Annotated in this window: 54 protein-coding genes (2 of these 54 running past the window's edge); 27 read left to right on the forward strand and 27 right to left on the reverse strand. The window is 71.3% G+C overall.

The window, feature by feature from the left end; genetic code table 11:
- From J2W21_RS09715 to J2W21_RS09725, 3 genes are all read right to left on the reverse strand, one after another.
- Positions 1-313 carry the 5' portion of a DUF4230 domain-containing protein gene (locus tag J2W21_RS09715; RefSeq protein ID WP_307114310.1) on the reverse strand. 302 nt of this gene lie to the left of the window's left edge, so only the first 313 of its 615 coding nucleotides appear in the window; it begins with the start codon at positions 311-313; its stop codon lies off the left edge, out of view.
- A gap of 131 nt (positions 314-444) precedes the next feature.
- On the reverse strand, positions 445-1,512 hold the full coding sequence (locus tag J2W21_RS09720; RefSeq protein ID WP_307114311.1) for a DUF2510 domain-containing protein: 1,068 nt from the start codon (positions 1,510-1,512) through the stop codon (positions 445-447).
- Between the two features lie 228 nt (positions 1,513-1,740).
- Positions 1,741-3,459, reverse strand: a complete 1,719-nt coding sequence (locus J2W21_RS09725) for a DUF4041 domain-containing protein (protein ID WP_307114312.1) — start codon at positions 3,457-3,459, stop codon at positions 1,741-1,743.
- Positions 3,460-3,683: 224 nt separating this feature from the next.
- On the opposite strand from J2W21_RS09725, the gene J2W21_RS09730 reads away from it, so the two are divergent.
- On the forward strand, positions 3,684-4,235 hold the full coding sequence (locus tag J2W21_RS09730; RefSeq protein WP_307114313.1) for a helix-turn-helix transcriptional regulator: 552 nt from the start codon (positions 3,684-3,686) through the stop codon (positions 4,233-4,235).
- A 176-nt stretch (positions 4,236-4,411) separates the two neighbouring features.
- On the opposite strand, the gene J2W21_RS09735 is transcribed toward J2W21_RS09730, so the two are convergent.
- Positions 4,412-5,512, reverse strand: a complete 1,101-nt coding sequence (locus J2W21_RS09735) for a hypothetical protein (protein ID WP_307114314.1) — start codon at positions 5,510-5,512, stop codon at positions 4,412-4,414.
- Positions 5,513-6,559: 1,047 nt separating this feature from the next.
- Between J2W21_RS09735 and J2W21_RS09740 the strand changes: the two genes are divergently transcribed.
- From J2W21_RS09740 to J2W21_RS09780, 9 genes are all read left to right on the forward strand, one after another.
- Complete coding sequence (locus J2W21_RS09740) at positions 6,560-7,903, forward strand: cytochrome P450 (protein ID WP_307114315.1); 1,344 nt, start codon at positions 6,560-6,562, stop codon at positions 7,901-7,903.
- A 5-nt stretch (positions 7,904-7,908) separates the two neighbouring features.
- Positions 7,909-9,012, forward strand: coding sequence for a PEP/pyruvate-binding domain-containing protein (locus J2W21_RS09745; RefSeq protein WP_307114316.1), 1,104 nt, complete (start codon positions 7,909-7,911; stop codon positions 9,010-9,012).
- A gap of 44 nt (positions 9,013-9,056) precedes the next feature.
- The gene (locus J2W21_RS09750) at positions 9,057-10,946 is read left to right on the forward strand and encodes a PEP-utilizing enzyme (protein ID WP_307114317.1); all 1,890 of its coding nucleotides are present in this window, start codon (positions 9,057-9,059) and stop codon (positions 10,944-10,946) included.
- The gene (locus tag J2W21_RS09755) at positions 10,939-11,700 is read left to right on the forward strand and encodes an SDR family NAD(P)-dependent oxidoreductase (RefSeq protein ID WP_307114318.1); all 762 of its coding nucleotides are present in this window, start codon (positions 10,939-10,941) and stop codon (positions 11,698-11,700) included. The genes J2W21_RS09750 and J2W21_RS09755 overlap by 8 nt, the downstream gene beginning before the upstream one ends.
- A gap of 57 nt (positions 11,701-11,757) precedes the next feature.
- Positions 11,758-12,081, forward strand: a complete 324-nt coding sequence (locus tag J2W21_RS09760; protein ID WP_307114319.1) for a 2Fe-2S iron-sulfur cluster-binding protein — start codon at positions 11,758-11,760, stop codon at positions 12,079-12,081.
- 1 nt (position 12,082) lies between these two features.
- Complete coding sequence (locus tag J2W21_RS09765; protein ID WP_307114320.1) at positions 12,083-13,390, forward strand: NAD(P)/FAD-dependent oxidoreductase; 1,308 nt, start codon at positions 12,083-12,085, stop codon at positions 13,388-13,390.
- Between the two features lie 87 nt (positions 13,391-13,477).
- On the forward strand, positions 13,478-14,260 hold the full coding sequence (locus J2W21_RS09770; RefSeq protein ID WP_307114321.1) for an HD domain-containing protein: 783 nt from the start codon (positions 13,478-13,480) through the stop codon (positions 14,258-14,260).
- Complete coding sequence (locus tag J2W21_RS09775; RefSeq protein ID WP_307114322.1) at positions 14,257-15,825, forward strand: aldehyde dehydrogenase family protein; 1,569 nt, start codon at positions 14,257-14,259, stop codon at positions 15,823-15,825. Before J2W21_RS09770 ends, J2W21_RS09775 begins: the two co-directional genes overlap by 4 nt.
- 137 nt (positions 15,826-15,962) lie before the next feature.
- A complete protein-coding gene (locus J2W21_RS09780) occupies positions 15,963-16,754 on the forward strand; it encodes a GAF and ANTAR domain-containing protein (RefSeq protein ID WP_307114323.1) in 792 nt (263 codons plus the stop codon).
- A gap of 18 nt (positions 16,755-16,772) precedes the next feature.
- On the opposite strand, the gene J2W21_RS09785 is transcribed toward J2W21_RS09780, so the two are convergent.
- Positions 16,773-17,633: a helix-turn-helix transcriptional regulator gene (locus J2W21_RS09785; protein ID WP_307114324.1), complete on the reverse strand. Its 861-nt coding sequence runs from the start codon at positions 17,631-17,633 to the stop codon at positions 16,773-16,775.
- Between the two features lie 86 nt (positions 17,634-17,719).
- On the opposite strand from J2W21_RS09785, the gene ilvD reads away from it, so the two are divergent.
- Positions 17,720-19,609, forward strand: coding sequence for a dihydroxy-acid dehydratase (gene ilvD, locus J2W21_RS09790; protein WP_307114325.1), 1,890 nt, complete (start codon positions 17,720-17,722; stop codon positions 19,607-19,609).
- Between the two features lie 114 nt (positions 19,610-19,723).
- On the opposite strand, the gene J2W21_RS09795 is transcribed toward ilvD, so the two are convergent.
- The 10 genes from J2W21_RS09795 to pcaH all read right to left on the reverse strand — a co-directional run bounded on the left by J2W21_RS09795 (position 19,724) and on the right by pcaH (position 29,041).
- On the reverse strand, positions 19,724-21,184 hold the full coding sequence (locus tag J2W21_RS09795; protein WP_307114326.1) for a benzaldehyde dehydrogenase: 1,461 nt from the start codon (positions 21,182-21,184) through the stop codon (positions 19,724-19,726).
- Between the two features lie 82 nt (positions 21,185-21,266).
- Positions 21,267-22,082: an IclR family transcriptional regulator domain-containing protein gene (locus J2W21_RS09800; RefSeq protein ID WP_307114327.1), complete on the reverse strand. Its 816-nt coding sequence runs from the start codon at positions 22,080-22,082 to the stop codon at positions 21,267-21,269.
- A gap of 32 nt (positions 22,083-22,114) precedes the next feature.
- The gene (locus J2W21_RS09805; protein ID WP_307114328.1) at positions 22,115-22,810 is read right to left on the reverse strand and encodes a 3-oxoacid CoA-transferase subunit B; all 696 of its coding nucleotides are present in this window, start codon (positions 22,808-22,810) and stop codon (positions 22,115-22,117) included.
- Positions 22,811-22,814: 4 nt separating this feature from the next.
- Complete coding sequence (locus tag J2W21_RS09810) at positions 22,815-23,483, reverse strand: 3-oxoacid CoA-transferase subunit A (protein ID WP_066501337.1); 669 nt, start codon at positions 23,481-23,483, stop codon at positions 22,815-22,817.
- A 10-nt stretch (positions 23,484-23,493) separates the two neighbouring features.
- Entirely contained in the window at positions 23,494-24,738 is a 1,245-nt protein-coding gene (locus J2W21_RS09815) for a thiolase family protein (protein ID WP_307114329.1), read from the reverse strand.
- Complete coding sequence (gene pcaC / locus J2W21_RS09820) at positions 24,735-25,226, reverse strand: 4-carboxymuconolactone decarboxylase (RefSeq protein ID WP_307114330.1); 492 nt, start codon at positions 25,224-25,226, stop codon at positions 24,735-24,737. The genes J2W21_RS09815 and pcaC overlap by 4 nt, the downstream gene beginning before the upstream one ends.
- Entirely contained in the window at positions 25,223-26,071 is an 849-nt protein-coding gene (locus tag J2W21_RS09825; RefSeq protein ID WP_307114331.1) for an alpha/beta fold hydrolase, read from the reverse strand. Before J2W21_RS09825 ends, pcaC begins: the two co-directional genes overlap by 4 nt.
- Positions 26,072-26,134: 63 nt before the next feature.
- Positions 26,135-27,628, reverse strand: a complete 1,494-nt coding sequence (locus tag J2W21_RS09830; protein ID WP_307114332.1) for a lyase family protein — start codon at positions 27,626-27,628, stop codon at positions 26,135-26,137.
- 20 nt (positions 27,629-27,648) lie between these two features.
- Positions 27,649-28,233, reverse strand: coding sequence for a protocatechuate 3,4-dioxygenase subunit alpha (gene pcaG / locus J2W21_RS09835; RefSeq protein WP_307114333.1), 585 nt, complete (start codon positions 28,231-28,233; stop codon positions 27,649-27,651).
- Positions 28,223-29,041 carry a protocatechuate 3,4-dioxygenase subunit beta gene (gene pcaH, locus J2W21_RS09840; protein WP_307114334.1) on the reverse strand — a complete coding sequence of 273 codons (819 nt, stop codon included), beginning with the start codon at positions 29,039-29,041 and terminating at the stop codon, positions 28,223-28,225. Before pcaH ends, pcaG begins: the two co-directional genes overlap by 11 nt.
- 275 nt (positions 29,042-29,316) lie before the next feature.
- On the opposite strand from pcaH, the gene J2W21_RS09845 reads away from it, so the two are divergent.
- Positions 29,317-30,237, forward strand: a complete 921-nt coding sequence (locus tag J2W21_RS09845) for a DMT family transporter (RefSeq protein WP_307114335.1) — start codon at positions 29,317-29,319, stop codon at positions 30,235-30,237.
- A 169-nt stretch (positions 30,238-30,406) separates the two neighbouring features.
- On the opposite strand, the gene J2W21_RS09850 is transcribed toward J2W21_RS09845, so the two are convergent.
- Together J2W21_RS09850 and J2W21_RS09855 are read right to left on the reverse strand one after the other, a co-directional pair.
- Entirely contained in the window at positions 30,407-30,967 is a 561-nt protein-coding gene (locus tag J2W21_RS09850) for a hypothetical protein (RefSeq protein WP_307114336.1), read from the reverse strand.
- Positions 30,968-31,045: 78 nt separating this feature from the next.
- Positions 31,046-32,860 (reverse strand): DUF4012 domain-containing protein, encoded by a 1,815-nt coding sequence (locus J2W21_RS09855; RefSeq protein ID WP_307114337.1) that lies wholly within the window; start codon positions 32,858-32,860, stop codon positions 31,046-31,048.
- Positions 32,861-33,119: 259 nt separating this feature from the next.
- Here J2W21_RS09855 and J2W21_RS09860 point away from each other — a divergent pair, with 259 nt between their 5' ends.
- Positions 33,120-33,836, forward strand: coding sequence for a CPBP family glutamic-type intramembrane protease (locus tag J2W21_RS09860; protein WP_307114338.1), 717 nt, complete (start codon positions 33,120-33,122; stop codon positions 33,834-33,836).
- A gap of 32 nt (positions 33,837-33,868) precedes the next feature.
- Here the strand turns inward: J2W21_RS09860 and J2W21_RS09865 are convergent, their stop codons facing one another.
- Genes J2W21_RS09865 through J2W21_RS09875 form a run of 3 tightly spaced genes read right to left on the reverse strand, consistent with a single transcriptional unit; the run spans position 33,869 to position 35,503 of the window.
- Positions 33,869-34,426 (reverse strand): DUF6993 domain-containing protein, encoded by a 558-nt coding sequence (locus J2W21_RS09865; RefSeq protein WP_307114339.1) that lies wholly within the window; start codon positions 34,424-34,426, stop codon positions 33,869-33,871.
- Between the two features lie 8 nt (positions 34,427-34,434).
- Positions 34,435-34,599: a hypothetical protein gene (locus J2W21_RS09870; protein WP_307114340.1), complete on the reverse strand. Its 165-nt coding sequence runs from the start codon at positions 34,597-34,599 to the stop codon at positions 34,435-34,437.
- Between the two features lies 1 nt (position 34,600).
- Positions 34,601-35,503: a class E sortase gene (locus J2W21_RS09875; protein WP_307114341.1), complete on the reverse strand. Its 903-nt coding sequence runs from the start codon at positions 35,501-35,503 to the stop codon at positions 34,601-34,603.
- Here J2W21_RS09875 and J2W21_RS09880 point away from each other — a divergent pair.
- Positions 35,502-36,398 carry an alpha/beta hydrolase gene (locus J2W21_RS09880; RefSeq protein ID WP_307114342.1) on the forward strand — a complete coding sequence of 299 codons (897 nt, stop codon included), beginning with the start codon at positions 35,502-35,504 and terminating at the stop codon, positions 36,396-36,398. The genes J2W21_RS09875 and J2W21_RS09880 overlap by 2 nt on opposite strands.
- Positions 36,399-36,429: 31 nt before the next feature.
- Positions 36,430-36,768: a YnfA family protein gene (locus J2W21_RS09885; RefSeq protein ID WP_307114343.1), complete on the forward strand. Its 339-nt coding sequence runs from the start codon at positions 36,430-36,432 to the stop codon at positions 36,766-36,768.
- 182 nt (positions 36,769-36,950) lie between these two features.
- Here the strand turns inward: J2W21_RS09885 and kynU are convergent, their stop codons facing one another.
- Both kynU and kynA read right to left on the reverse strand, forming a co-directional pair.
- Positions 36,951-38,231: a kynureninase gene (gene kynU / locus J2W21_RS09890; RefSeq protein ID WP_307114512.1), complete on the reverse strand. Its 1,281-nt coding sequence runs from the start codon at positions 38,229-38,231 to the stop codon at positions 36,951-36,953.
- A gap of 9 nt (positions 38,232-38,240) precedes the next feature.
- Positions 38,241-39,134: a tryptophan 2,3-dioxygenase gene (kynA, locus tag J2W21_RS09895; RefSeq protein WP_307114344.1), complete on the reverse strand. Its 894-nt coding sequence runs from the start codon at positions 39,132-39,134 to the stop codon at positions 38,241-38,243.
- Between the two features lie 85 nt (positions 39,135-39,219).
- Between kynA and J2W21_RS09900 the strand changes: the two genes are divergently transcribed.
- Positions 39,220-40,215: an aldo/keto reductase gene (locus tag J2W21_RS09900; RefSeq protein ID WP_307114345.1), complete on the forward strand. Its 996-nt coding sequence runs from the start codon at positions 39,220-39,222 to the stop codon at positions 40,213-40,215.
- Positions 40,216-40,303: 88 nt separating this feature from the next.
- On the opposite strand, the gene J2W21_RS09905 is transcribed toward J2W21_RS09900, so the two are convergent.
- Complete coding sequence (locus tag J2W21_RS09905) at positions 40,304-41,140, reverse strand: SDR family NAD(P)-dependent oxidoreductase (RefSeq protein WP_307114346.1); 837 nt, start codon at positions 41,138-41,140, stop codon at positions 40,304-40,306.
- 141 nt (positions 41,141-41,281) lie between these two features.
- Here J2W21_RS09905 and J2W21_RS09910 point away from each other — a divergent pair, with 141 nt between their 5' ends.
- The 4 genes from J2W21_RS09910 to J2W21_RS09925 all read left to right on the forward strand — a co-directional run bounded on the left by J2W21_RS09910 (position 41,282) and on the right by J2W21_RS09925 (position 43,946).
- Positions 41,282-41,503 (forward strand): hypothetical protein, encoded by a 222-nt coding sequence (locus J2W21_RS09910; protein ID WP_307114347.1) that lies wholly within the window; start codon positions 41,282-41,284, stop codon positions 41,501-41,503.
- 6 nt (positions 41,504-41,509) lie between these two features.
- Positions 41,510-42,328 carry a hypothetical protein gene (locus J2W21_RS09915; RefSeq protein ID WP_307114348.1) on the forward strand — a complete coding sequence of 273 codons (819 nt, stop codon included), beginning with the start codon at positions 41,510-41,512 and terminating at the stop codon, positions 42,326-42,328.
- Positions 42,325-42,630, forward strand: coding sequence for a hypothetical protein (locus J2W21_RS09920; RefSeq protein ID WP_307114349.1), 306 nt, complete (start codon positions 42,325-42,327; stop codon positions 42,628-42,630). Before J2W21_RS09915 ends, J2W21_RS09920 begins: the two co-directional genes overlap by 4 nt.
- A 119-nt stretch (positions 42,631-42,749) precedes the next feature.
- Positions 42,750-43,946, forward strand: a complete 1,197-nt coding sequence (locus J2W21_RS09925) for a Fic family protein (RefSeq protein WP_307114350.1) — start codon at positions 42,750-42,752, stop codon at positions 43,944-43,946.
- A 12-nt stretch (positions 43,947-43,958) separates the two neighbouring features.
- Here the strand turns inward: J2W21_RS09925 and J2W21_RS09930 are convergent, their stop codons facing one another.
- On the reverse strand, positions 43,959-44,453 hold the full coding sequence (locus J2W21_RS09930) for a universal stress protein (RefSeq protein WP_307114351.1): 495 nt from the start codon (positions 44,451-44,453) through the stop codon (positions 43,959-43,961).
- A 111-nt stretch (positions 44,454-44,564) separates the two neighbouring features.
- Here J2W21_RS09930 and J2W21_RS09935 point away from each other — a divergent pair, with 111 nt between their 5' ends.
- From J2W21_RS09935 to J2W21_RS09960, 6 genes are all read left to right on the forward strand, one after another.
- Complete coding sequence (locus J2W21_RS09935) at positions 44,565-46,244, forward strand: NADH-ubiquinone oxidoreductase-F iron-sulfur binding region domain-containing protein (RefSeq protein ID WP_307114352.1); 1,680 nt, start codon at positions 44,565-44,567, stop codon at positions 46,242-46,244.
- Positions 46,241-48,922: a formate dehydrogenase subunit alpha gene (fdhF, locus tag J2W21_RS09940; protein WP_307114353.1), complete on the forward strand. Its 2,682-nt coding sequence runs from the start codon at positions 46,241-46,243 to the stop codon at positions 48,920-48,922. Before J2W21_RS09935 ends, fdhF begins: the two co-directional genes overlap by 4 nt.
- A 265-nt stretch (positions 48,923-49,187) precedes the next feature.
- Positions 49,188-51,089: an FAD-binding monooxygenase gene (locus J2W21_RS09945; RefSeq protein ID WP_307114354.1), complete on the forward strand. Its 1,902-nt coding sequence runs from the start codon at positions 49,188-49,190 to the stop codon at positions 51,087-51,089.
- A 168-nt stretch (positions 51,090-51,257) separates the two neighbouring features.
- Entirely contained in the window at positions 51,258-52,013 is a 756-nt protein-coding gene (locus tag J2W21_RS09950) for a mechanosensitive ion channel family protein (protein ID WP_307114355.1), read from the forward strand.
- Between the two features lie 69 nt (positions 52,014-52,082).
- Positions 52,083-52,601: a PRC-barrel domain-containing protein gene (locus J2W21_RS09955; protein WP_307114356.1), complete on the forward strand. Its 519-nt coding sequence runs from the start codon at positions 52,083-52,085 to the stop codon at positions 52,599-52,601.
- Positions 52,598-53,053: a LapA family protein gene (locus tag J2W21_RS09960; RefSeq protein ID WP_307114357.1), complete on the forward strand. Its 456-nt coding sequence runs from the start codon at positions 52,598-52,600 to the stop codon at positions 53,051-53,053. Before J2W21_RS09955 ends, J2W21_RS09960 begins: the two co-directional genes overlap by 4 nt.
- A gap of 76 nt (positions 53,054-53,129) precedes the next feature.
- On the opposite strand, the gene J2W21_RS09965 is transcribed toward J2W21_RS09960, so the two are convergent.
- Positions 53,130-53,879: a VOC family protein gene (locus J2W21_RS09965; protein ID WP_307114358.1), complete on the reverse strand. Its 750-nt coding sequence runs from the start codon at positions 53,877-53,879 to the stop codon at positions 53,130-53,132.
- A gap of 40 nt (positions 53,880-53,919) precedes the next feature.
- Positions 53,920-54,891, reverse strand: coding sequence for an aldo/keto reductase (locus J2W21_RS09970; protein WP_307114359.1), 972 nt, complete (start codon positions 54,889-54,891; stop codon positions 53,920-53,922).
- Positions 54,892-55,021: 130 nt separating this feature from the next.
- On the opposite strand from J2W21_RS09970, the gene J2W21_RS09975 reads away from it, so the two are divergent.
- Positions 55,022-55,441, forward strand: a complete 420-nt coding sequence (locus J2W21_RS09975) for an SRPBCC domain-containing protein (RefSeq protein WP_307114360.1) — start codon at positions 55,022-55,024, stop codon at positions 55,439-55,441.
- Positions 55,442-55,492: 51 nt separating this feature from the next.
- Here J2W21_RS09975 and J2W21_RS09980 read toward each other — a convergent pair whose 3' ends face one another.
- On the reverse strand, positions 55,493-56,080 hold the 3' portion of the coding sequence (locus tag J2W21_RS09980; RefSeq protein ID WP_307114361.1) for a Na+/H+ antiporter. The gene runs 999 nt beyond the window's last position; only the last 588 of its 1,587 coding nucleotides appear in the window; its start codon lies beyond the right edge, outside the window — the gene reads right to left on this strand; the stop codon is at positions 55,493-55,495.

Below are 56,080 nucleotides of genomic sequence, written 5' to 3' on the forward strand. Positions count from 1 at the left end.
TCACATCCTGATCCACGAGACCAGCGAGGTCGACATAAGCGTCGACGGTGCCCGCCGCGACAAACAGCGTTCGCCGACCCGCAATGACTGAGGGGACCCAAGTCACGTTGTCTTCGACGTCGACCACTACCTGCAGGTTACCGACAGCAGCGTGGTACTGGCTGATGTCATTGATCGACTTCAGAAGTGCCGGCTGGCTGCGGTCGACCCGTTGCGGCTGGAACGGATTCAATCCAGACGCATTTGCCACGAGAAGCCCGGCAAGTGCCACGCCGATCACGACCGTTGCAGCGCGCCAGAGAAACGAAATCATTGAAGCCCCCTCAGCCCCCTGAAAAGCCCGGGATCCTCCCCGTTCTTCTTTGGAGGGCGCTCACAAGCTGATTCGGCCCAACTGTAGCGCAGGCCCGGCGCACCGCCCTGCACGCGAGAGCGTCAGACCATTCATCGGGTCATTCGCACCCGCGAGGTCCAGGCACTGCCATCCCAGTAGCGGAAAGGCGCCACCCCTTCAGGGTCTGGGTAGAAGCCGGGGTCTCTTGGCGTGTCATTGGTCTCCGCGCTGAGAGCTGCTGCTGATACCGCAGGAGAGTCCACTTCAGCCGTGAGGTCGATGAAGCCCGCGTGGGCGACTGCGGGCGCCGGTCGCGTCTGGCGTGCTTTGGTCCGCTCGGCGCGGAGTCTTTCTGCCTCGGCTTTCTTCTCTTCGCGGGCCCGCGCCTGCTCCTCCCGTTTGGCGGCAGCGGCCCGGTCCTTCTCGGCAGCCGCACGCTGCTTCTCCTGTTCCTTTGCAATGGTCACGGCGCCCTCGCGGCGCTGGAGGTCCGTCAGGGCCTCCCTTAGGCCCGGGTAGCGGGAGTTCTCGGCAAGGATCTTCTCCAGGTCCATGCGAGCCCGCCCGAAGGTGCCCTCCTCTGCTTGGATCTCGGCCCGTAGGGCCAACGCCGCGTGACGGATGTCGGCGCCGAACTTCTTGGAGGTGGTCAGCGGCTTAAGGCACTCCTTGGCTGCGGTGTAGTTCGTCAGGTTCATCTGCGCTTCGGCCCGAAGGAGCGCCAGGCCTGCCGTGAGCTCATTCTGGATGGCTAGGCCATCGGTCAGTTCAACAACCTCTTCCCAGCGTCGATTCTCACCGTAGAGCTCCGCCAGGCTGAGGGCCGCCGGGACGCTCGGCACGGCGTCCTCGACGAGTTGCGCTGCTTCCTGAAGCCGCCCAAGTGCCTGCAAAGCCTCGGCCCCGGCCAACCGCAGAAGCGTCTCCCCCAGCGGCAGAGAGGCCGAGATCCCGTCGTAGATCGCCAGCTCGTAGTCGAAATCGGGGAGGTACTTCTGGACGAACGGGTGGTGGACAATGTCGCCGGGGGTCGAGACGGCGTGCTGGAGATAATCGGCGGCTCGCTCGAGCTGTTGGACCTCGAGCATCCTGAGTCCGAGAAGGGCGTGGGCGACCTTCTCGAACTTCGGGTGGAAGCGGACGGCGTCGTCGACGTCCAGCGCCTTGCGCTCGACCACTGCGGCGAACAGGGTCTTCTCCTCGCGTGAGGACAGCAGTCCAGGCTTCGGTGCCGATGGCGGGGGTGGTGTGTACCTGGGCCGTGGGGCGCTTCGAGCCCGGCTGCCAGACCGTCCTGATCCGGAAGAGCTTGAGATTCTGCGTCCGTTGATCGAGACGCCCGAGGCGGAAACCCTGACCCTCATGCCTGGAACCATCTGGAAACTGGTGCTGCGTTTGAACCCCATCTACTCCCCCTTGGCTATCGCCAGGCTACGGCGGAATTCTTCCGCCTCGGCCTCCTCGTTGAACTCCAACACTGTCTCCCCCGCCAGTTGGCGGACGGCTTCGAGGACCTCATGCGGGGTCGCATAGAAGAACTCCCTGCGCTGGTTAATCCTGTTCACCCGCCTGTGCTCGAACTCCCGATGTAGCCGGCTCTCCAGCCCGAGAGCGTCCTGGCTGAAGAACAAGGCATGGACGTCGTACAGGAACGGGACTCCGGCGCCGCTGAGTTCACGAATGCGTTCCGTCGGCTCCATGCGGCGGGTCATGCCGATCTTGACGATTCGATCGCCGAAGGCACCCAGATTGGAGATGACGTACACGTACCCGGCCCGAAAGTTCGCCTGCCGGTTCTCGATGTCCTTAAGCTGGTGCTCGGCCTCCTCAAGCTTCCCCTGCATTTCAGCGATGGCAGCCTCGTCACCCTGGCGCTGCGCGATCTCAAGGGCAGCCTGAAGCTTGTCGCGCTCCCTCTCGAACGCCGCCCGGGCTTCGGCCAGCTCCTTTTCGGCGCGTTCCTGCTCGCGCCGCTCTTCTCGCTCTGCGCGCAGTCGCTCCTTCTCCTCGGCGACCTTGACCTGATAGTCCGCGGCCAGACGCAGCTCCTCCAGCCGGAGGGCGTGGTACTCCGGGGTGATGCTGATGGCCATCGACTTCCCAAGCCGCTCGATCGCGCCCTTGGCCTTCTCCAACCGCTCGGACACCGGCTCCAGATTGAAGGCGCGGACGGTGCGGACGCAGTTGTCTGCCTCGGCGTTGTAAGCCCGGAGCATCAGTTTGCACTGCTCGCGGACCATGCGCGCGCCTTCCGTCAGACTGCCGTTGACAGCCCAGTTGGTGGCACCGGTGACGGCCCTGCCCTTGGCCAATTCTTTGTACTGGGCCTTCAGCGCGTCCAGTCGCTCCTTGTACTGCACAGCGCTGTCGAGAGGGTGGGCGAACTCGTAGATCCCGACGTCTTGGAGGAACACCGTCTCACGCGTCTCGACGATCTGCCGTTCGAGGGCGGCCAGCTGCTGGCGACGCTCTTCGATGGCGTGCTCAAGCCGGTCCAGCTCGAGGCGATGCGACGACGGATGGGCGGCGTCCGGGACGGGCGTCCCCGTGGACTCGAGCGCCACGGCCTGTCCGCTCTCCCCCTCGTCGGCCAGGTCCACCCCGAAGTGCTCGAGCAGGGCAGGGAGGCCATCGTTCCAGCCCTGCCACACCGACCGGACCTTCCACTCCCCATTGCGCCGGTAGATCTCAGCAGCGAGAGCGGATGTCTCCGAACCCTCCACTTCCAACGGCATCTCAAACCTCTGGCCGGCGGGAGTCGAAACGGCCAATGCGAGGTCGGGCGTCTGCCGGAGAGGTGCTCCGTTCTCTGTGGCCACCGCAATCAGGACCGATTGCCCTGGCGCGGCCAGTCGACTCAAGTCAAGGTTGGCCCTCTGGGTCGTCCGGTCCCCGGCAGAGGTTGTCCCCTCGTAGCTCGCTGACCCAGAGAGTATAGACGGCTGGTTGTAGTAGAGGAGGTGGTCGTTAGAGGCGACCTTCTGGCTCTCATCCACGACGGCGACGAAGAGGTCGACCTCGTGCGAAGCGCTCCTCAACGAGCGTGCCGCTTCGATGACAATGCGCTCCCCTTGGGGGTAGACGAGCAGTGAGTTGGCCCCCCGCGCCAACAGAGTCCTCGGCATACCTCCGACCGTACCTGAAGCCACTCAACAGGTCAGCGATCGTCGACCGAGTCTCCCTCCGGCGACGCTGTCATCGTGACCTCCCTTGGTCTTTGTCCCTTTCGGGCCTGGGCCGCGCGCCGGGACTTCTCAGTGCCGCTCCCGACCAGGTTCTTCGGAGCGGTCGGGAAGGCCTCTGCAGCAAGGCGCTGGATCGCTTCCCACTCGTCCTCGAAGCGAGGACGGTGTCCGACCGAGTGGTGCTGCACGACCTCTCGGCGCCCGATGTGGACCTCGGCCACACGATCGCCGCGATCGAGAACGGGCACGTGACCGGGCGCGAGGTGGGGGGCCCGTCGTCGAGCCTCGGCGCCGGCGTGCTCCACAACCAGGGCCCGGACCACAACGCGTTCGGCTACTTCCGCAACTCGGCCGGGCGCATCATCGCCGCCCTCTGCATCAACTTCGACGTCAGCACGATCCAGCGCCTGCAGTCCCTCCTCCAAGGGCTGCTGCCGGCGGCCGCGTCGGACTCCCCCGAGCAGCCGGACGAATTCTTCGGCCGGGACCTCGTGGCGGTGATGGATGCGATGGTCACCGAGGCCATCCGCGAGGTCGGCAAGCCCGTGGACCAGATGAGCCGCGACGACCGCATCGCCATCCTGACCAAACTCGACCAGCAGGGCGTGCCGCAGATGCGCAAGGGCATCGACCGCGTCGCGGCGCGGCTGAGGATTTCGCGGGTGACGGCGTATTCGTACCTTGATGAGGCGCGAAATCAGGCCGCACGCGAGTGATGGTTGCTCGGCTCCCGATCGGCGACCGAATGGAAAGCTTTCATGGGTCGAGGACGCGACGAGAATTGACTTATGTCAAGTTGCTTTCCTGCCAGACCTCAACGGCCGCCTACTGCTTGAGTAGTGAATGAGCATCGTGTATCGGTTCGCCTCTCATATGTGGCGGTAACTTAGCACTACCTGAGGCTCGACGCCGAAGTTTCCACAGGAACGCCCGCGTACTCCGACACTCGCAATAAAAGGGGAATCGAAGCGGCTGATGAATGACGCGTATCGAATGGACCGACAACCACTTTGCGGATCGGCAATTTCGCGAAGGCTGTGGTCGAGAATCCTGCGCCGCCACCCATTCCCGTGAGCCGCAGGTAGGGAGTAATCCCAAACCTGCTTGAACGAAATTGGATTGCGCCGTCATCCGGCGATTGGATCACGAGCCGCACTTCGCGCTCTTCGACGAAGCTTGGCTCCTTACAGTAAGCAAGACTCTCCGCAAGAACCACTGCATTAGCTCTGCACGCCTCACATCCACTTGAGGCTAGGTGGGCACACTTGAAAATAGTTGCTATGTACCCCAGGCATTCCGCCAAGAAATTGCGTTGGGCGTGTTGATCATATAGAACCTTCGCCCATTTTGGACTCATGTCATCCGGCCGATTCAAAGTCTCGACGCTCGTGAGAACAGCCAACTGGGCCGAGCTGTCAAGCACGACGGCATGCCCCTGCCCTCCCCCGTACGCACGCCATTGAGCGAGCGAATTCTCAGCGAGAGAAGCTGACGCTACGAACAACCCGCGCTGGCCTGCAGTCGCCTCCGCCAGCTTGCGGAGACTCACGAAATAGAGCTTCAGGCGTGGGTCAATGTTTTTTGAGTCCTCGACCTCCTCTAAGAGTTGATCAAGGACATTCAGGCCGTAGGATAGTTCAATTGAATCATTGAGCGAGCTCATCGAAGTCGCCCAAAGGCAGTTTCTGCCCACAATTCCTATTAGCCCGGCCGAGTCGGTATAGTGCCATATCTCGCCGGCGCCTTCATGCATGGCCAACCCGGTTGACGGCTGAATCACCACCTGGAGATTCTTCTCATCATCGGCCGAGGTTTCCGTGGGTTTCGAGCCCAAGGAGACACTCGCCCTAGAAATCAATTCAAAATGGTTTGGGTCAACGATGGGCAGGGCAATCGGCCCAGGTAGACTCAATTCACCGTCACATGAAGGGTCAGTCCCGCAGTTGAGCCTGAGGCGCCTCGGGGCACCTTCGGAGTGTTCTTCATCATCCATCACGCCCCCATTACCTTCACCCGCTTGAGAGGGGAGCCAGAGTGGCGGCCTCCCGCGCCCCTAACCAATATGGACGACGCTTCCAAAATTGTACAAGAAGAGCGCCCCAACGCGCACACTCTACAACACCGCTAAGTCATGGCTCGATTCAACGGGCTGCCCGCGCATCCGTTCATGATCTGGTGGGCGGCTCTCTTCGTCCCGGCCTCGCAAGGTGCCAACCAAACGAATGGGCCTGTTTAAGCTGCATTTCGCAGTCCTCTCACGCGGTTGCGATTAAACACGTCTTGAACGAAGCACAGCAGGCAGTGCCAGCACCGCCCTGATGGTCATCATCCGCTGCGCACCATCCGATGCCCCGATCGAGCTGGGCCTTTCATCGGCGCATGGCCTTCTGCAGCACCCTCGCCTGCCCCATTGAAGTCGAGCGTCGCCGGCCTTCGGGCTGCGCCCCGGTGCCTTGGCGACGGCTGCAGGGGGCGGGCGTCCAGATCTTGGTCGGGACTGAGTCGTGCCTGGACGGCCTCACGGTCGGAGACGCCTTCGAGGCTCGCCGCGCGCTCTTGACGGCGCTCGGCCGAGTCGTGCCGGTGGGGACTTCGTTGGCCAGCGCGTCCGCGGCGCCTACCCTCCGCCTCTGCGTCCTACTGGCTGCCGGGCGCAGTGGTGGCGAGTCTGGGCCAGACCGGGCGCCGGACCCGCCGGGCGCAAAGCAACGTGCGGTGCGCGCCGACGGCCAGCGGCCATCGAACCGATCGCGCGCCGTCCGCCGGCCGGAACTCTGTGGAGGCCGACCGTGCCACCCTCGAAAGGCCAGGGCGGCGCGGTCGCTGTCTCTTATCGCTATCTCTATTCACCAGGGCAAGCACTGGACCGGAACATGATGCTTAGGGCGCCGAGCCGGTCCAGGGCCGCCAGCCTTGCCAAGCTACTTCCACTCAGTGGAAGGTGACCCAGCACACTTGTCGGTGATCAGGACCACACTGGATCTAGACGCACAAGCCCGGCCCCGAGCCGCGCCGAAGGCCACCAGATCAAGGAGTGCTGATGTCACTGGAGACTCAGGGAACCGGCTGCCCGTTCGGGTTCGGCGCCCAGGCGGGCACCGACACCGGTGCGGCGCCCGCGAGCGCCGGCCGGACGCCGTCGGCCGTCCACAACGCCAGCCACCACGGCTACGAGCCGTTCCAGATGAAGAACCCGTTCCCGGCGTACGCGGCCCTCCGCGCCGAGGAGCCGGTGATGTACGACGAGCGGATCGACCTCTTCGTGGTCACCCGCTACGACGACATCAAGGCCGTCTTCGATGACTGGGAGACCTTCTCCTCCGAGAACGCCCAGGCCCCGGTCCGCAAGCGCGGCCTGCAGGCCACCCAGATCATGAACGAGGGCGGCTTCACCGCCTACTCGGGCCTCTCCGCCCGCATCCCCCCGGAGCACACCCGCATCCGCGGCATCGTGCAGAAGGCCTTCACGCCGCGCCGGTTCAAGGTCCTCGAGCCGTTCATCCGCCAGAACGTCGCCGACCGCCTGGACGCGATGATCGCGCGCGGCCAGGACGCCGCCACCCACCACGGTGAAATCGTCAAGGACCTCGCCTACGAGGTCCCCACCATCACCATCCTCACGCTCATCGGCGAGGACCTCGCCAAGCTGGACGACTACAAGCGCTGGTCCGACTCGCGCGCCGCGATGACCTGGGGCGACCTCACCGACGAGGAGCAGATCCCCCACGCGCACAACCTCGTCGAGTACTGGCAGGCCTGCCTCGCCCTCGTCGCCAAGGCCCACGCCGAGGGCGGCGACAACCTCATCGCGGACCTCGTCACCGCCCAGAAGGACGGTGCCGAGATCTCCGACCACGAGATCGCCTCCGTGGCCTACAGCCTCCTCTTCGCCGGCCACGAGACCACCACCACGCTCATCTCCAACGCCCTCCGCCTCCTCGCAGCAGACGAGAAGACCTGGCAGAAGCTCGTCGAGGACCCCAAGAAGATCCCGGGCGCCATCGACGAGGTGCTCCGCTACTCGGGCTCGATCGTCGCCTGGCGCCGCAAGGCCACGAAGGACGCCGAGATCGGCGGGGTGAAGATCCCGAAGGACTCCGGCATCCTGCTCGTCATGGGCTCGGCCAACCGCGACGAGTCCAAGTTCGAGGACCCCGAGACCTTCGACATCGCCCGCCCCAACGCCCGCGAGCACCTCTCCTTCGGCTTCGGCATCCACTACTGCCTCGGCAACATGCTCGCCAAGCTCCAGGCCAAGATCGCCCTCGAGGAGGCCACGGCCAAGCTCCCCCACCTCACCGTGGACGACCCGGAGAGCATCGAGTTCCGCGAGAACCTCTCCTTCCGCGTCCCCGTCTCCGTCCCCGTCTCGTGGAAGGCCTGACCGCAATGCAGGACACCCAGTACATCCAGTTCTTCGACGGCGGCACCGAGCCGACGCTGGCGAACCTCGGGGGCAAGGGCGCCTCGCTCGTCACCATGACCTCCGCCGGTATGCCGGTCCCGCCCGGGTTCGTGGTCACCACGGCCCAGTTCGACGCCTTCATGGCGGAGAACCAGATCACCGAGAGGATCCACGCGCTCCTGGCCGGCCTCAATCCCGAGGACGTCGCCGAGGTCGACGCCGTCTCCGCCACCATCCGCGACTCCATCGAGGAGTGCCCGATCCCGGCCGAGGCCCGCGCCCAGACGGTCGCCGCTTACGAGGCCCTCCAGTCCCGCTTCGACTCCCCCGTCCCCGTCGCGGTCCGCTCGAGCGCGACGGCCGAGGACCTCCCGGACGCGAGCTTCGCCGGCCAGCAGGACACCTACCTCTGGCTCGAGGGCTTCGACGCGGTGGGCGAGCACATCCGCAAGTGCTGGGCCTCGCTCTACACCTCCCGCGCCATCATCTACCGCCTCAAGAACGGCATCCCCAACGAGGGCCTCTCCATGGCCGTGGTGGTGCAGAAGATGGTCAACGCGAAGGCCTCGGGCGTCGCCATGACCCTCGACCCCACCAACGGCGACCGCTCCAAGATCACCATCGACGCCTCCTACGGCGTCGGCGAGATGGTGGTCTCCGGCCAGGTCACCCCGGACAACATCGTCCTGGACAAGGTCACGCTCACCCTCGTCAACGAGCACCTCGGCGACAAGCACGCCGAGCTCGTCCCGGACCCCGCCGCCCGCCGCCTCGTGGAACGCGAGGTCGACGCCGAACGACGCTCCCGCCGCTGCCTCACCGACGCGCAACTCACCGCGGTTGCCACCCTCGCCAAGCGCGCCGAGAAGCACTACAAGACGCCCCAGGACATCGAGTGGGCCCTCGACGCCGACCTCCCCGACGGCGAGAACCTCCTGCTCCTGCAGGCCCGCCCCGAGACCGTCCACTCGGTCAAGCCCGCCACCGCACCCCAGCCCGTGGTGAGCACGACGACGGCACCCGGCCAGGCGCCGTCGTCCGCCGCGACCGGCGGCTTCAGCTGGAACTCCGTCAAGCTCTTCGCCTAGCCCCACCCTTCCGTTCCGCCCGAAACAAGCGACAGGACACACCAATGTCGATGAAGTCCTTCCCGAAGCCGTCCGAGCTCCCGGTCCCCGCCGGAGCCGAGGGCTGGGAGAAGCTGTACCCCTACTACCTCGTGTTCCAGGACAAGCTGAAGGAGCAGGAGGACGCCAAGTTCTGGTTCTGCGACAGCCAGCACTGGCCCACGGTGTTCAAGCCGTTCGAGACGATCGGCGGCGAGTTCGCCGTCAAGTGCCTGGGCCAGTACAACGCCCGCCACCTCATGATCCCCAACGCGAACGGGATCGAGTTCCGCATCCACCTCGGCTACCTCTACATGAGCCCCATCCCGGTGCCGGAGGACCAGATCGCCGAGCGCGTGCCGCTCTTCGAGGAGCGCGTGGGCTACTACTTCCAGAACTGGCCGCGCCTGCTCGAGCAGTGGCACACCAAGGTCAAGGGCACCATCGACGAGATGGAGCAGATCACCTTCGCCAAGCCCCCGGCGGTGGTCCCGATCGAGGACATCCGCTCGGGCAAGGCCAAGGACGGCTCCGAGGTCCTCCTCGACAACTACGACCGCCTCATCCAGCTCGCCTACCAGAACTGGCAGTACCACTTCGAGTTCCTCAACCTCGGGTACATCGCCTACCTGGACTTCTTCAACTTCTGCAAGCAGGTCTTCCCGAACATCCCGGACCAGTCGATCGCCACGATGGTGCAGGGCGTGGACATGGAGCTGTTCCGCCCCGACGACGAGCTCAAGGGCCTCGCCGCCCTCGCCGTAGAGCTCGGCATCCAGTCCGCATTCGAGAATGCGGACGACGCCGACGCCACCCTGGGCGCGATCCGCGCCTCCGCCGGGGGTGACCACTGGATGCAGCGGTGGGAGGAGGCCCACGAGCCGTGGTTCAACTTCACCGTGGGCAACGGCTTCTACGGGCACGACAAGTACTGGAACGAGCACCCCGAGATCCCGCTCAACTACATCAAGGACTACATCGCCCGGCTCGACGCGGGGCAGGAGATCCTCCGCCCGGTCGAGGCGCTCGTCGCCGAGAAGGAGCGGATCGTCGAGGAGTACCGCGAGCTGCTCGACGGCGACAACCTCGCCCTCTTCGACGCCAAGCGCGGCCTCGCCGCCCAGTGCTACCCGTACGTGGAGAACCACAACTTCTACATCGAGCACTGGACCATGGGCGTGTTCTGGCGCAAGGTCCGCGAGCTCTCCCGGATGTTCCACGCCGAGGGCTTCTGGACCCAGCCGGATGACCTCCTCTACCTCTCCCGCAACGAGGTCCGCGACGCCCTGTTCGACCTCGTCACCTGGTGGGGCGTGGGCGCCTCCGAGCCGATCGGCCCGAGCTACTGGCCCGCGGAGATCGAGCGCCGCCGCGCCATCGTCGACGCGCTCAAGACCGCCCGCCCGGCCCCCGCGCTCAACACCCCGCCGGCCTCCATCACCGAGCCGTTCACCCGCATGCTCTGGGGCATCACCACCGAGCAGGTGCAGCAGTGGCTCGGGGAAGGCGAGGCGGTCGACGGCGGCGGCCTCCGCGGCATGGCGGCCTCGCCCGGCGTCGTGGAAGGGCCCGCGCGGGTCATCACCGACTCCGACCAGCTCTCGCAGGTGCAGCAGGGCGAGATCCTCGTCGCGCCCGTCACCGCGCCCTCCTGGGGCCCGATCTTCGGCAAGATCGCCGCGACCGTCACGGACATCGGCGGCATGATGAGCCACGCCGCGATCGTGTGCCGCGAGTACGGCCTCCCGGCCGTGACCGGCACGGGCTCGGCGTCGACCACGATCGTCACCGGCCAGCGGCTCCGGGTCGACGGGACCAAGGGCACCGTCGAGATCCTCGACGCCGCCGTCGTACAGGGTCCCGGCGCCCACTCCCACGAGCACGGCGAGCACACGCAGGAGCCGGCGCATGCCTGATCCCCAGACCACAGCTCCCCGGCTCGCGCTCATCACGGGCGCGGCCGGGGGCCTGGGCCGGGCCTTCGCCCTCGGCTTCGCCTCCCGCGGCTACAAGGTGGCCGTCGCGGACGTCAACGCTGCCGGCGCCGAAGAGACCGCCCAGCTCCTGCGCAGCCAGGGGACAGAGGCCCTCGCCCTGAAGGTCGACGTCACGGACGTCGCGTCCACCGAGGCGATGGCCGCGGAGGCCGCCGAGTTCGGCGGCGGCCGGATCGACGTCGTCGTCAATAACGCCGCGATCTACGCGACGGTGACCCGCAGCCCGTTCGAGGAGATCGACCCGGCCGAGTGGGACCTTGTGATGGGCGTGAACCTCAAGGGCCCGTGGCTCGTGACCCGCGCCGCCAGCCCCTATCTGGGCGAGGGCGGGCGCGTCATCAACCTCTCGAGCGCCACGATCTACTCCGGCTCCGAGCAGTGGGCCCACTACGTGGCCTCCAAGGGCGGCGTCGTGGCCCTGACCCGGGTCCTGGCCAAGGAGCTCGGCAGGCGCGGGGTGACGGTCAACGCGATCGCCCCCGGCTTCACGCTCACCGAGGCCAGCTACGGGCTCATGGAGAACGCCGCCACGTACGGCGTGGACCGCGGCGCCATCAAGCGGGCCAGCCAGCCCGAGGACATCGTGGGCGCCGCCCTCTTCCTCGCCAGCCCGGACTCCTCCTACATGACCGGCCAGACCCTCGTGGTCGACGGCGGCCGGCAGTTCATCTAGCGGGTCTCCGCACCCCATCTCAGACCACCTGACACCAACTCTCAGGAGAGCACCCCAATGACCACCATCGTCCACTACACCGACGCGGAGGGCACCGTCCGGGACATCGAGGGACGCCCCGGCGACTCCGTCATGGAGACCGCCGTGCGCAACGGCGTGCCGGGCATCGTCGCCGAGTGCGGCGGCTCGCTCTCCTGCGCCACGTGCCACGTCTTTGTCCGCGAGGACTGCCTCGACAAGCTCCCGCCCATCGAGCCCATGGAGGACGAGATGCTCTACGGCACCGCCGTGGACCGCGAGGAGAACTCGCGCCTGTCCTGCCAGCTCAAGCTCGCCGACGGGATGGACCTGTACGTGACCACCCCGGAAACCCAGGTGTGACATGACCGCCTCTGATTCCCAGCCAACGGGCACCGGCGCAGAGCCGACCGGCCTGCTGATCATCGGCGCGAGCCAGTCCGGCGTCCAGCTGGCCATCTCGCTCCGCGCCCTCGGCTTCGAGGAGCCCATCACGCTCCTCGGCGAGGAGAACCACCGCCCCTACCAGCGTCCCGCCCTCTCCAAGGAGTGGCTCCAGGGCGAGGTGGGCAACGAGTCGCTCATCTTCCGCTCGAACGAGTACTGGGACGAGCACGACGTCACGCTCGTCAAGGACGAGCGGATCACTGAGATCCGGAAGAACCCAGATGGTTCCGGGGTCGCGATCGCTGAGTCGGGCGCGGAGTTCCCGTTCCAGCGCCTGGCCCTCACCGTCGGCGCGCGGGCGCGGAAGCTCGCGATCGACGGCGGTGACCTGGCCGGCGTCGTCTATCTCCGCAACGCCGACGACGCTCTGGCCCTCAAGGCCATCGTGGGCAGCGCGACGGACGTCGTGGTGGTGGGCGGCGGGTTCATCGGCCTCGAGGCCGCCTCGAGCCTGAAGAAGATGGGCAAGAACGTGGTGGTGCTCGAGGCCGGGCCCCGGCTCGTGGGCCGCGCCGTGGGCGAGGAGACCGCCCAGTTCTTCCTCGACGCCCACCGCGCCCGCGGCCTCGACATCCGCCTCGGCGCGAAGATCACCCGCTTCGCCGGCAGCGACGGTGCGGTATCCGGCGTCGAGCTCGAGGGCGGAACCGTGCTGCCCGCGCAGATCGTGCTCGTGGGCATCGGCGTCGTGCCGAACACGGAGCTGGCCGAGCAGATGGGCCTCGCCGTGGACAACGGCATCGTCGTGGACCAGCACGCCCTCGCCTCCGACGGCACCACCGTGGCCGTGGGCGACTGCGCCAACATGCCCAACCCCGTCCCCGGATCCCCCGCCGGCGAGCGCATCCGGCTCGAGAGCGTCAACAACGCGATCGAGCACGCGAAGGTCGCGGCGTACTCGCTCATGGGCCGCCGCGAGGACTACGCGGGCATCCCGTGGTTCTGGTCCAACCAGGCCGACCTCAAGCTCCAGATCGCCGGCCTGTCCATGGGCTTCGATGCGACGGTGGTGCGCCGGGACGACGAGCGCGGCAAGTTCTCCGTCCTGTACTACCGCGCGGGCCGGATCATCGCCGCCGACTGCGTCAACGCCCCGCTGGACTTCATGGCCGTCAAGAACGCCCTTGCCAAGGGCCAGAACATCCCGGCCGATGCCGTCCAGGCCGCCGCGCCGGATGTGCAGCTCAAGACCCTGGCCGTCCCGCTCGCCGCTGCTCCTGCCTGATCGGTGCAACCCCGCATGATCGGTGCTGCCCAGCACCGATCATGCGGCCCAGGGCCGATCACCCCTTTCCTTGCCCCGGAGGACCCCATGACTGACCACCCCACCCTCGCTTCGCCGGAGGCGAGCGCGCCCGCGGGCGCCCCACCGCCCAGCGTCGACAGGCCGGCCATCGACGCCGAGCGCGCCGACGCGTTCGCCGCCGCCTACCCCGTGCGGCCCGTCCCCGCCGAGGGGCCCGTGGACACGCGACCCATCTGCGAGACGCCCGCCACCGCCGGGCCCGGGGGGCGCCTCGACCCGATCTGGAAGGCCGTGGTCGAGTACACCCGCACCCGCGGCAACGACATCCACCTGCCCCTCTCGGTCGCCTACGCCGAGCGCCTGTGCGACGCCTATCCGGCCGCGGACCGCGAGCTCGTGCTCGTCGCGACCCTCCTGCACGACACCGGCTGGGCCCGCGTCGACGAGTCCCGCATCCTCTCCGAGGGCTTCACCGGCGACTGGCGCAAGGCCGCCATCCGCTACGAGCACGAGCACCAGGGCTGCCTCGTGGCCCGCGAGGTGCTGCCCGGGCTCGGGTACACGGACGAGTTCGTCGGCCGGGTCACCGCGATCATCGACGGGCACGACACCCGCCACGTCGCCTACTCCCTCGAGGACGCCCTCATGCGCGACGCCGACCGTCTCTGGCGGTTCGACCGCGCCGGGATCGCCCTCGCGTCCTCGTGGTTCGGCATGGACCCGGCCACCTACACGGACCGGCTCGCCGCCGAGATCGTGCCCGAGCTCATCACCGCCGCGGCCGTCGAGATGGCCACCACCGACCTCGCGCGCTCCACCGCGCTGCTCCAGACGGGAGTGCTCCGATGACCACGACGCCAGTCCAGCCGAGCGCGGGAGGCGAGGCTTCGCCGTCGTCCGTCCACGACGCCCGCGAGCGCCGCGCCGCCCTCGCCCTGCCCTACACGCGGGTGGACGACGTCTTCGTCGACGGCGCGTGGATCCCCGCGCGGGCGGCCGGGCGCAACCCGGTCACCGACCCGGCCACGGGCGAGGTCTGGGGCGAGGTGCCGGACGGTTCGGCGGAGGACGTGGACGCCGCGGTGCACGCCGCCCGCCACGCGTTCGACGCCGGCCCCTGGCCCCGCCTCTCCCCCTCCGAGCGCGCGGCGTACCTGCTGAGGATCGCGGACGAGATCGAGTCGCGCGCGGAGGACCTCGCGCTGACGAACACGCGCGAGAACGGCTCGCCGATCACCGAGACGCGCGGGGCGGCGGCGAACGCGGCCGGGATCTTCCGCTACTTCGCGACGCTCGCCGAGTACCTCGAGCGCGAGGATGTGCGGCCGTTCCCGTTCGCGCCGGGCCAGGAGTCCGTGGTGCGCCGCGACCCGGTGGGGGTGTGCGCGCTCATCGCGCCGTGGAACTTCCCGATCAACCTCGTGGTCATCAAGCTCGCCCCGGCGCTGCTGGCGGGGTGCACGGTGGTCATCAAGCCGGCCTCGCCCACGCCGCTGTCGATCCGGTTCATCGTCGACGCCGTGGCGGCGGCGGGGGTGCCGGCCGGCGTCGTCAACCTCGTGACGGGGTCGGGCCGGATGGGCGATCTGCTCGTGAAGCACCGGGGCGTGGACAAAGTCGCGTTCACCGGGTCGACCCCGGTGGGGCGGCGCATCGCGGCCGCGTGCGGGGAGCTGCTGCGGCCGGTCACGCTCGAGCTGGGCGGGAAGTCCAGCGCGATCGTGCTGCCGGACGCGGACCTGGACGCGATGTCGAAGGTGCTCATCCGGTCCTCGATGCGCAACACGGGCCAGACCTGCTACATCTCCACCCGCGTCCTCGCGCCGGCATCGCGGTACCGCGAGGTCGTGGACATGGCGGGCGCTGTGATCGCGGCGGCGCCGCAGGGCGACCCGCTCGACCCGGCGACCGTGTTCGGGCCGAACGCCACGAAGTCCCAGTTCGAGACCGTCTTGGGATACGTCGAGTCGGGCCTCGCCGAGGGCGCGCGGGCCGTGACCGGTGGGCGTGCCGCGTCTCTGGGCGGCGGCCTCGAGGACGGTTACTTCGTGGAGCCGACCGTCTTCGCCGACGTCATCCCCTCGATGCGGGTCGCCCGGGAGGAGATCTTCGGCCCCGTCCTGACGATCCTGAAGTACGACGACGCGTCCCCGTCCCGCGGGGTCGACGAGGCCGTGGCACTGGCGAACAACACGGAGTTCGGGCTCGGCGGCCTCGTGTTCTCCGCGGACCCGGAGGCGGCCCTGGCCGTCGCCGACCGCGTGGACACCGGCTCGATCGGCATCAACTTCTTCGCCTCGAACCACTCGGCGCCGTTCGGCGGCCGGCACGATTCCGGGCTCGGAACGGAGTACGGAATCGAGGGCCTCGGCGCCTACCTGACCTACAAGTCGATCCACCGGAAGGCGGGGTAGGCGGCGGGAAGACGCGCGGGCCGCGGCCTCCGTCATCCGGGTCCGTGGCCCCCTCCACCCGGGTTGGAACGGCGTAGGCTTGGCATCGCATCATACGGGGCCACAGCGAGGGCCCCGCGCAAGGAGGTGAGGCCGGTATGGACGGCATGGACGAGATCATGGGCGAGACCATGGCCGGACAGGGTCCGGAAGCTGTACTGGCCCGGGCGCAGGAGGACGAGCTCCTCGACCTGTTCCTCGGGAGTGTTGACCTTGCCTCGTTTCTGGCGCGGGTTGCCGTGGTCGCCGCCGAGGACCTCTCGAAGGACACGACCGTCCCCGGGACCGTCACGTGCAGCGTGACGGTGGGCCGGCACGGGCGGCGTGCCACCGCGGGCAGCAGCGACCCGATCGCGGATGCGATGGACGAGCTGCAGTACGCGAGCGGCGAGGGCCCCTGCTCCGAGGCCGTGGCCACGGGCCGCACGGTCTACGTGCCCGATCTCAGCACGACCACACGGTATCCGCGGTATCGGGCCGCGGTTGCCGGGTCTCCCCTCCGCTCGGTCTTCGCCACGCCGATCCCGCTGCCCACCTCCGCCGATGCCGAGGCCGCGCTCAACTGCTACTCGGCCGAGCCTGAGGGCTTCCCCGACGAGCTCCGCGCGCGCGCCGAGGAACTCGCCTCGCTGGCGTCCCGCTCGGTCCACCTCGCGGTGCGCTTCGCCCGCGAGACCGACCGCGTGTCGGACCTCGAGTCAGCCCTCGAGTCCCGCACAGCGATCAACCTCGCGGCCGGGGTGATCATGGCCCAGTCCAACTGCTCGGCGGACGAGGCTATCGATGTCCTCAAGAACGCGTCGATGAACCGGAACCAGAAGCTGCGCGACGTCGCCGCGCTGATCCTGTCCCGCTACGGCAGCGAGGATCCGAAGACCACCTTCAACTGAGGGGCTGCCGCCGCACCCTCAGGAACCGGCTGCGCGCCCGCCCACAAGCTTCGCCATCCGCTCCCCCGTGTCGGAACCGGGCGCGGGCAGGTAGGCCACGATGTGCAGCGTCGGCGCGTCGGCAGGCACGAGCTGGTGCTGCTCGAAGTCCAGCCGCCCGGCCACGGGGTGGAGGAAGGTCCTGGCCCGGGAGGCGAAGCGGCGCACCTCGTGGTCGTCCCACGCCCGGGCGAAGTCCGCAGAGTCCTCGCGCAGCCGCGTCACGAGCTCGACGTGCGCGGCCCGGTCGGCGTGCGAGCCCGCCTCGGCGCGGTAGTCGGCGAGGAAGCTGCGCACCGTGACCTCCCAGTCGGGCAGCATCCCGCGCACGTAGGGGTCGGTGAAGGTGAGCCGCAGGAGGTTCCGGTCCCGGGCGGGCACGGTGGCGATGCCCGGGAAAAGCGCCTCGTACCCGCTGTTCCAGGCGCCGATGTCCCACGTCGAGGTCACGGCGAACGCGGGCGAGGGGTCGAGCGCGTCGAGCAGGTGCTGGACGTGCTCGGGGACCGGCTCCGGGGAGCCGGGAACCTCGCGGGGCGCCGGCGCGAAGCCGCTGAGTCCCAGGATGTAGTCGTGCTCGGGAGCACTGAGCCGCAGGTTCACGGCCACGGCATCGAGCACCTGGCGGGACGGGTGGATGTCCCGGCCCTGCTCGAGCCACGTGTACCAGGTGACCGAGACGCCGGAGAGGAAGGCGACCTCCTCGCGCCGGAGCCCCACGATGCGGCCACGGCCGACGGGCGGCAGGTCATAGTCGGCGCGCACGGCCCGCTCGCGGCGGGAGCGCAGGAAGGCGCCCAGCTCCTTGCGGCGCGTCTCGGCGGGCGTGGCGGTGTCCACGGGAGGCCTCCTCGAACGCTAGCAGTTTCACTACTAGTATCGCTGCCGTCTGGCAGGCGCCCGCGCGCGCGTGAAAGCCTCGTCCCATGCCAGCTCTTCGCTCCCGTACCGTGACCCATGGCCGCAACATGGCCGGCGCCCGCGCACTGATGCGCGCCTCCGGCGTCGCCAACTCGGACATCGGGAAGCCGATCGTCGCCGTCGCCAACTCCTTCACCGAGTTCGTCCCGGGCCACACGCACCTGCAGCCGGTGGGCCGCATCGTCTCCGACGCGATCCTCGCCGCGGGCGCCGTGCCGCGCGAGTTCAACACCATCGCCGTGGACGACGGCATCGCCATGGGCCACGGCGGCATGCTCTACTCGCTGCCGTCCCGCGACCTCATCGCCGACTCGGTCGAGTACATGGTCAACGCCCACTGCGCCGACGCCCTCGTGTGCATCTCCAACTGCGACAAGATCACCCCGGGCATGCTCATGGCCGCCCTGCGCCTGAACATCCCCACGGTCTTCGTCTCCGGCGGCCCCATGGAGGCCGGCCGCGTGACCCTCACCGACGGCTCGGTCCGCTCCCTCGACCTCGTCAACGCGATCTCCGACGCCGTCGACGAATCCATCTCGGACGCCGACATCGACCTCATCGAGCAGAACGCCTGCCCCACCTGCGGCTCCTGCTCGGGCATGTTCACGGCCAACTCGATGAACTGCCTCACCGAGGCCATCGGCCTCTCCCTCCCGGGCAACGGCTCCGTCCTCGCGACCCACACCGCCCGCAAGGCGCTCTACGAGCGGGCGGGCGCCACCGTCGTCGACCTCGCCAAGCGCTACTACGAGGACGACGACGCCTCCGCCCTCCCGCGCTCCATCGCCACCGCGCAGGCGTTCGACAACGCCATGGCCCTCGACATCGCCATGGGCGGCTCGACCAACACAATCCTGCATCTGCTCGCCGCCGCCCAGGAGGCCGGCGTCGAGTACGGCCTGGCCGAGATCGATGCGAAGTCCCGTAAGGTCCCGTGCCTGGCGAAGGTCGCCCCGAACGTGGCCAAGGACAAGACGTACTACATGGAGGATGTGCACCGCGCAGGCGGCATTCCGGCCCTCCTCGGCGAGCTCAACCGCGGCGGCCTCCTGCACACGGACGTCCGCTCGGTCCACTCCCCCGACCTCGCGTCGTGGCTCGACGCCTGGGACATCCGCGGCGGCAAGGCGACCGACGAGGCCCAGCAGCTCTGGCACGCGGCCCCGGGCGGGCAGCGGTCCTCGACCGCGTTCTCGCAGTCGAACGAGTGGACCTCGCTCGACACGGACGCCGAGGGCGGCTGCATCCGCTCGGTCGAGCACGCGTACTCGAAGGACGGCGGCCTCGCGGTGCTCCGCGGCAACGTCGCCGTGGACGGCGCCGTGGTCAAGACCGCCGGCGTGGACGAGTCCATCTGGACCTTCGAGGGCCCCGCGGTCGTGTGCGAGTCGCAGGAGGAGGCCGTCGAGAAGATCCTCAACAAGACGGTCAGGGAGGGCGACGTGGTGGTGATCCGCTACGAGGGCCCCAAGGGCGGCCCGGGCATGCAGGAGATGCTCTACCCCACCTCGTTCCTCAAGGGCCGCGGCCTCGGCAAGAAGTGCGCGCTCATCACGGACGGCCGCTTCTCCGGCGGCACCTCCGGCCTCTCGATCGGGCACATCTCCCCGGAGGCGGCCTCGGGCGGCACGATCGCCCTCGTCGAAGACGGGGACCTGATCCGGATCGACATCCCGAACCGCTCGATGGAGCTCGTGGTCGACGCCTCGGAGCTCGACGCGCGCCGCGAGCGGCTCGAGGCCACGACCGGCTACCACCCGGCGAACCGCGAGCGTCCGGTCTCGGCGGCCCTGCGCGCCTACGCGGCCATGGCCACCTCGGCGGACAAGGGCGCGGTGCGGGACATCGACGCCCTCACCCGCCTCACCTCGCCGCAGGCCCAGCCGGTCGGCTGAGGCCCGGGCATTTCGACACAACTCAGGCGGCTCCTGCCCCCGAAACGGGGCCTGGGCCGCCTGAGTTGTGTCGTTCTGCTCGCCGCCACCCCGCCGCCAGCGCCGAGGCAGGGTCTAGAACGGATAGGGCGCGATCTCCGGCCGCATGGTGAGCCACTGGACCTCGGTGAACGCCTCCATGTTGGCCGTGGCCCCGCCGAAACGGGCGCCCGTGCCGGAGGCGCCCACGCCGCCGAACGGTGCGTTGGCCTCGTCCGAGACGGTCTGCTCGTTGATGTGGACCTTGCCGGAGTGGACGCGGTCGGCGATCTGCATTGCCGTGCCGACGTCGCCGAGGATCCCCACGGACAGGCCGTACTCGTTGGCGTTGACCAGGTCCACGACCTCGTCCACGCTCGAGAACCTCGTCACGGGGGCCACGGGGCCAAAGATCTCCTCGGCGAAGGCGGGGTTGTCGAGGTCGAGGTCGGCCAGGACGGTGGGCCGGTAGAACAGCCCCTCGAAGCTGCCGCCGGCCGCGAGCCGCCCGCCCTGGGCCACCGAGGCCTCGACGATGCCGTGGATGCGGTCCCGCTGCCGCTCGTCGATGATCGGGCCGAGGGCCACGTGCCCGGTGGCGGGATCGCCCACGGGAAGGTGCTCGGCCTTCTCGGCGAGCGAGGCAACGTAGTCCTCGTACACGGTCTCGTGGACGAAGTGCCGGCCGGTGGTCATGCAGATCTGGCCCTGGTGCATGAACGACCCGAAGGCCCCCGCGGACGCGGCCTTGGGCAGGTCGGCGCCCGGGAGCACGATGAGCGCATTGTTCCCGCCGAGCTCGAGGTGCGCGCGCTTGAGCAGCCGCGCCGCCGCCTCGCCGACCTTCCGGCCCGCCGCCGTGGAACCGGTGAAGGAGACGACCCGGACCTCGGGGGCCTCGACCACGGCCTGGCCGGTCTCGGCGCCGCCGGGCAGGAGCGAGAGCACGCCCGCAGGCAGCCCTGCCTCCTCGAACACGCGCATGAGCGTCACGCCGCCGCACACGGCAGTGCGGGGATCCGGCTTGAGCAGCACGGCGTTGCCGAGCGCGAGCGCCGGCGCGACCGAGCGGATGGACAGGATGAGGGGAAAGTTGAACGGCGCGATCACGCTCACGACGCCGACCGGTCGCCGCCGCGCGAAGGACCACCGGTCCTCGTCGGAGGTCAGGACCTCGCCGTGCGGGTGCGAGGGCAGGGCCGCGGCCTCGTAGCACTCGTTCGCCGCGATGTGGGTCTCGAGCTGCGCCTTGGGCGGGATGCCGCCGGACTCCCGGACGATCCAGTCCTGGACCTCCGCGGCGTGGTCCTCCCAGAGCTGGCCGGCCCGGCGCAGCACCGCCGCCCGCTCCTCGGGCTTCTTGGCCGCCCACGCGCGCTGGGCCTCCGCCGCGACCCGGGCCGCCCGGTAGACGTCCTCGCGCGAGGCCGCCCCCACCGAGCCGAGCGTGGACCCGGTGGCCGGCTCGACGACGTCGTGCGTGCCGCCCGCCGCCTCCGTCCAGCCGCCGATGTTCACCTTGCCGCCCCACAGGGCGGCGTCATCGAGAAGTGCCATTGCCGTGTCCTCCTTGATCACTCACATGTCACTGAACGAGCTGGAGCCGCTGAACGAGCCCGGGTGCGAACGGACCCCCGCGTCAGGCCGCCCCTACCGCGCGGGCCGCCTCGGCGATCGACGCGGCCGCCGCCTGCAGCTCGGGCACGAGGCGTGCAACCTCGGCGTCGCGGCCGGCATCCCGGCCGTCGCCATCGATCCGGGCGGAGAGCGCCATGTTGATCGCCGCGACCGTGCGCCCGTCCGCCCCGAGCACCGGGACCGCGAGCGAGCGGAGGCCCACCTCGAGCTCCTGGTCGACGACGGCGTACCCCGCCTCGCGCACGCGGCCCACCTCGGCCTCGATCGCCGCGCGCGAGGTCAGGGTGCGGGGCGTGAGCGGGGCGAGCTCCGCGCGGGCGAAGTAGGCGGCGAGCTCGGCCGGCGTGAGGGCCGCCAGCAGGACGCGGCCCATCGAGGTCGCGTGCGCGGGGAAGCGGGTGCCGGGCGAGATGCCCACCGAGATGATCCGGCGCGTGTGGATCCGGGCCAGGTACACGATGTCGGTGCCGTCGAGGATCGCGAGCGAGGTTGACTCGCCGTGCCGGTGCGAGAGCTCCTCGAGGATCGGCTGGGCGAGCTCGGGCAGCCGCTGCCCGGAGAGGTACGCGTAGCCGAGCTGGAGCACGAGCGGGGTGAGCGAGAAGGAACGCCCGTCCGTGCGCACGTACCCCAGCTCGACGAGCGTGTGGAGGAACCGGCGGGCCGTGGCCCGCGTGAGCGCCGTCCGGGCGGCGACCTCGGAGAGGGTCATCTCCTGGTGCTCGGCGTCGAACGCGCGGACCACGGCGAGCCCGCGCGCGAGCGACTGCACGAAGGCGTCGCCGGGTTTCGACTCCGCGTCGCTCCGCTCAACCACCGGAAACTCCACCGTGGACACCTTTCCGTCGCTCAGGCGGCGGGCAGCAGGGGCACGTCCACGAGGCCCTGGAGGTCCTCGAAGCTGATGCCGAACGTCTCGCGGACGCGCACGCCCTCCTCGGTGATGAGGAAGACGGCCTTCTCCGTGTACACCCGGGTCACGCGGCCCACGCCGGTCACAGGGTACGTCAGTTCGGGGACGAGCTTGGACTTCCCGTCCTTGGTCAGCAGCGTCATCATCACGTAGACGTCCTTCGCGCCGGTCGCGAGGTCCATCGCCCCGCCCACGGCCGGGATCGCGTCCGGGGCGCCGGTGTGCCAGTTCGCGAGGTCGCCGGTGGCGGAGACCTGGAACGCGCCGAGCACGCACACGTCGAGGTGGCCGCCGCGCATGATCGCGAACGAGTCGGCGTGGTGGAAGTAGCTCGCACCCGGCAGCTCGGTCACGGGGATCTTCCCGGCGTTGATGAGGTCCTGGTCGATCTGGTCGCCGACCGCGACGGGGCCCATCCCGAGCATGCCGTTCTCGGTATGCAGGGTGACGTCCTGCTCCTCGGTGAGGTAGTTGGACACGTTGGTCGGCTGGCCGATGCCGAGGTTCACGAACGAGCCCGGCTCGATGTCCTTCGCGACGAGCTTGGCCATGTCGTCGCGGCCCAGGGGCGCGTCGCTCGTCTGGGGGACGGTGCCTGCCGAGGTGATGTCCGACGTCGTCTGCTCGCCCATGCGTTCAGCCCACCTTCACGATCGTGTTGACATAGATGCCCGGGGTGATCACGTTCTCCGGGTCGAGGCCGCCGACGGGCACGACCTCGGAGACCTGCACCACGGTGTGCTTCGCCGCGGCGGCCATGATCGGGCCGAAGTTGCGGGCCGTCTTGCGGTAGACGAGGTTGCCCTTGCCGTCCGCCTTGAGGGCCTTGATGAGGGCCACGTCGGCGTGGATCGGGGTCTCGAAGACCTGCCACTTGCCGTCGAGGAAGCGCGTCTCCTTGCCCTCGGCGAGCATGGTGCCGTAGCCGGTCGGGGTGAAGAAGCCGCCGATCCCGGCGCCCGCGGCGCGGATGCGCTCGGCGAGGTTGCCCTGCGGGACGAGCTCGAGCTCGATCTCCCCGGCGCGGTACTTCGCGTCGAAGTGCCACGAGTCGCTCTGCCGCGGGAAGGAGCAGATCATCTTCTTCACGCGGCCCTCCTTGATGAGGAGCGCGAGGCCCTCGTCGGCCTGGCCGGCATTGTTGTTGACCACGGTGAGCTCCTTCGCGCCGCTGGCGAGCAGCGCGTCGATGAGCTCGAAGGGCTGGCCGGCGTTGCCGAACCCGCCGATCATGACGGTCGAGCCGTCCTGGACGGCCGCCACGGCCTCCGCGGCGGTGTCCTTGAATTCCAGTGTGTGTGCCATGCCGGTCCCTTTACTTCGCGTTGACGTTCTCGAGCACCACTGCGAGGCCCTGGCCCACGCCGATGCAGATGGCCGCGACGCCCCACCGCTGGCCGCTGCGCTGGAGCGAGCGGGCGAGCGTGCCGAGGATGCGGCCGCCGGACGCGCCGAGGGGGTGGCCCATCGCGATCGCGCCGCCGTGCTGGTTGACGATCTCAGGGTCGATCTTCCACGCGTCCACGCAGGCGAGGGACTGGGCGGCGAAGGCCTCGTTGAGTTCGACGGCGCCCACCTCGTCCCAGCCGATCCCCGCCTTGGCGAGGGCCCGGTTCGCGGCCTCGACGGGCGCGAACCCGAAGTACTGCGGCTCGTTGGCGGCTGCACCGCGGCCGGCGATGCGGGCGATCGGCTCCAAGCCGAGCGTGCCCGCGGCGGCCTCGGAGCCGAGCAGCACGGCGGAGGCGCCGTCGGAGAGCGGGGAGGCGTTGCCGGCGGTGACGGTGCCGCCCGCCGTCGTACCGGAGCGGTCGCCGTTGTCCTTGCGGAACACCGTCTTGAGGCCGCCGAGCTTCTCTGCAGAGGAGCCGGGGCGGATGCCCTCGTCGCGGGTGAGGTCGGTGCCCGGGACCGGGACCACGAGGTCGTCGTAGAAGCCGGCGTTCCACGCGGCGTCCGCGAGGTTGTGCGAGCGGGCGGCGAACTCGTCCTGGCGCTCGCGGCCGATCGAGAAGCGCTCGCGCAGCTGCTCGGTCGCCTCGCCGAGGGACACGGTCCACTCGGCGGGCATATTCCTGTTCACGAGCCGCCAGCCGAGCGTGGTCGAGGCGAGGGTCATGTCCCCGGCCGGGTAGGGCTTCTCGGTCTTGGGCAGGACCCAGGGGGCGCGGGACATCGACTCGACGCCGCCCACGAGCATGACGTCGGCGTCGCCCACCTGGATCTGGCGCGAGGCGATCATCGCGGCGTCGAGGGAGGAGCCGCACAGCCGGTTGACGGTGGTGCCGGGAATCGAGACGGGCAGGCCCGCGAGGAGGGTGGCCATGCGGGCCACGTTGCGGTTCTCCTCGCCGGCGCCGTTGGCGTTGCCGAAGATGACCTCGTCGATCGCGCCCCGGCCGTCGGCTCCCTCGAGCGCCTCGGGCGTCAGGCCCGGGGCGCGGTCCACGATCGAGCGGACCATGTGGGCCGCGAGGTCGTCGGGGCGCACGCCGGCCAGGCCGCTGCCGAACTTGCCGAACGGGGTGCGGATGGCGTCGTAGACGAAGGCTTCAGTCATGAGTTCTGGTCCTTGGTTGTCTGATCTTCATCGATCCCATCGAGGGTCTCGATCGCATCGAGGGTCTTCTGGGCCACCTTGAAGGCGGTGTTGGCCGAGGGGACCCCGCAGTAGATGGCGCTCTGCAGGATCACCTCCTTGATCTCGTCCCGGGTGAGCCCGTTGCGGAGGGCGGCGCGGACGTGCATCGCGAACTCGTCCCAGTGCCCGTGCGCGATCATCGCGGTGAGCACGGCGACCGAGCGCATCTGGCGGCTGAGGCCGGGCCGGGTCCAGATGCCGCCCCAGGCGATGCGGGTGATCATGTTCTGGAACTCGGCGGTGAACTCCGTGGTGTTGGCGTTGGCCCGGTCCACGTGCTCGTCGGAGAGGACCTCGCGGCGCACGGCCATGCCGCCGTCGTACAGCTCGCGCTGGGTCGCGTCCGGCTGAACGGCCCCGGCCTGCTCCCGCGGGACCCAGTTCTCACCGACCTGCTGGAGGCTCATCGCGCCTCCTGCCCGGCCTCGGTGCCGCGCACGGGGCGGGCGGCAGCGGCGAAGTGCTTGCGGAGCAGGTCGGCGACGAGCGCCGGGTCCTCGGTGGGGGCGATGTGGGCCACGCCGGGGATCTCGACGGCGGTGCCGTCCTGGGCGTGCTCGGCCATCCAGCGGGCGTCAGCCATGGGGCAGACGGAGTCGAACTCGCCGGCGACGGCGAGGAACGGGACGGCGATCTCCCCGAAGCGGTCGCGGACGTCGTAGGCGGCGATGGCGCGGCAGACGGCGGCGTAGCCGAACCGGTCGGCGTCGCGCAGGGTGTGGAGGAGTCGCGAGGACTCGGTCGGGTGGGAGCCGAGGAACCCGGGGGCGAACCAGATCTCGGCGGAGGCCTGCAGACGGACCGCCGTGCCCTGCTTCGCGACCTGGTCGGCGCGCTCGGCGTACCCCTCGGCCCCGTTGAAGCGGGCCGACGAGCAGAACATCGCCAGGCTCGCCAGCCGCTCGGGATGCCGCAGGGCCAGTTCCGCGCCCGTCGCCCCGCCCACCGAGTCGCCGGCGTAGTGGAAGCGGACCGGGTGTCCGTCCTGGGCGGGGATGATCGAGTCGACGAGGGCCACGACCGCGTCCGCGAGCTCGCCGACGCTGAACTCCGTGTCCGGGTCCGCTGCGGGCGAGATGCCGTGGCCGGGCAGGTCCCAGCCGAGGATGTCGTAGTCGTCGCCGAGGAGGCGCGCGGCGTCGTCCCACATCACGGTCGAGGTCCCGAGGGAGGGCCCGAGCACCACGAGCTCCTTCTCCCCGAGCTGCTCGCGCGGGCTCAGCCGCACGGCCTTGATCTTCGGCACGCTCACGTGCTCGTCCTTTCGGTCGGGTGTCACTGGATGTCACGGTTCAGGGTTCAGCGTGGAGCGGGGTCAGGCCCTGTGGAGCTGGCCCCGCAGCGGTTCGCGGCGCTGGGCCGCGGTGGCTTCGTAGTCGGCGAGGACGCGGTCCACGATCCCGGCGGCGTCGCCGCGGTAGCCCGCCGGGTCGAGCAGCTCGTCCAGGCGCGCGTCGCTGACCTGGTCCGGGCGCACGACGCCGCGCAGCGCCTCGCGCAGCACCCTCGCCTGCTCGTCGGGGCCGGCGCCGTCCCTGGCCACGCCGATCGCGGCGTCGACGGCGGACTGGACGCCCTCGCGGCCGCCGTCGGCGACGGGGGCGAGCTCGAGCATGATCCGCTCGCTCGTCAGCAGCGGCCCGGAGAGCGCAAGGTTGGCGCGCATGCGCTCGGGGAAGACCCGCAGGCCCTCGGCGAGCTCGCGCAGGGCGGCCGCGGCGCCCGAGGCCAGGCGCAGGAGCGTGCGGAGGGCCGGCCATTCGGTGTGCCAGGCGCCGCCGGTGCGCTCGTCCTCGGACAGGGCCGCGGCGAGCTCGACCTGCGCGGCATGGGCCGGGGCCTGGAGCGCGGCGGAGCGGATGAGGGTCGAGAGGGCCGGGTTCTGCTTCTGCGGCATCGCCGAGGAGACGCCGCGCCCGGCGGCCAGCGGCTCGCCCAGCTCCCCGATCTCGGGGCGCGAGAGGAGCATGACGTCGTTGGCCACGTGTCCAGCGGCCGTGCAGGCGGCGGCGAGCGCATGGGCGAGGTCGGTGGCGGGCCCGCGGAAGGACTGCCACGGCGCGACGGCCGCGTCCAGGCCCGCCCGGCGCGCCCAGTCGGCGGCGAGCGAGGCGGGCTCGGCTCCGAGCGCGACGAGCGAGGCGTTGGTGCCCGCCGCTCCCCCGCACTGGATCGGGAACCGCAGCGCGGCGAGCCGGTCCTCCGCATGGGCCACGCCCTGGAGCCAGTTGGCGGCCTTGAGGCCGAAGCTCGAGGGGAGCGAGTGCTGCGCGAGCGTGCGGGCCACCTGCGGGGTGTCCCGGTGCCGCGCCGCGAGGTCCGCGAGGGCGTCGGCGGCCCCCGCGAGGTCGGCAGAGATGCCCACCACGGCGCGCCGGGCCACGAGCTGCAGTGCCGAGTCGAGCACGTCCTGGCTCGTGAGGCCCTGGTGGACCGCGCCCTTCCCGGGGCCGTCCGGGTCCGCAGCGGCGACCGCGGCCCGCAGCGCCTTCACGAGGGGGATGACGGGGTTCCCGCCGCCCTGGCCCGCCTCAGCGAGCGCGGCCGGGCTCAAGGAGGCCGACCGCGTCACCGAGCGGACGGAAGCTCCCGCGCCCTGGCCCGCCAGGCCCGCGGCCTCGAGTGCCTCGGCCCAGCACGCCTCGAGGTCGGCCATCGCAGCGACCAACGCGGCGTCACCCGTGGGGACCGCGACGGACGGCGAGGCCCAGACGGGGGCGAGCAGGCCGACGTCGGCCGGGTCAGGACTGGCCGGGTCAGGACTGGCCGGGCCGGGGGCAGCGGGGCCGGGGGCAGCGGGAACCGTCATCGCTTCTTCCTCGCCCCGGGCTAGGCCTGGCCGTGGAAGTCGAGGAACACGGTCTCGTCCTCGCCCTGCAGCCGGATGTCCCAGTGGAGCGAGCCGTCGGCGAGGCGCTCGGCGATGAGCGTCTTGCGGCGGGCGGGCTCGAGGGCGGACAGGACGGGATCGTTCGCGAGGGCCTCGGTGTCCTCGGGCAGGTACACGCGGGTGAACAGGCGGTTCAGCAGGCCGCGGGCCAGCACGGTCACGGCGATGAACGGGGCCTTGCCCGGCTCGGTCGGGCCCGGGTTGACGGTCGTGAAGACGTACTTGCCCGTGTTGCCCACCGCGACGCGGCCCCAGCCGGTGAAGGTGCGGCCGTCGCGGACCAGCGAGCCGGTCTCGGCGACCACGTTGCCCTTGGCGTCGGCCTGCCAGATCTCCAGCAGGGCGTCCGGGATCGGGTCGCCGTGGCCGTCCAGCACCGTTCCGTGCAGTGCGACGCTGTCCGGGGAGCCGGGTGGGACGAGCTCGCCGCCCTTCTCGAACGGCAGCGCGAACCCGTAGAACGGGCCGATGGTCTGCGCGGGGGTTGCCGTCAGGTCTCGGGAAGTGCTGGTCTCAGTGCTCATCGTCGCCCTGCTCTCCGTAGGCTTCGTTCTCGGTCCAAGTGCGCTTCGGGCCGGTGAGCACGATGTCCCACTCGTAGCCGAGCGCCCACTCGGGCGAGGTCAGGTCATGGTTGTACTTCGCGATGAGGCGGTCGCGGGCGTCCTGGTCCACGATCGACTGATAGATCGGGTCGAGCGGGAACAGCTGGTCGCCGGGGAAGTACATCTGGGTGACCATGCGCTGCGTGAACTCCGTGCCGAAGAGGCTGAAGTGGATGTGAGCGGGGCGCCATGCGTTGAGGTGGTTCTTCCACGGGTAGGGGCCGGGCTTGATGGTGAGGAACTCGTAGGAGCCGTCGGGCCCGGTGATGCAGCGGCCCACGCCCGTGAAGTTCGGGTCGATGGGGGCCGGATGCTGGTCGCGCTTGTGGATGTAGCGGCCGGCCGAATTGGCCTGCCAGATCTCGACGAGCTGGCCTGCGACGGGGCGGCCGGCGCCGTCGAGCACCTTGCCGCGCAGCACCATGCGCTCGCCGAGCGGCTCGCCGTTGTGCTGGATGGTCAGGTTGGACTCGAGCGCGTGCACGTCCTGGTGGCCGAACGCCGGGCTGTAGAGCTCGATCGTCTCGGGGTCGGCGTGGTGCAGGCTCTTGGTGGGGTGCCGCAGGATCGAGCTGCGGTACGGGGCGTAGTCGACGCGCGGCTGCGTCTCGGCGGCGGCGCCTGCAGCCCGCCCGGCCTTGTAGGACTCCTCGATGTCCCGGATCTCCTGGCTGACGATCGCCTGATTGTCAGCCGCGGCGTCCGACGACTTGACGGGCTCGCCCATGGGCTCTCCTCCTCTAGCTTCCTTGCAGAGTCGTTTCTCAGCAGAGTGCCCCGCGCTTCGCCTGGCATCCTGCTTCAGGGTAGCGCGATGTTCGCATCCTGTACAAGTGTTCGTCATGCGAACAAAAGGAAGTGCCGAGACCGTGCGAGGCTGTCCTGCCAATGTAGGTCCGGGCGGCCAGTGTGATCTATAGAACTTCCGATCAACGGAAGAAGCTGAGTGCTGCTGGAGACCTCGCTCGTTTCACCGCGCCCCGCTGCGGGTAGTCCCCGCAGATGCTGATGGCAGCCGTGGCTGCGGGCCACGCGGCGAAGGTCTTCTCCTCGACCCACTGGTTCGGGATTCCCATCGCACTGCTCGGCGCCGTCTTCCTCGCGTTCGGAACCATCTTCCAGGGCCGCGGCGTCGGGGCGCACGGAATGCGGGAGACGAGCCTGCGGGCCCTCGTGCGCAGGCCGGTCTGGCTCGGCGGGACCACGATGCTCGGCGCGGCCGTGCTGCTGCAGCTCGCGGCCCTCCGGTTCTCCCCCCTCATGGTGGTCCAGCCCATCGGCGCCGCGGCGCTCGTGGTGACCGCGCTCGTCAACGCGCGTGCGGCCAACCGGCCGCCAGGCCGGCGGCAGGCGGCGGCGATCCTCCTCAGCGTCGCCGGCATCGCGACCTTCGTCGCCGTGGCCTCGACCTCGGCCCAGGACGTCGAGATCAGCGATCAGCACCTGCGCACGATCCTGATCCTCCTCGCGGTGGCCGTCGCCGCGGGACTGCTCGTCGGTGCCCGCAACCGCCAGCATCCCAGCGCCACCCTGTCCACGGGCGCGGCCGGCGTGCTCTACGGGTTCGTCGCTACCCTCGTGAAGGCCGTGATCGGCCGTCTCGAGCAGGGAGACTTCGCGTGGCTCTCCCTTGTGGGAGTGGCGGGGCTCGGCGTGGCCGTCGTGGTCGGTGCCCGGCTCGTCCAGAAGGCGCACGCCGGCGGCAGCGACGAGCTCGTCGTGGCCGGCCTGACCGTCGTGGACCCGATGACCGCCGTAGGCCTCGGCATCGCGGTCCTCGGCGAGGCCGACGCCGCCCCTCCGGCCGCCTTCGCGGGCTTCCTCGCCGCCGGGGCCGCCGCGGTGGTCGGCGTGTGGCTGCTGGCGAGGGCCCACGGCCAGGACCAGCCCACGGTCCCGGGCAGCCGGACGAGGAAGGGATGAGCACGGGCACCGTGTCCGGGCAAGGGGTGAGGCGCTACCCCGCCCGAAAACTCCGGAAATGCCCCGCCGAGAACCCGGGTCATCGCCGCGGGCCGGCCGCCGGAAGGCGCCCGCAGACAGAAAACGACCCGGCGGCCGAGAGGCCACCGGGTCGTTCCGCGTCAGGAAATCAGGCGCGGCGCTGCTTGCGCACGAAGCCCAGGGTCGCGACGATCGCGACGCCGAGGACGAGGGCGCCGGCACCGATCCAGACCATGAGCATCGGGAGCGAGGCACCCGTCTCGGCCAGGGCGGCGCCACCGGCGTTGCCCATCGAGGCGCTCGTGCCGGTGTTGGCAACGGCGGCCGGGACAACCGTGATGGTGGCCGTGCCGATGTTGCCCGAGGTGAGGCCCTTGGCGGTCAGGGTGTAGGTGCCCGAGGCGTCAGCCGGAAGGGTGACATTGAAGGACACGGCACCGGTCGCGGAGGCCTGCTTGGTGAACTGGGTGGTGACGGCAGCCTTCACCACCGAGAGGGTCACCGGCGTGTTCCCGCTCACGGAGGCGCTGACCTCCTCGTTCGGGGCGAAGGAGCCAGCGGCGAAGTTGACGGTCACCGTGCCACCGGGCGTCGCATCGCCTGCGACGGTGATGTTGTTGCTCACAACATAGGCGGCGTTGGCGGCGGACGGCGCAGCAACCAGCGCCGCGAAGGCGACGGCTAGGACTGCGAGGGCTTTCTTCAGCATCACGAGGCTCCCCCAGAAGGATTGATAGTTAACAGTCAGTTCTGCAACCGCCCGCGACTAAGGCGCTACACGGACACGTTACCGAGCTACATCTTTGCATGAAAGAGCCGCTTGGGAAAAGGCGCCCTTATTAACAGTTGGTGTCGAAATCAATCCGGGCGTTGTTTCCGAGTGCTCGTCGCCGAGGAATTGGAAGCGAAGGGTCGTCGAGGCGCCGGGTGCAAGGGAGACGTACGTCTGGGCGACGGGGTAGCCGGCGTCGGCGTCGCGGTGCACGTTGAAGGACTTCGAATCCTTCCAGGCGCCGAGGAAGACGGCGGACTGGGGGGCGTAGACGTTCACCTGGGTCTTCACTTCGCCCGCCGGGACGCCGAACACGCCGCCGCCGGTCACGTACCTCGGCAGGGCCGTTGCCGCGTCCGGCGGAGCGACGCTCGTCAGGGTCACCTCGACCTGCCACGTGGGCCTGCCGTCCTGGCGGCACATGGCCCCGCCGACCCGATAGGCCTCGCGGAGGTAGTAGTCCATCTTCGCCCCGGTCGCGTCATTGAGGTACACGCCGAAGGAATCCTTGGAAGAGCTCGAGGCGGGCGGCCAGCCGGAGAGGTCCGCAGCGGCGATCGCGTCCTGTTCCTGCTTCTTGGGGCTCCATGCGAGGAGCCTGCGCTCCGAGGCCGCGTGGCCCAGGGCATCGAGCATGGCCTTCGGCTGGAAGCCTCCGGCGGAGACCTTCTGGAACACGGTCGCCGCGGCCGTGGCGAAGAACTCGTCCTTCTGCTGCACCACGCGGTAGTCGGCGTACGCCTCGCTGAGGAGCAGCTTCACCGCGTTGCCGCTGTCCATGGTCTCTCCCCCCGGGAGCTTGACCGGCCCGGTCGCCTTCAGCAGGTAGCCGAGGGCCACGGGGTCGAGGGAGAGGACGCCGTCCACCTTCTGCCCGAACTGCCGCCGCCACATCTCGGTGGCGAGGCGTGCGCTCAGCGGAAACTGCGGGGTGAGGTTCACGTCCTGGAAGTACTGCCCGGTGATCGGCTCGTAGAGGCCCTGGGTCTGGTCCGTCAGCGGCAGGACGGGTTCCTCGAAGGGTCCGATGTTCTTCCCGGCCGCCTGCCGCCCCAGGGTGATCTTCCCGTGGTCGACCCGGACCTCGGCGGCGGCGCCGGGGATGCCGCCCGTGGCCCGCAGCTCTGCGTTGTTCTGGAAGATCACCAGATAGGTGCGCGGGGACTCGCTGCCCAGCATCGCGGGAAGCACGCTCGTGGCCGTGTCCGCGGCGGAGACCTGCTGCGCCGCCTCGCCCACCACGGCCCTGAAGCGCTCGAGCCCGTCGCGGACGGGGGGCAGGGTCCCGGCCCCGGGCGTGAGCGCCGCGAGCTGGGTGGACGCATCCTGGAGGGCCTTGTCGGCCTGGACGATGGCGGGCCGCGCTGCCGAGACCGGCTTCAGGTCCACGGCGCCGTGGGATGGCTTCAGGGTGGCCGGGCTGATGGTGCCCGCGACGTCGGCCAGGGGCAGCACCGCCTGGTGCGTGACCGTGCCGAGGATGTCCGCGAGCCGGGAGACGGTCGAGAAGTTGCTGCCCACGAACGGCACGTGGCCCGCGAGGCTCCAGATCGGGTCTCCCACGTAGGAGCGTCCGGCGTCGACGTGGGCCGCGAACTGGCGGGCGGACTCCTGGGCTTCGCTGCCCTGGCCCGCGACCACCTGGGTCTGGACCACCTTGGCCAGGCGCTGGGCCTCGCCGATCTCCTTCTGGGCCAGGAACGCCCGCACCCCGAGCCAGGCGCAGCACGCCAGCAGGAGCAGCACGGCGGCCGCGGCACCGGTGGCCCACGCCCCCTTCCGCCCTCGCGGCCAGCGCAGGCGGCGAGTGCCGGAGCGCGAGCCGGCCACGCGCCGTCGTCCGCTCTCGGAGGGGACCTCAGCGCGCGCCTCTGGCGACGACCTTCTCCGGCGCAACTGCTGGTCCTTCCCCCTGGGCCACACGGCAGCGAACGCAACGGCGCTTGCGCGCCCGCCGTGGCGGCGACGTTCGGCACCGCCATCCTACGGGACCCGGACGACGGACCCGGTGGTAGCCTTCGATCCGTGCGCCGCCGGGCGCCGGATACCCGCGATGACGGCCTTCGGGCCGCCCTGTGAGTGGAGGACCATGGTCACGAAGACCCGCCGCCGCGTGCCGCGCCTCGTGTGGGCTGGGTTCGGGCTGGTCGCGGCGGTGCTGTGCGGCTGGACGGTGGAGGCCGCGGCGGCCGCCCACCTCGACCCCGCCCTGCTGGGGGTCGCCGCCTACGTGCTCGTCTGGGTCCCGCTCGTCCTCGCACTCATCCTGAGCTTCGCCGGGCAGACCGTGCGCGACGCGGCGGCGTACCTCGGCCTGCGCTTCCGCGCGATCGACCTCCTGTGGGGGGTGGGGATCGGGTGTCTCGCCCGCGCGGCGGACGCGCTCATCCGGACCCTCGCCACCGGATCGACCGGACTGGCTCCCCAGCCCACCCTGAGCTCGATCGGCGGTCTCGGCGTCCAGGCGGTCGCCCTCGGGATCATCGCGCCCGTAGTGATCGCGCCGATCCTCGAGGAGACGTACTTCCGCGGCCTCGTGCTGCGCTCCCTCGCCGCCGCCCTCGGAAGGTTCTCCGCCGCGGCGAGGTGGGCAGCCGCCGTCGTCATCACCGCGGCCGCGTTCGCCCTGGTCCACGCGCTGCTGCTGGCAGGCACCCCGGGCGAGGCGGTCCTCACCGGCCTCTCGACGTTCCTCTTCGCGCTCCTGGCGGGGGCGGTCGCGGCGGCGACCCAGCGGCTCGGCGGCGCGATCGTGGGGCACGTGGTGTTCAACGGGCTCGGCGTCCTGCTCACCCTGGCGATCTGACGCCGCCGGGTTCCTCGAGGCCCAGGGACGGCTCAGGCCTTCGGCTGGCGTCCGATCAGGCAGGTCCCCTGCGCGACGGGCGCCGCGACCTCCGTCGAGATGCTCGCGTCCGACCTGACGAACTGCCCCATGAGGCAGTCGCCGCCCACGCGGACCGAGACGGTGAGCACGGGGGCCTGGAGGTTGGCGCTCGTCTGGTCCGCGCTGCGCTGCATCGCCGACGGGGCGAACCCCGCGGCCGCCAGCGCTCCGGTGAGGGTGGCGGCGTCGACCGAGGAGGACGACGCCGACCGCGCCGCGCCCTCCAGGGTCCGCGTGAACAGCCCGAGGTTCTCCGCCGCCGAGGCGCTCGGATCGAACCGGCTCAGGCTGCGCGCGGGCGAGGCGGTGGGAGCCGGGGCGGCCGGTGCGCTGGTGGCTGCACCGGATCCCGGCGGCGCGCTGGGGGCCGCCGTCGGCCCCGCAGCAGAGCCGCGGGCCGCCGCGCCGAGGTCGACGCCCTGCAGCGCGCCGGCGAGGCCGATCCCGCCGACTGCCAGGAGCACGGCCACCACGGCCGCCCACACGAGGTTCTTCATCCGGCTGCCCATGGGCGTCCTCACGCCCCCCTGCCGATCGTCGTCTGGTCGTCCACAAAGGTCGCGGCCAGCCACGGGAAGACCCACTGGTCGAGGACGATGAGCAGCACCGCGACCATCAGGGCGAGGACCAGGACCCGGACGAGTACGGGTCCGGGGAGGGACCTCCACAGGGCTCGGTACACGTCAGCCGTCCTTCGCAAGGATGGGGGCGAGCGCCGCGGGCGGGGCCGTGTCGAAGCCCACGAAGGTGCCGTAGGCCGCGAGCCGCTCGAGCGGCGGGAAGATCGCCGGATAGCAGGTTGTCAGAGTGATGAAGCGCTCGCGCGCGGCTGCCCCGGACACGGTGGGCACGGCATTGAGGACGTCGATCGCGTCCGGCTGCACAAACTGGAAGTTGCGGAACGTGTACGTGTACCAGCCCAAGGAGGTCTGGATGTAGACCTTGTCGCCGAGGCGGAGCTTGCTCAGGTTCAGGAAGCTGTTGCCGTAGCCGATGTCGTGGGCGGCCACGGCGAAGTTCCCCTGGCCGCCGGGCATGGCCGTCCCGGTGTAGTGGCCCACGCCCGCCGTGACGCTGTTGAGGACCCGCTCGGTGTCCACGGACTGCCTCACGATCCGGCGCCAGCCCTCGCCCAGGCGTGGGATGTAGATGACACCGATCGTGTCCGCGACGGCCGCAGGCTCGGCGGCGACCGGAATGGTCGCGGCGGCCGGAGCGGCCTTCGGTCCGGGGGTGCCGCCCGAGGGCTTCGGGGCAGGGCCCGCGTGCGGGGCCGCCTGAGGCTTGGCCATGAGCTGCTGCGTGAGCTGCCTGCTCTGCTCGGCGGCCACCTTGTCCTGGCGCAGCCCCACGACCCAGGGGTTGACGTACGCGTACCAGACGATGAAGAGCCCGATGATCAGTGCGAACGTGATCAGCAGCTCCCCGGTCACCCCCAGGGCCTTGAGCAGCCCCGTCCGGCCTGCCGTCCCGCGTGTCGCCGCCACGTTCCTCCCCCACAGCTTCCGCTCCCAGCCCTTCGAGGATACAAGCTCGCCCGCGGCGTCGGCGCCGGAGGCCGCAGCTGCGGCTACGGTGAGGACCATGGCGCCCGATCCCCTCCGCATCCCCTACGGCCCCCATCCCGACCAGTGGGGCGCCCTGTACCTTCCGGCTCCCGGCACGCTGGCCGGCCCCGGCGGCGGCCGCGACGGCGGCGGGTGGCGCGGGATCGCCGTCGTGATCCACGGCGGCTACTGGCGGGACCGGTACACGGCCGAGCTCGGCGTCCCGGCGGCCCGCGACCTCGCCGCGCACGGCATCGCCGCGTGGAACCTCGAGTACCGCCGGGCGGCCTCCGACGGGCCGGACGGCACCCGCACCGCGGGCGACGGCGGGTGGCCGGCCACGTTCCTCGACGTCGCCGCCGGGATCGACCGGCTCGCCGACGTGCCGGGCCTGGGCCTGCTCGCGGACGACGACGCCGCGCGGCTCGCGGAGCTCGTCTCGGCCGGGCGGGTGGTGGGCCTGGGGCACTCGGCCGGCGGCCACCTCGCCGTCTGGGCCGCGGGGCGCCATCGGCTCCCCGCGGGCGCACCGGGCGCGGGCGCTGCGGGCGAGGGGCCCCGGGTGCCGCTGCGCGGCGTCGTGAGCCAGGCCGGTGTGCTGAGCCTCGCCGAAGCGGAGGCCCGCGGGCTCAGCGATCAGGCGGCGCGGAACCTCATGGGCGGCGCGTCGACGGACTCGGCGGAGCTCGCGGCGGCGTTCGCTGTCGCCGACCCGATGCACGCGCTGCCGATCGGCGTGCCCGTCCATGCCGTGCACTCGCTCGAGGACGACGCGGTGCCGTTCGCCCTCTCCGAGGGTTACGTGGCCGCGGCCCGCGCGGCCGGGGATCCCGCCGTCCTGCACGTGACCAGCGGCGACCACATGGCCGTGATCGACCCGGCGCACGAGGCCTACCGGCTGTGCCGCGGGCTCGTGGAGGACCTGCTGGGCTGAGGCACCGTCGGCGCTGGGGCATCATGGGCGGGTGGGCATCCTCAAGACCGCCGTCCTGTTCGTCCTCGCCGCCGCCGCGGAGATCGGCGGGGCGTGGCTCGTGTGGCAGGCCGTGCGCGAGGGCCGGCCCTGGTGGTGGGCCGGGCTCGGCGTCATCGCCCTCGGGATCTACGGGTTCGTCGCCACCTTCCAGGCGGATGCCAACTTCGGGCGCGTCCTCGCGGCCTACGGGGGCGTGTTCGTGGCGGGGTCCCTCGCGTGGGGCGTCGTGGTGGACGGCTTCCGCCCCGACCGCTGGGACCTGGTCGGGGCGCTCGTGTGCCTGGCCGGCGTCGCGGTCATCATGTTCGCCCCGCGCTCGGGGACGTAGGCCGGTCGCCAGGGACCCCTCAACGCGGCGGAGGTGACCCCCGAACCGGGCGGAGGTGACTCCTCAACGCTGGGACATGACCCCCCAACGCTGTGGGGTCATGTCCCTGCGTTGTGGGGTCATGTCCCTGCGTTGTGAGGTCATGTCCCTGCGTTGTGGGGTCTCCGGTGGGTGGTGCGTGGTCAGGCGAGGTGCTCGAGGGCGTCGCGGATGGCCTCCATGCCCGCCTGCAGCTCCGCGAACGAGGTGCTCAGCGGCGAGAGCCCGATCCGCAGCCCGTGCGGCGGCCGGAAGTCGGGGATGACCCCGCGCTCCCACAGCAGGGCCGTGACCTCGCGGAACCGCGGGTGGTTCACGGTGATGTGCGAGCCGCGCTCGGCCGGGTCCCGCGGGCTCGCCAGCTCCACGCCGAGCGGGGCCAGGAGCTCGTCGTGCAGGGCGAGGGCCCGCTCGGTCAGGGCCACCGACTTGGCCCGGATGGCGTCCATGCCGGCCTCGGCGACGAGCTCGAGCATGTGCTTGAGCGGCTGCATCGCGAGGATCGGCGGCGTGCCGGTGATGAACCGGCGCACGTCCGCGGCCGGCTCGTAGGCGTGGGTCATCCCGAACGGGTCGGCGGCGCCCATCCATCCCCAGATCGGCTGGCGGAGGCGGCCCTGGAGCTCGGAGCGGACGTACGCGAACGCGGGCGCACCGGGGCCGCCGTTGAGGTACTTGTACGTGCACCCGACCGCGAGGTCCGCGCCCCACGCGTCCAGCTCCACGGGCACAGAGGCGGCGGAGTGGCAGAGGTCCCACAGGATCAGCGCCCCGGCGTCGTGCGCCACCTGGGTGATGGCGGCGGCGTCGGCCATGAACCCCGAGCGGTACGCGATGTGCGAGAGGAGCACGACGGCGGTGCGCGGCCCCGCGACGGCCGCGACGTCGGCGGGGCGCACCCCCGTGACGGGATCCGCCTCGATCCAGACGATCCGGGCGCCGCGCTCGGCGGCGATGCCCTCGACGATGAACCGGTCGGTGGGGAAGTTGTCGCGGTCGAGGACGATCTCGGTGCGCCCCTCCCCCGCGGCGGCCTGCGCGTCCAGTGCCGCGCGGAGCAGCTTGTAGAGCAGGACTGAGGTCGAGTCGGCGACAATCGTCTGGCCGGGCGCGGCGCCGAGGACCACCTCGCCGAGGCGGTCGCCCACGGCCGTCGGCTCGTCCATCCACTCCTCGTCCCAGGCGCGGATGAGCCGCTCGCCCCACGGCCCGGCCACGAACTCGGCGAGCTTCGCGGGCGTCTCCGCGAGCGGGCGGCCGAGCGAGTTCCCGTCGAGGTAGGCCACCACGGCCTCGCCGTTCGGGCCGGCCGGGCGGAGGAAGCGGTCGCGGAACCGCGCGAGGGGGTCGGCGGCGTCGAGCGCGGCGGCGGTGAGGTCGCCCGCGGCGGCGGCCAGGGCGTCGTCGGACTCGGGGGCGTCCATGCTCACGGGTCAGGCTCCGATCTCGGTGCGGACGGCGTACAGCTCGGGGAAGAACGTCAGGTCCAGGGCGCGCTGGAGGAAGCCGACGCCGGAGGATCCGCCCGTGCCCGTCTTGAACCCGATGGTCCGCTGGACGGTGCGCAGGTGCCGGAAGCGCCAGAACTGGACGTTGTCCTCAACGTCCACGAGGGCCTCGCACGCCTCATAGAGGCCCCACGGGGCGTCGTCGGACTCGTAGATCTGCCGGAAGACCGGCACGAGGTCCGGCCGCAGGGTCCACGGCTCGGTGACGTCCCGCTCGAGGATCTCCGCGGGCACCGCGTAGCCCGCGCGGGCCACGGCGCGCAGGAACTCGTCGTAGACGGTCGGCTCCGCGAGGAGCCCCTCGAGCAGCGCCCGGGCCTCGGGCTCGGAGGAGAAGACCTCGAGCATGCGCCGGTGCTTGTTGCCGAGGATGAACTCGACGGCGCGGTACTGGTACGACTGGAAGCCCGAGGCGTTGCCGAGGAAGCCTCGGAACTGCGCGTACTCGCGCGGGGTGAGCGTGGCCAGCACGGTCCACTGGTCCGTGAGCTGCTTCTGGATCGCCTTGACCCGGGCCAGGCACTTGAGGGCCATGCCGAGGTCATCGGCGGCGAAGCGCGCGCGGGCCTCGCGCAGCTCGTGGAGCACGAGCTTGAGCCACAGCTCCGAGGTCTGGTGCTGGATGATGAACAGCATCTCGTCGTGGTGCTCGGGGGCGCTCACCGGATGCTGGGCGTGCAGGAGCCGCTCGAGGTCGAGGTACCTGCCGTAGGTCATCGCACCGCGCAGGTCGGTGCGGATGGACTCTTCGATGTCGCGGACGCCGTTGGCCACGGGTTCTCCTTGCCTGATTCGTGGGCGGCCCCTTGTGAGGGCCATCACCGCAAGGGTAGTGATGGAGGGGCAGGGCCCACCAATCGTCCCCGCCGCCGACCGACCCGTCCCCATCCCAAGGAGCACCACCATGCGCTACCGCAAGCTCGGCAGTTCGGACCTCGAGGTCTCGGAGATCTCGCTCGGCTCGTGGCTCACGTACTCGGGCGGCATCGAGGAGGAGCAGACCCGCGCCTGCACGGAGGCGGCGTTCGACGCCGGCATCAACTTCTTCGACACCGCGAACGTCTACGGGCGGGGCGCCTCGGAGACGGCCTGGGGCGGGATCCTCTCGAAGCACCCGCGCGATTCCTACATCCTCGCCACCAAGGTCATGGGCCGGATGTCCGACACCGACGCCGGCCTCGCCCCCGAGCAGATCGCCAAGCAGATCGACGCCTCGCTCGCCCGGCTGCAGACGGACTACGTGGACCTCTACCAGGCGCACCGCTTCGACACGTCGGTGCCCCTCGAGGACACGATCGAGGCGTTCCAGAAGGTCGTGGAGCAGGGCAAGGCCCGCTACCTCGGCTTCAGCGAGTGGACCCCGGAGCAGATCCAGGCCGCGATCGACATCGCCGGGCCGGACCTCTTCGTCTCCTCCCAGCCGCAGTACTCGATGCTGTGGCAGGCGCCCGAGGCCGAGGTCTTCCCGCTGTGCGCGGCCAACGGCATCTCGCAGATCGTCTGGTCCCCTCTCGCGCAGGGGGTCCTCACCGGCAAGTACAAGCCCGGCCAGTCGATCCCCGAGGACAGCCGCTTCGCCAACGACTCCATGAACATGGCCAAGGACCTCGTGCTGTCCGACCCGGTCCTCGAGGCCGTGCAGCGCCTCGTCCCGATCGCCGAGGGCGCGGGGCTGAGCCTGCCGACCATGGCCCTTGCGTGGGTCCTGCGCCGCAGCGAGCTCGCCTCCGCCATCACGGGCGCCTCCCGCCCCCAGCAGGTCCATGCCAACGCGTCTGCCTCCGGGGTGGAGCTCTCCGCGGACGTCCTCAGCGCCATCGACGAGGCACTGGGCGACGTCCCGGTCCGCGGCCCAAGGCTCGCCCCGAACGCGCAGGAGGGGGTCCTGCACCGGGCGTGACGGGCGGAGCGAGCCGGGGCGGACCGAGGCGAGGGGAACCTGCGGCGGCGACCACGCGCCGTCGTGCGCCAGACCAGCGGACCTGCCTTCAGGCCCCCGGCTGCCCCGCGACCCAGGTGCGCGTCACGCCCAGGACGCGCTCCCCGTCGAGGTCGGCGAGGGACGCGCCCACGAAGCGGACCGCGGCCTCGGAGGTCTGCCAGCGGAAGCGGTAGTCCTCCGAGGTCGCGGCGTCCGCGATCGCCGCCCCGGCCTCCGCCGCGGTCTGGGCGCCGGCGAAGGCGCCCGAGGCGCGCGCGAGGTAGGCGTCGAGCTGGGCGCCGTACGCCCCGACGTCGGCGGGCCGCTCGACGTTCGCGACGAACTCGCTCGCCACCGCGGCCGGCTCGACGACGCTCACCCGCACCCCGAACGGCTCGACGGCGGGCGCGAGCGACTGCATGAACCCCTCGACCGCGAACTTCGCCCCGCAGTAGGCGTCCGCGAACGGCTGGCCCACGGCACCGCCCACGCTCGTCACGGTCACGATGCGGCCGTGGCGGCGCCCCCGCATGCCGGGCAGGACGAGCTTGGCGAGATGCACGGGCGCGAGGTAGTTGACCTCGAGCTGGTCCCGGATCACGTCCATCGGCAGCTGCTCGGCCGTCCCCACGCAGCCCCTCCCGGCGTTGTTGACCAGGACGTCGATCCGGCCGTGGTCGGCGGCCACGGCCTGGACGAGCGCCTCCGCCGCGGGGTGGTCGACGACGTCGAGCGTCCGGACGTCGAGCACGACGCCGGCCGCGTCGGCGGCGGCGCGGAGGGCCCCGGCGCGCGCGGTGTCCCGCATCGTCGCGACCACGCTCAGGCCCCGGCGGGCGAGTTCGACGGCGGCGTGCAGCCCCATCCCGGACGAGGTTCCTGTGACGAGCGCAACATCAGGCATGCGCACACCGTACCAACACGCGCCCGGTGCACAGAGCGGGAATCTGGGACCTCGGACTCTGGGGGCGCGGAGCGGCACGGAGCACGGTGGTGTGGTCAGGCCGTCGCATCGCGGACGGGACGGGCGGAGACGGGAGGCATCATGGCGGGCGCAGAAGAATCGCCGACGACGGGACGGGACGAGGGGTCCCAGCCCCGCGGAGGAAGCACCCCGAAGGGCAGCGAGACGAGGGGCTCCGCAGATCCCCCGTCCTACGGGACGGCTCCGGCTCCCGAGCGGGGCTACAAGTACGGCTCTGGCACCCGGGAAGGGTGGAGCGAGGCCGAGGAGGTCGAGCCCGGGCCCGAGGACGATGTGCTCTGAGGCCCCGTGCTCCGAGGCCCTGACGAGGGACACCGGGCGCAGATGGCCCCGCCCGGCTGCCTGACGGGACCCGTGCTGGTGGGCTCCTCCACGGACGGCGTGCTCGAGCGCGTGCGCGAGGAGCTGGAGCGCCGCGGCCACGCTGCCACCGTGCTCGGGCCCGGGGCGTACGCGCGGCGGGTCTCGGTGACGATCACCGGCTGCCGCGCCCGGGTCGAGCCGGACGTGCCCCTCCTCCTGCGGGCACGAGGGGCGCAGGAGGAGGATGCCTGTGCCGTGGCAGAAGCGCTCGCCCTCGCGGGTGCGCTCTCCGCCTCGCCCGTGGTCAACAGGCCCGCTCCCGCGCTCCCGGCGGCGCCGTCCTCCCGGGAGGCCCTCGAATACCTCATGTGCGCCGGACGGCTGCACCCGTCGCTGCTCGTGGACGAGCGGCGCAGCGACGGAGGTCCGGTGGACGGCGCGGCGTTCGAGCAGGAGCCGCTCCCCGGCGGGCAGGGTGGCGGCAAGCCCGGAACCGCCGTGAGGTTCCGGGAGCGGATGCCTGCCGGCTGGGTCTACCAGAAAGTCCTCGTCGTGGGGAACCGCTGCTGGCTCTACCACGAGACGGTGGCCGCGGCCCCGGAGATCCGGCGCCTGAGCCTCGAGGCGGCGGCGGCAGCAGGGCTGGCCTTCTGCTGCCTGTACTGGCGCGCCGCCCTGCCTGGCCCCGGAAGATCCGGTCTCCAACTGCGCCTCGCGCGGGTCTCCCCCCAGCCGACGGAGGCCGAGCTGGCGGACCTGGCCGGCGCCGCGGTGTCCGCGGTCGCCGACCTGCTGCTCGCATGAGCGTCCTCCTCCTCGGCCGTGGCAGCGACCCCGTGCTGGCCTACCTCCAGGCCAGGGCCCGTGCCTCGGGGACACCCTGCGGGTTCGTCGATGCGGTGCGGGTCGCCGCGGAGGGCTCCTGGGACCTCGAGCTGCCCGCCGCGCGGGGCAGGCTCCGCTGCGGCGGGGAGGCCTGGGACCTCTCGGCCTGCACCACGATCGTGGCGCGGTCCCTCGATCCCTGCACAGCCCAGGGCCCGACGCCGGAACGCTGGGCCGGGTTCATGGACTCGGTCGGCCGTGGCTGCGGGCCTGCCCCCTGACGGTGGCGAACCCGCCCCCGCCCCGAGGAAGCGCGCCGGCGCCGGCACTGGCCCGGCTGGCCCTCGCAGACGTGGCGCTGCCGGCTGCCGACTGGCGACGGCCCCGGGGTGCGGAACCCGTGCAGCGGGCCTCCGGGCCACGCGACGACGGCGCCGCCGCGGGTGTGTACGTGGTGGGCGACGCCGTCTTCCCCTCCCCGGCCAGGCCTGCTGCGGGGCGGCTGCCCGGCGCGGACGTGCAGCGCGCCCTTGCGGAGGCCACGGCCACGCTGGGCTGGCTCCTGGCCCGGTGGGACGCCAGCGTGGACCGCGACGGGGTGTGGCGCTGGCTCGGAGCCGAACCGGCGCCGGACTTCCGCCTCGACGACCGGCTTCTTGACGGCGCCCTCTCGCGCCGGATCCTCGCCCTGCGACCCCGGCCGCCGGAGAGGAACGCTCCCGGCTGGGCGGCTTCGGGGCCGGGAGCCACCGGCCCCGCCCCCACGCTGGACCGCGGCGAGTGCCGGACCGGACTCGAGCCTTGCCCGTGCGGGTCACCGTCCTGGATCCCTGCCCTGGACCGGCTCCTGGCCGAGGCGGGGGCGCACCTCGACCGCGGCTTCCGGGTTCCCGAGCGCTGGCGGGGGGCCATGCGGCGCGAGAGCCTGCGGTACGGGACGCCGGAGGAGCGGGCGAGCTATGAGGAGGCCTTCAACCGCGTGGCGCACGATGCGTCGTTGGGTGCCTTTCCCCCGCTGACCGTGGACCGGCTGCGGGACCTCCACGTCGGAGCCGGCGGGGACGGGGAGCTGCGCACTGTGCACCTGTGGATTCCCGGTGGCCACACCTTCCCGCACCCGGCGGCCGTCCTCCCCCTCCTGCAGGAGCTGTGCGCGGCGTACGAGGAGTCCTCCGGGGCCGGCGCCGTGATCCGGGCAGGGTACAGCGCGGTGCTGCGCCTTCATCTCGGGCTGCTCACCATCCACCCCTTCCGCGATGGAAACGGCCGGCTCTCCCGGCTCGTGGCAGCCCGCGAGCTGATGCGGAGGGGATACCGGGGCCGGCCTCTGACCATCCTGGACCAGCACTACGAGCGGTGGCCGCACGTGTACACCGCCCTCCTGGTCGCGCTCGAGGAGGGGCGGCTCTGCCGGCCGGCCTGCATTCTCGGAATGCAGCTCGCGGCCCTCGCCGGGGCCTGGCGCGCGGCACCCTCTCTCGCCCGCGTGCAGTGGCGGGCGGTCGAGCCGTGCCTGCGCGGCCTGACGCCGGGAGACCCCGCGGCAATCCTCGGACCCGTCCTGGAGGACCTCTCAGCGGCCGCAGGGGAGCGGTGAACAGCGGCGGCCTCAGGCCAACCAGGAGCGGGCCGGGGCGTCCGCGTCCTCTGCCTGCCCGGCAGCGGGCTTCACCGTGGGCGCGTGCACGACGAGCACCGGGCAGGCAGCGTGCTCGGCACAGACGGCGCTGACGGAGCCGAGCATGAGGCGGGCGAATCCACCGAGGCCGCGGGAGCCGACGACGAGCAGGCGCGCTCCGCGGCTGTTCTCTATCAGGACGCGGGCAGCCGGACCGGACGCGATGAGCGTTGTGAGGCCCCGCGGCGGCGAGCCGCCGTAGGCATCCCCGATGGCCTGGTTGAGGAGCTCCCGGGCATCGTCCTCGGGCCCCCACTGCTTGTCCCGGTACATGCCCAGTCCCATTACGGGGAACTGCCACGCGGTGGCCGCTGTGATCGGCCCACCGACCCCCGATTCGAGCCGCGCAGCCCAGCGCAGCGCCTCCACCGACAGGGGTGATCCGTCCACGCCGACCACGATCCCCGTGGCTTCCTGTTCCTCCACGGTGCCCTCCGCGGTGCCGTCCGATGGACCGAGCCTAGGTTCGACTGGCCGTGGCGAACTAGGGCCCTTGGCCACCTCCAGAACCCGGCCGCCGGGAGGACCGTTGACACCATGCACGAGCGCGCACGGCCCGAGCCGGCCATTGAGCCCGAGATGGCGGGAGAGCTGGCCGGCCGTGATGCCTTCGGCCGGTATGCGCAGCGCTTCGGGCGGCGGATCGCCGACGTCCCGGATGCCCTGCGCGCAGGGGGTGCCACGCCTGTGGCGATCGCGGCCGGCCTCGGCCTCCCGGCAGCGGCGGTGGCGGGGCCGGCGTCGTTCTTCGCCGACTTCTCCGCGCCGAAGGAGGCCCGGCACGTACGGGTGTGCGGCGCAGCAGCGTGCTTCGCGGCGACGGCGGGTACGCATGTGGCCACGGTCCGGGCCGCCCTGGAGGCCGAGGCCGGCACCTCCGTCCAGACGGTCCGCTGCCTCGGCTACTGCTACGCAGCGCCCGCCGCGCAGGACGGCGACGGTGCGTGCGCGGGCCCTGACGCCGCCGACCAGCTCCTCGGCGGCGCCCCCCGGCATGATCCCGGCATCCCCTGGCGCTGCGAGAGCCGCGAACCGGTGGCCCTGGCCGGCGTGGCAGGCGCCGCGGAGAGTTGGTCGGTGTGGCCGGACGCCGTGGCGTCGGCGGATCCCGCCGGGGTGCTCGAGCAGGTCGGAGCGGCTGGGCTGAAGGGGCGCGGGGGCGCAGGCTTCCCCGTGGCCCTGAAGTGGCGCTCGGCGCTGGGGCACCCCGGCCCGCGGGTGGTGGTGGCCAACGGGGACGAAGGCGACCCCGGCTCGTTCGTCGACCGCCTGCTGATGGAGGAAGACCCGCACCGGGTGCTCGAGGGCCTGGCGCTCGCATGCTTCGCCGTGGGCGCCAGCACAGGGGTGGTGTTCGTCCGGTCGGAATACCCGCGTGCGGTGGCGCGGATGCGCGCCGCGGTGCGCGAGGCCCAGGCGGCGGGCCATCTCGGCGAGCGCCTCCACGGCGGCCGGTTCGGGCTCCACGTCGCGGTGGCCGAAGGCGCCGGCTCCTACGTCTCCGGGGAGGAGACGGCGCTGCTGAACGGGCTCGAGGGGCTGCGCGGGGTGGTGCGCGCCCGGCCGCCCTACCCGACCGAGGCGGGGCTGGCCGGCCGGCCCACGGTGGTCAACAACGTCGAGACGCTCGCCGCGGTCCCCTGGATCCTCGCCCACGGTGGCCCCGCCTACGCCCGGATGGGGTCCCCGGGCCAGTCCGGGACGATCGTGGCGTGCCTGTCCGAGCGGTTCGCCCGCCCTGGAGCCTACGAGGTCGAGACGGGGACCACGGTGCGGGAGGTGGTCGAAGGTCTGGGCGGAGGCCTGCGCTCGGGGGCACAGCTGCGCTCGCTGCAGATCGGGGGGCCGCTGGGCGGCTTCCTCGGCCCGGAGGACCTTGACGCGCCGCTGACCGACGAGGCCCTGGCCGCGCACGGCGCCGCACTGGGGCACGCGGGCATCGTCGCCTTCGACGGGCGGCTCTCCGGGGAGGACGTCCTGCGCAATCTGTGGGAGTTCGCCGAGGCCGAGAGCTGCGGGGCCTGTTCCCCGTGCCGGGTCGGGTCGCGCCTGGGACGCCTCCTGGCCGCTGCGCCGGACACTTCACAGCCCCACGGATCGGCGGCGCACCTCCTCGGGACCATGGCCGACGGCAGCCTGTGTGCGTTCGGCCGCAGGGTTCCGGCCGCCGTCCGCAGCCTCGCGCGGGTCTACGGGCTCCGGGGGTGGGCGGCGTGAACGTCGTGGTGGACGGAGTCGCCGTCGAACTCCCTGCCGGGGCCACCGTCCTGGACGCCATCCGGGCCGCCGGGAAGCACGTTCCGACCCTGTGCCACGACGACAGGCTCTCCGTGGCGGCGTCCTGCAGGACGTGCCTCGTCGAAGTGGCCGGGCAGGGGGTGGTCGCCGCGTGCAGCACGCCCGCCCATGACGGCGGCGTCGTGGCAGCAGACGGCACGCTCGCGCTGCGGCGGCGGGCGTTGGAGGTGATCCTGGCCGGCCTGCCGGCGCGTGCACTCCAGGCTCCGGCGGACCGCAGCGAGCTCGCGCGGGAATGCGCCGACCACGGAGTCACCGCTCCGCCGGGGATGCCGCTGCTTCCGGTGCGCGGGCTGGACCACTCGCACCCGTACGTCAAGCTCGACCGCGACCTGTGCATCGCCTGCGGGCGGTGCGTGCGGGCGTGTGCCGAGATCCAGGGAACGTTCGCCCTGACGCTCTCGGGCCGGGGCGCCGACACGGTCGTGGCGCCGGGGACAGGCGGGGCCTGGGCCGATTCCGACTGCGTCTCCTGCGGGGCCTGCGTGGACACCTGCCCAACGGGTGCGCTGTCCGAACCGGGACTGCTCGTCGCCGCCCCGCTGGAGAGGACCACGCGCACGACCTGCGGATTCTGCGGGGTCGGGTGCACCCTGGACATCACGACCCGCGACGGGGCCGTCGCCGCCGTCCGCCCCGTGGAGCAGGGGTCGGTGAACCGCGGGCACGCGTGCGTGAAGGGCCGCTTCGCCCATGGTTACCTCCGCTCGCCCGACAGGCTCCGCGCCCCGCTCGTCCGGCGCGGCGGGATCCTCGTCGAGGCCTCCTGGGACGAGGCCATCGGCTACGCCGCGGATCGGCTGCCGGCCGTCCGCGACGCCGGCCCCGGAGCCTTCGGGCTCATCTCCTCCGCCCGCGCCACCAACGAGGAGAACTACCTCGCCCAGAAGTTCGCCCGCGCGGTGATGGGCACCAACAGCATCGACAACTGCTCCCGGCTCTGTCACGCGCCCTCGGCCTCGGGCCTGACCGCCTCGTTCGGGCTCGCCGGGGGAACCAACGCCCTCGAGGACCTCGACGGCTGGGACGCAGTCATGGTCGTCGGCGCGAACCCCACCGACGCCCACCCGGTGGTCGGGTCCCGCATCTTCGAAGCGGCGATGGCCGGCGCCCGGCTCCTCGTCATCGACCCGCGCCGGACCCGGCTGGCCCGCCACGCCGACATCCACCTCGCCCCGCGCCCGGGCACGAACGTGGCCGTCTTCAACGCGCTCGCCCACGTGCTGATCCGGGAGGGGCTCACCGACCCGGCCTTCATCCGCACGCACACCAGCGGGTACGAGGACCTGGCCGCAGTGGTTGCGCAGTACCCGCCTGAAGCGGTCGAGAAGGTCTCCGGCATCCCCGCCGCAGACCTCGTCGCCGCGGCGAGGCTCTATGGCTCGGCCCGGGCGCCGGGGATCTTCTACGGGCTCGGGGTGACCGAACACCTCCACGGCACCGACGGGGTCCGGGCCCTGGCCAACCTCCCGCTGCTGCGCGGGGCAGTCGGGCCCGGCCATGGCGGCGGGATCAATCCACTCCGCGGGCAGAACAATGTCCAGGGGGCCTCCGACATGGGAGCCCTGCCGGACCAGCTGCCGGGCTACCAGCCCGTCGCCGACGCCGCGGTCCGGGGCCGCTTCGCGGGCGCCTGGCAGACTCCCCTCCCCGCCGTGCCGGGCCGGAGGATCCCGCAGATGTTCGACGCCGCCCGGGCTGGATCCCTCCAGGCCCTGTGGATCATCGGCGAGGACGTGCTCAGCACCGATCCCGACAGCTCCGCCGTCCGGGCGGCCCTGGAAGCCTGCCCCCTGGTCCTCTGCAACGACCTGTTCCTCTCGCCTACCGCCGCGGCCGCGGACGTCGTGTTCCCGGTGGCGGCCTGGCCGGAGAAGGACGGGACGTTCACCAACTTCGACCGGCGCGTCCAGAGGGTCCGCCCCGCAGTGGACGCACCTCGCGGCGTCCGGACCGACTTCGACGTCCTCCAGTCCGTCGCCGAGGCCATGGGCCATCCCCTGGGATGCGCCACCGCGGCCGAGGCCTGGGCGGAGTGCGCCGACCTGGCCCCCGCGTTCGCGGGCATCAGCCACGCCCGACTGGACCGGGACGGCGCGCTGCACTGGCCTTGCGGCACCGGCTCTCCGGGAACGCCGCGGCTCTACTCCGAGCGCTTCGCCACACCGGACGGCCGGGCCAGATTCGCGGGCCGGCCCTACCTGCCCCCGGGAGAGCAGCCGGACCCGGAGTTCCCCTGCCTGCTCATCACGGGCCGCAGAGCCGAGCACTACAACTCCGGAAGCATGACGCGGCGCACCCCCAATCTCCGCCTCCTCTCCCGCGAGAGCCTCGACGTTGCCCCCGAGGACGCCGCGTCCCTGCGGCTCACGGCCGGAGACCTCGTCGAGGTCTCCAGCCGGCGCGGAAACGCGGTCCTCCCGGTGAGGATCAGCGACGACATCCAGCCGGGGCAGGCCTTCGCCGCGATCCACTTCCCCGACGCGGCAGTGAACGGGCTCACGTCCCCCCACGTGGACGAGGCGACCGGATGCCCCGAATACAAGGTCACCGCCGTCCGGATCCAAGCCCTCGGGCAGCCTGGGGCGACGCCCTGAGCGCCAGCCTCCCGGCCGCCGCCACTGCCGGGTGGGGAAGTGCCTGCGGCCCGAATAGGGCACACGAGCGTCCGGTGACCCGGGTCGCGGAGGCGGGCACACGGCGTCGTGCGGCGCCCGGCCTTGTGGCGCGGCCCACTCCTCGCGTACCATCGTCGTGAGCGATATTAGAACACGGTGTTCCATTATAGAACACAGCGCGAGATATCGGACAGGCAATGCGATGGCGAGCCGTCGCCACCCCACAGAGAAGTGAGGAAAACCCGTGCAGTTCCACCATCACGGCTACGTCTCCACGAACCCCAAGGTCCAGCCGGCCGCGGGCGTTGGCCTCAACCGCCCCGAGGAGCTCCCCGACCAGGTCGACGTCCTGATCATCGGCACGGGCCCCGCGGGCATGATCACCGCCGCGCAGCTCTCCCAGTTCCCGGACGTGATCACGCGCATCATCGAGCGCCGCCCCGGCCGCCTCGAGATCGGCCAGGCGGACGGCATCCAGGCCCGCAGCGTCGAGACGTTCCAGGCGTTCGGCTTCGCGCCCGAGATCACCGCCGAGGCGTACCACATCACCGAGATGAACTTCTGGAGCCCGGACCCGGAGGACCCGCACAACATCGTTCGGACCTCCCGCGCGGTCGACGACGAGATGGGCATCAGCGAGTTCCCGCACCTGATCGTGAACCAGGCCCGCGTGCTCGACTACTTCGCCGAGGTCATGCGGAACTCCCCGACCCGGATGACGCCGGACTACGGCTGGGAGTTTCTCGGCCTCGAGATCGGCGAGGGCGAGTACCCGGTGACCGTGCGGATCGTCGGCTCCGGGCCCGAGAACCAGGGCCGGGAGCGCACCATCAGCGCCAAGTACGTGGTCGGCTCCGACGGAGCCCGCTCCAAGGTGCGCGACGCCATCGGCTGCGAGATGAGCGGCGACCGCGCCAACCACGCATGGGGCGTCATGGACGTCCTGGCCAACACGGACTTCCCGGACATCCGCACCAAGTGCGCCATCCAGTCCCACGACGGCGGCAGCATCCTGCACATCCCGCGCGAGGGCGGATACCTGTTCCGCATGTACGTGGACCTCGGCGTCGTGCCGGACGACGACCACGGCAAGATCCGCCAGACTCCGCTCGAGGAGATCATCGCCCGCGCGAACAAGATCCTCCACCCGTACAGCGTCGACGTGAAGAGCGTCGCATGGAACAGCGTCTACGAGGTGGGCCACCGCGTGACCCACCGCTTCGACGACGTCCCGACGAGCCAGGTCGGCACCCGCACCCCCCGCGTGTTCATCACGGGCGACGCCTGCCACACGCACAGCGCCAAGGCCGGCCAGGGCATGAACGTCTCGATGCAGGACGGCTTCAACATCGGCTGGAAGCTCGGCCACGTCCTCGAGGGCCGCAGCCCCGAGAGCCTGCTGTCGACCTACACCGCCGAGCGCCAGGTCATCGCGCAGAACCTCATCGACTTCGACCGCACCTGGTCCTCCATGATGGCCAAGAAGCCCGAGGAGTTCGAGAACCCCCAGGAGCTCGCCGACTTCTACGTGCGCACCGCGGAGTTCCCGGCCGGGTTCATGACCGAGTACACCCAGTCCATGATCGTGGGCGCCCCCAAGCACCAGGCCCTCGCCACCGGCTACACCGTCGGCAAGCGCTTCAAGTCGGCCCGCGTCGCCCGGATCTGCGACACGAACCCGCTGCACCTCGGCCACCTGGCCGCGGCTGACGGGCGCTGGCGCATCTACGTCTTCGCAGACGCGGCCAAGCCCGGCACCGCCGACTCGACGCTCGCGAAGTTCGCGGACTGGCTCGCCACCGATCCGGCCTCGCCGGTCGTGGCGACCCCCGAGGGCCTCGACCGCAACGCGTGGTTCGATGTGAAGGTGGTCTACCAGCAGGACCACCGCTCCTTCGACCTGAACGACGTCCCGGCCGTCTTCAAGCCCCAGGTCGGCGAGTTCGGCCTCAACGACCTCGAGAACGTCTTCGGCACGCTCAAGGACGAGGACATCTTCGCCCAGCGCGGGATCGACCGCGACGGCGTGGTCGTGGTGGTCCGCCCCGACCAGTACGTCGCCGACGTCCTGCCGCTCGCGGCCACCGACGAGCTCGGCGCGTTCTTCGCCGGCGTCCTCAAGGGCCGCGCGGCGGCGCAGGTCTAGCAGGCGCGGCCCGGCCGCATCGCGAAGCACGACGGCGCTGGGTCGCCTTCCGTACGGGAGGCGGCCCCGCGCCGTCGTCGTACGCCCTGAATGTTTCCCTGCGGGCACCGGGGGGAAATCTCGCATCACTCGAGCACCATGGGCACCACCAGAACGGAAGGCACTGCCATGATCGACTCACTCACAGCGGGTCTCGCCGAAGTGGCGCGGTTCGTCCCCCAGTTCCTGCTCTTCCTCGTGATCCTCATCGTGGGCCTGCTGGTGGCCAAGGCCATCGCCAAGGCGCTCTCCCGGCTCCTGGCCAAAATCGGCTTCGACCGCTGGGTCGAGCGCGGCGGCGTGAAGCGCGCCCTCGCCAACTCGAATCTCGACGCGAGCGAGATCGTCTCGAAGATCATCTACTACGCGCTCGTGCTCTTCGTCCTCCAGTTCGCCTTCGGCGTCTTCGGGCCCAACCCGGTCAGCACCCTGCTGGCCGCGATCATCGCCTTCCTGCCCAAGATCGTCGTGGCCATCATCATCGTGATAGTGGCCGCTGCCATCGCAGCCGCGGTCAAGACCCTCATCCAGGGCTCGCTCGGCGGCCTCTCCTACGGCCGCACCCTCGCCAACATCGCGAGCATCTTCATCATCGGCATCGGCATCATCGCCGCCCTCAACCAGGTGGACATCGCGGTCACCGTCACGACCCCGATCCTCATTGCGGTGCTCGCAGCGATCGTCGGCGTGGTCATCGTGGGCGTGGGCGGCGGCCTGATCAAGCCCATGTCGCAGCGCTGGGAGCGCTACCTCTCGCGGGCCGAGGAGGAGGCACCGCGCGTCAAGGCGCACGCCGAGTCCGCTCCCCCGGCGAGCGAGCAGATCAAGGAGGCCGCCCGGGCGCACATGCCCGATTCGGCGGATGGCGGCGCCCACAAGTACTGAGCGCACACTGGTACTGACGGCGCGCCGCGGCCAGTCCCCGGCGCGCCATCCACGAAAGGAGGAACCGCGATGCTCACCAACGCAGACCTCGAGGACCTCAAGGACGGCCACGGCGACGTGGTCTCCCAGGACGGGGAGAAGATCGGCGGAATCGGCGACTTCTACCTCGACGACGAGACCGACGTGCCCACGTGGGTCACGGTGAAGACCGGGCTCTTCGGGACCAAGGAGTCGTTCGTGCCCCTCGAAGGGGCGAGGATCGCCGAGGAGAACCTCGTGGTCCCCTACACGAAGGAGCACGTCAAGGACGCGCCCCGGGTGGACGCGGACGAGCGGCTCGAGCCCGGCGAGGAGGACCGCCTCTACCGCCACTACGGCCGCTCGGCGCCGAAGGGGCTGGCGGACACCGAGCGGGCGCAGAATGAGGTGGCCCTGCAGGAGGGCCCGGTCGGGAAGCAGCTGCGGGAGGGCGGCCTGCGCAGGCGTCCCCTCGGAACCAGCCTGAACCAGCCGATCCCGGTGGAGAGCACGCCCGCTGACCGCACCCCGGCCGTCACGGACGTCGAGGCAGACAGGGAGCCCTCATGACGACCGATCCCGCCGAGGGCCAGGGCGTGCCCGGCCGGTTCCCCCGCGACCCGGGGGACGCGGAGGGACGGCCGGCACCCGTTCACCCGACCGGGGCCCCCGCAGCTGCAGGCCCGCCCGCGCCCCCCGCTTCGCCCTCGAGCCGTCCGGTGGAGCAGCCCGAGGCGCAGACCGGACCCGGGCGGCCGGGCGTCTCCCGGGCCGGGGCCACCTGGACCGCGGTCATCGCGGGGCTCGTGGTCTTCATCCTGCTTGTGGTGTTCTTCATCCAGAACCAGGACATGGTGCAGGTCCACTTCCTCGGCCTGATCGGGCCGGTGCCGTTGGGCCTGGCGCTGTTCATCGCGGCGGTCGCGGGCGGCGTGCTCGTGGCGATCGCCGGGGCCATCCGGATCTTCCAGCTCCGGACGGCCGCGCGCCGCGCCCGGCGCACCACGCCGCCGGGGCGCTGAGGAGCGCCCACCCGGGCTGGCGTGGCCGGGCCCACCGAGGGGCCTGGCCGGGTCCGCCGAGCTGGCCCGGCCGGCCTCACCGGGGCGCGAGGACGCAGAACTCGTTGCCCTCGGTGTCGGCAAGGACGACCCACGGAACGTCGCCCTGCCCGACATCGGCGGGCGTCGCCCCGAGGGCCCGGAGGCGGGCGACCTCGGCCGCCTGGCCATCGCCGCGGTAGGGCAGCAGGTCGAGGTGGAGGCGCGTGGAGGCCACCTCGGCCGCGGGCGTGCGGACGAACTCGAGGTACGGCCCGACGCCCCGGGCGGAGCGGAGCGAGGCGTGCCCGTCGGTCACCGCATGCACGGTCCAGTCCATCGCTCCGCCCCAGAACCGGGCCATCTCGCGCGGGTCCTCGCAGTCGACGACCACAGCCGCGATCGGACCGGTGCCCGAGTAGTGCCCACACGGCTCCAGGACGCGGAAGACGTTGCCTTCCGGGTCCGCCATGGTCGTGCCCAGGGGCCTCTCCGGGGCGGCCGCAGCGGCCCCGGCGGTCGTCGCGCCGAGCTCCTCCAGGCGGGCCACCAGTTCCGCGCAATGGGCAGCGGATGCCGTGGCGAGGTCGAGGTGCACGCGGTAGTCCACCACCCGGGGGTCCGGGACGGTGACCACGTCGATGCAGACCGCGGCGGGATCGGGCCACACGAAGCCCCCGCCGGGTTCGACGTTCGTCACCCCGGGCCCTTCGCTGGAAACGCCCCAGCCGAGGGCCTCCGCCCAGAACCGGCCGAGCGCGGCGCCGTCCCGGGCCTTGATGTTCACCTGAACGAGTCGCAGTGGCATGCCGCCCACCCTAGCGGGCAGGTCCGCGGGACCCGGACGGTCAGAAGCCCGAGGGCCTCCTCGGTGTGTAGTGCTCCTCGAGGGAAGCGACCTCGTCCTCAGTGAGCGTCAGGTCGAGGGCCGCGGCGGCATCCGGGAGGTGGTGGGGCTTGGTCGCGCCGACGATCGGGGCGGACACCACCGGGTTGCGCAGCACCCAGGCGAGCGCGACCTGCGCCATGGGCACGCCCCTGGCCTCCGCGACCTTCTGGAGGGCGTCGACGATCGGCCTGTTCACCTCGCCGGAGTAGCGGCTCTGGAGCGGGTCCGTCGTGGCTCGCTCGGTCTGCTGGTCGGTCCACGGCCGGGTCAGGCGGCCCTTGGCGAGCGGGCTCCACGGCATGCTCCCCACGCCCGTGGCGGCCAGCAGCGGCATCATCTCGCACTCGTCCTCGCGCTCCACGAGGCTGTACTGGTCCTGCATGGACACGAAGCGTGTCCATCCATTCGACTCCGCGGCGTACTGCATCGCCTGGAACTGCCAGGCCCACATGGACGAGGCCCCGAGGTAGCGCGCCTTGCCGGCCTTGACCACGTCGTGCAGCGCCTCCATCGTCTCCTCGACCGGGGTCTCGGGGTCGAAGCGGTGGATCTGGTGCAGGTCCACGTAGTCCGTACCGAGGCGGGTCAGGGACGCGTCGATCTGCTCCATGATCGCCCGGCGGGAGAGGCCGCGGCCGCCGGGGCCCTCGTGCATGGGGAAGAAGACCTTCGTGGCCAGCACCACGTCCTCGCGCCGGGTGTACTCCTGGATGGCGCGGCCCACGATCTCCTCGCTCGAGCCGTACCCGTAGACGTTCGCGGTGTCCCAGAACGTGATGCCGAGCTCGACCGCCTGGCGGAAGAGGGGCTCGGCAGCGTCATCGCCGAGCGCCCACTCGTTGTAGCCCCGTGAGGGGTCGCCGAAGCTCATGCAGCCGAGGGCGAGGCGGCTCACGCGGAGCCCGGAGGTGCCAAGACGGGTGTACTGCATGGGAGGAGGTCCTTTCGTCAGCGGTCCGGATGGGACCGACGCTACGCCGCCGGGCCACGATGAGGGAGGGCCTGCCGGGGCGAGGACCAGGCGGTTGATCCGCCCCGGCCCGGTGGCCGACGCTGGAACGATGAGTGAAACCGTCTTCCGCGTCCGTATCCGCTGCACGCCCGAGGCCCTGTGGGGCGCGCTCACCGACACCGACGTGCCCCGGCCGTGGATGGACGGCGGGACCGTCCACAGCTCCTGGGCGCCCGAGGCCGCGTACGAGATGCGGGCGGCCGGGTCGGAGGTCGCGCTCGGGCACGTCGTCGCGATCGACCCTCCGCGGCGGCTCAAGGCGACCTTCGATCCCCGCTGGGACCCGGCCGTGGTGAACGAGCCGCCGGGCACCCTCGAGTACCTCATCGAGGCCGCGGAGAAGGGCGTCTGCGAGCTCACCGTCAGGATCGCGGGGCTGCGCGGCGCCTCGGCGGCGAGGGTCGAGCGGGACACCCCGGGGACCTACGCGCGTCTGAAGGAATGGGTCGAGGGCGGCGCGGGCCGGTAGGCCGGTGACCCGCAGGACGCGACCCGCAGGAGCTGACTTCCAGAAGGGCGCTCATTCCGTCTCCTGCTGGCGGGCCAGGCGCACCTCCTCGGCGTCGAGCTCGCCCTCGATGGTGCGCAGCACGGTGTCGTCGATCGTCTTCTCGTCCCGCAGGCGCACCACCGTGGCCCGCTTGTGGCCGATCAGCGCAAGCCGCAGCCGCGCGTACTGGCGCGTGCGCACCACGGCCGGGTGGTCCTCGTCGTCGAAGCCGGCGTTCATCGCCGCCAGGTGCTCGTCGTACTCGTGGTGGATGCGCTGGAGCACCTCCTCGTCCACGTTGATCTCACGGGCCAGGTCGGGCAGCGCCTTGAACGCCTCCTCGGTCGCCGTGCGCTTGGCGAGCAGGATCTCCTCGGTGACCTTCGTGTCCTCGGGGATCCGGGACCACCGGATGACCCGGGGCAGCGCCGAGCCCTGCAGCGCCAGCGACGCGACCACCACGAAGGCCGTGACGAACACGATCGCGTCCCGCGCCGGGTAGTCCTGCGGGACCGCGAGCGCGACGGCGAGCGAGACGGCGCCCCGGACGCCCGCCGTCGTGCTCATGACCCGGGCCCGGTTCGTGGTGCGGAGCTTGCGCTGGTGGGGGCGGCGGTC

The sequence above is a fragment of the Sinomonas atrocyanea genome (assembly GCF_030811715.1).
Taxonomy (GTDB): domain Bacteria; phylum Actinomycetota; class Actinomycetes; order Actinomycetales; family Micrococcaceae; genus Sinomonas; species Sinomonas atrocyanea_A.

Bases quoted from the DNA above. Each gene is read 5' to 3' on its own strand.
- J2W21_RS09725 (WP_307114312.1), bottom strand. From the start codon at position 3,459: ATGCCGAGGACTCTGTTGGCGCGGGGGGCCAACTCACTGCTCGTCTAC.
- J2W21_RS09735 (WP_307114314.1), bottom strand. From the start codon at position 5,512: ATGGATGATGAAGAACACTCCGAAGGTGCCCCGAGGCGCCTCAGGCTC.
- J2W21_RS09740 (WP_307114315.1), top strand. From the start codon at position 6,560: ATGTCACTGGAGACTCAGGGAACCGGCTGCCCGTTCGGGTTCGGCGCC.
- J2W21_RS09745 (WP_307114316.1), top strand. From the start codon at position 7,909: ATGCAGGACACCCAGTACATCCAGTTCTTCGACGGCGGCACCGAGCCG.
- J2W21_RS09750 (WP_307114317.1), top strand. From the start codon at position 9,057: ATGTCGATGAAGTCCTTCCCGAAGCCGTCCGAGCTCCCGGTCCCCGCC.
- J2W21_RS09755 (WP_307114318.1), top strand. From the start codon at position 10,939: ATGCCTGATCCCCAGACCACAGCTCCCCGGCTCGCGCTCATCACGGGC.
- J2W21_RS09760 (WP_307114319.1), top strand. From the start codon at position 11,758: ATGACCACCATCGTCCACTACACCGACGCGGAGGGCACCGTCCGGGAC.
- J2W21_RS09765 (WP_307114320.1), top strand. From the start codon at position 12,083: ATGACCGCCTCTGATTCCCAGCCAACGGGCACCGGCGCAGAGCCGACC.
- J2W21_RS09770 (WP_307114321.1), top strand. From the start codon at position 13,478: ATGACTGACCACCCCACCCTCGCTTCGCCGGAGGCGAGCGCGCCCGCG.
- J2W21_RS09775 (WP_307114322.1), top strand. From the start codon at position 14,257: ATGACCACGACGCCAGTCCAGCCGAGCGCGGGAGGCGAGGCTTCGCCG.
- J2W21_RS09780 (WP_307114323.1), top strand. From the start codon at position 15,963: ATGGACGGCATGGACGAGATCATGGGCGAGACCATGGCCGGACAGGGT.
- ilvD (WP_307114325.1), top strand. From the start codon at position 17,720: ATGCCAGCTCTTCGCTCCCGTACCGTGACCCATGGCCGCAACATGGCC.
- J2W21_RS09795 (WP_307114326.1), bottom strand. From the start codon at position 21,184: ATGGCACTTCTCGATGACGCCGCCCTGTGGGGCGGCAAGGTGAACATC.
- J2W21_RS09805 (WP_307114328.1), bottom strand. From the start codon at position 22,810: ATGGGCGAGCAGACGACGTCGGACATCACCTCGGCAGGCACCGTCCCC.
- J2W21_RS09810 (WP_066501337.1), bottom strand. From the start codon at position 23,483: ATGGCACACACACTGGAATTCAAGGACACCGCCGCGGAGGCCGTGGCG.
- J2W21_RS09815 (WP_307114329.1), bottom strand. From the start codon at position 24,738: ATGACTGAAGCCTTCGTCTACGACGCCATCCGCACCCCGTTCGGCAAG.
- pcaC (WP_307114330.1), bottom strand. From the start codon at position 25,226: ATGAGCCTCCAGCAGGTCGGTGAGAACTGGGTCCCGCGGGAGCAGGCC.
- J2W21_RS09830 (WP_307114332.1), bottom strand. From the start codon at position 27,628: ATGACGGTTCCCGCTGCCCCCGGCCCCGCTGCCCCCGGCCCGGCCAGT.
- pcaG (WP_307114333.1), bottom strand. From the start codon at position 28,233: ATGAGCACTGAGACCAGCACTTCCCGAGACCTGACGGCAACCCCCGCG.
- pcaH (WP_307114334.1), bottom strand. From the start codon at position 29,041: ATGGGCGAGCCCGTCAAGTCGTCGGACGCCGCGGCTGACAATCAGGCG.
- J2W21_RS09845 (WP_307114335.1), top strand. From the start codon at position 29,317: ATGCTGATGGCAGCCGTGGCTGCGGGCCACGCGGCGAAGGTCTTCTCC.
- J2W21_RS09850 (WP_307114336.1), bottom strand. From the start codon at position 30,967: ATGCTGAAGAAAGCCCTCGCAGTCCTAGCCGTCGCCTTCGCGGCGCTG.
- J2W21_RS09860 (WP_307114338.1), top strand. From the start codon at position 33,120: ATGGTCACGAAGACCCGCCGCCGCGTGCCGCGCCTCGTGTGGGCTGGG.
- J2W21_RS09865 (WP_307114339.1), bottom strand. From the start codon at position 34,426: ATGGGCAGCCGGATGAAGAACCTCGTGTGGGCGGCCGTGGTGGCCGTG.
- J2W21_RS09880 (WP_307114342.1), top strand. From the start codon at position 35,502: ATGGCGCCCGATCCCCTCCGCATCCCCTACGGCCCCCATCCCGACCAG.
- J2W21_RS09875 (WP_307114341.1), bottom strand. From the start codon at position 35,503: ATGGTCCTCACCGTAGCCGCAGCTGCGGCCTCCGGCGCCGACGCCGCG.
- kynU (WP_307114512.1), bottom strand. From the start codon at position 38,231: ATGGACGCCCCCGAGTCCGACGACGCCCTGGCCGCCGCCGCGGGCGAC.
- kynA (WP_307114344.1), bottom strand. From the start codon at position 39,134: ATGGCCCTCACAAGGGGCCGCCCACGAATCAGGCAAGGAGAACCCGTG.
- J2W21_RS09900 (WP_307114345.1), top strand. From the start codon at position 39,220: ATGCGCTACCGCAAGCTCGGCAGTTCGGACCTCGAGGTCTCGGAGATC.
- J2W21_RS09905 (WP_307114346.1), bottom strand. From the start codon at position 41,140: ATGCCTGATGTTGCGCTCGTCACAGGAACCTCGTCCGGGATGGGGCTG.
- J2W21_RS09910 (WP_307114347.1), top strand. From the start codon at position 41,282: ATGGCGGGCGCAGAAGAATCGCCGACGACGGGACGGGACGAGGGGTCC.
- J2W21_RS09920 (WP_307114349.1), top strand. From the start codon at position 42,325: ATGAGCGTCCTCCTCCTCGGCCGTGGCAGCGACCCCGTGCTGGCCTAC.
- J2W21_RS09935 (WP_307114352.1), top strand. From the start codon at position 44,565: ATGCACGAGCGCGCACGGCCCGAGCCGGCCATTGAGCCCGAGATGGCG.
- J2W21_RS09950 (WP_307114355.1), top strand. From the start codon at position 51,258: ATGATCGACTCACTCACAGCGGGTCTCGCCGAAGTGGCGCGGTTCGTC.
- J2W21_RS09955 (WP_307114356.1), top strand. From the start codon at position 52,083: ATGCTCACCAACGCAGACCTCGAGGACCTCAAGGACGGCCACGGCGAC.
- J2W21_RS09960 (WP_307114357.1), top strand. From the start codon at position 52,598: ATGACGACCGATCCCGCCGAGGGCCAGGGCGTGCCCGGCCGGTTCCCC.
- J2W21_RS09965 (WP_307114358.1), bottom strand. From the start codon at position 53,879: ATGCCACTGCGACTCGTTCAGGTGAACATCAAGGCCCGGGACGGCGCC.
- J2W21_RS09970 (WP_307114359.1), bottom strand. From the start codon at position 54,891: ATGCAGTACACCCGTCTTGGCACCTCCGGGCTCCGCGTGAGCCGCCTC.
- J2W21_RS09975 (WP_307114360.1), top strand. From the start codon at position 55,022: ATGAGTGAAACCGTCTTCCGCGTCCGTATCCGCTGCACGCCCGAGGCC.